Source organism: Cloacibacillus sp., assembly GCA_036655895.1.
Classification (GTDB): Bacteria; Synergistota; Synergistia; order Synergistales; family Synergistaceae; genus JAVVPF01.
This window is the reverse complement of sequence record JAVVPF010000014.1, coordinates 1-57,671: the sequence shown is the minus strand read 5'-3', so window position 1 is coordinate 57,671 and position 57,671 is coordinate 1. Positions and strand designations below refer to the sequence as shown.

At 52.3% G+C, this 57,671-nt stretch carries 53 protein-coding genes (1 of these 53 running past the window's edge); 16 read left to right on the top strand and 37 right to left on the bottom strand.

Annotated features, from left to right (window positions below):
• The 3 genes in view from RRY12_06145 to RRY12_06135 are tightly spaced (at most 24 nt apart) and all read left to right on the top strand, a layout consistent with a single transcriptional unit that may run on beyond the window.
• Positions 1-819: the 3' portion of an AMP-binding protein gene (locus tag RRY12_06145; GenBank protein ID MEG2184239.1), read on the top strand. It extends 660 nt beyond the left edge of the window; the window shows 819 of its 1,479 coding nt (coding positions 661-1,479); its start codon lies beyond the left edge, outside the window; it ends in the stop codon at positions 817-819.
• A gap of 24 nt (positions 820-843) precedes the next feature.
• The gene (locus tag RRY12_06140; GenBank protein MEG2184238.1) at positions 844-1,899 is read left to right on the top strand and encodes a [citrate (pro-3S)-lyase] ligase; all 1,056 of its coding nucleotides are present in this window, start codon (positions 844-846) and stop codon (positions 1,897-1,899) included.
• Positions 1,896-2,435, top strand: coding sequence for a citrate lyase holo-[acyl-carrier protein] synthase (locus RRY12_06135; GenBank protein MEG2184237.1), 540 nt, complete (start codon positions 1,896-1,898; stop codon positions 2,433-2,435). Before RRY12_06140 ends, RRY12_06135 begins: the two co-directional genes overlap by 4 nt.
• Positions 2,436-2,497: 62 nt before the next feature.
• On the opposite strand, the gene RRY12_06130 is transcribed toward RRY12_06135, so the two are convergent.
• Entirely contained in the window at positions 2,498-2,842 is a 345-nt protein-coding gene (locus RRY12_06130; protein MEG2184236.1) for a DUF805 domain-containing protein, read from the bottom strand.
• 203 nt (positions 2,843-3,045) lie between these two features.
• On the opposite strand from RRY12_06130, the gene RRY12_06125 reads away from it, so the two are divergent.
• From RRY12_06125 to RRY12_06100, 6 genes are read left to right on the top strand one after another with little or no spacing between them, the layout of a single operon-like run.
• The gene (locus RRY12_06125; GenBank protein ID MEG2184235.1) at positions 3,046-4,332 is read left to right on the top strand and encodes a hemolysin family protein; all 1,287 of its coding nucleotides are present in this window, start codon (positions 3,046-3,048) and stop codon (positions 4,330-4,332) included.
• 34 nt (positions 4,333-4,366) lie between these two features.
• The gene (locus tag RRY12_06120) at positions 4,367-5,446 is read left to right on the top strand and encodes an FAD:protein FMN transferase (protein ID MEG2184234.1); all 1,080 of its coding nucleotides are present in this window, start codon (positions 4,367-4,369) and stop codon (positions 5,444-5,446) included.
• Between the two features lie 17 nt (positions 5,447-5,463).
• On the top strand, positions 5,464-5,823 hold the full coding sequence (locus tag RRY12_06115; GenBank protein ID MEG2184233.1) for a NusG domain II-containing protein: 360 nt from the start codon (positions 5,464-5,466) through the stop codon (positions 5,821-5,823).
• Entirely contained in the window at positions 5,823-6,338 is a 516-nt protein-coding gene (locus RRY12_06110) for a Gx transporter family protein (GenBank protein MEG2184232.1), read from the top strand. The genes RRY12_06115 and RRY12_06110 overlap by 1 nt, the downstream gene beginning before the upstream one ends.
• A 60-nt stretch (positions 6,339-6,398) precedes the next feature.
• A complete protein-coding gene (locus tag RRY12_06105) occupies positions 6,399-7,103 on the top strand; it encodes a phenylalanine--tRNA ligase beta subunit-related protein (GenBank protein MEG2184231.1) in 705 nt (234 codons plus the stop codon).
• Positions 7,103-7,441, top strand: coding sequence for a DUF3795 domain-containing protein (locus RRY12_06100; GenBank protein ID MEG2184230.1), 339 nt, complete (start codon positions 7,103-7,105; stop codon positions 7,439-7,441). Before RRY12_06105 ends, RRY12_06100 begins: the two co-directional genes overlap by 1 nt.
• Positions 7,442-7,723: 282 nt before the next feature.
• Here RRY12_06100 and yqeB read toward each other — a convergent pair whose 3' ends face one another.
• The 13 genes from yqeB to RRY12_06035 all read right to left on the bottom strand — a co-directional run bounded on the left by yqeB (position 7,724) and on the right by RRY12_06035 (position 24,467).
• Positions 7,724-8,521, bottom strand: a complete 798-nt coding sequence (yqeB, locus tag RRY12_06095; GenBank protein MEG2184229.1) for a selenium-dependent molybdenum cofactor biosynthesis protein YqeB — start codon at positions 8,519-8,521, stop codon at positions 7,724-7,726.
• Positions 8,522-8,552: 31 nt separating this feature from the next.
• The gene (locus RRY12_06090; protein ID MEG2184228.1) at positions 8,553-11,027 is read right to left on the bottom strand and encodes an FAD-dependent oxidoreductase; all 2,475 of its coding nucleotides are present in this window, start codon (positions 11,025-11,027) and stop codon (positions 8,553-8,555) included.
• 97 nt (positions 11,028-11,124) lie between these two features.
• On the bottom strand, positions 11,125-11,610 hold the full coding sequence (locus tag RRY12_06085; protein ID MEG2184227.1) for a (2Fe-2S)-binding protein: 486 nt from the start codon (positions 11,608-11,610) through the stop codon (positions 11,125-11,127).
• A gap of 12 nt (positions 11,611-11,622) precedes the next feature.
• Positions 11,623-12,495, bottom strand: coding sequence for an FAD binding domain-containing protein (locus RRY12_06080; protein ID MEG2184226.1), 873 nt, complete (start codon positions 12,493-12,495; stop codon positions 11,623-11,625).
• A gap of 1 nt (position 12,496) precedes the next feature.
• Positions 12,497-14,416 carry a TRAP transporter fused permease subunit gene (locus tag RRY12_06075; protein MEG2184225.1) on the bottom strand — a complete coding sequence of 640 codons (1,920 nt, stop codon included), beginning with the start codon at positions 14,414-14,416 and terminating at the stop codon, positions 12,497-12,499.
• Positions 14,417-14,481: 65 nt separating this feature from the next.
• Positions 14,482-16,758 (bottom strand): xanthine dehydrogenase family protein molybdopterin-binding subunit, encoded by a 2,277-nt coding sequence (locus tag RRY12_06070; protein MEG2184224.1) that lies wholly within the window; start codon positions 16,756-16,758, stop codon positions 14,482-14,484.
• A gap of 27 nt (positions 16,759-16,785) precedes the next feature.
• Positions 16,786-17,664: a hypothetical protein gene (locus RRY12_06065; protein MEG2184223.1), complete on the bottom strand. Its 879-nt coding sequence runs from the start codon at positions 17,662-17,664 to the stop codon at positions 16,786-16,788.
• A 62-nt stretch (positions 17,665-17,726) separates the two neighbouring features.
• Positions 17,727-18,707 (bottom strand): TAXI family TRAP transporter solute-binding subunit, encoded by a 981-nt coding sequence (locus tag RRY12_06060; protein MEG2184222.1) that lies wholly within the window; start codon positions 18,705-18,707, stop codon positions 17,727-17,729.
• An 82-nt stretch (positions 18,708-18,789) separates the two neighbouring features.
• Positions 18,790-20,313, bottom strand: a complete 1,524-nt coding sequence (locus tag RRY12_06055; GenBank protein ID MEG2184221.1) for a 4Fe-4S binding protein — start codon at positions 20,311-20,313, stop codon at positions 18,790-18,792.
• A 99-nt stretch (positions 20,314-20,412) separates the two neighbouring features.
• Entirely contained in the window at positions 20,413-21,663 is a 1,251-nt protein-coding gene (locus RRY12_06050; GenBank protein ID MEG2184220.1) for a methylaspartate ammonia-lyase, read from the bottom strand.
• A gap of 33 nt (positions 21,664-21,696) precedes the next feature.
• On the bottom strand, positions 21,697-23,046 hold the full coding sequence (locus RRY12_06045; protein MEG2184219.1) for a hypothetical protein: 1,350 nt from the start codon (positions 23,044-23,046) through the stop codon (positions 21,697-21,699).
• 35 nt (positions 23,047-23,081) lie between these two features.
• On the bottom strand, positions 23,082-23,936 hold the full coding sequence (locus tag RRY12_06040) for a fumarate hydratase (GenBank protein MEG2184218.1): 855 nt from the start codon (positions 23,934-23,936) through the stop codon (positions 23,082-23,084).
• A gap of 18 nt (positions 23,937-23,954) precedes the next feature.
• Entirely contained in the window at positions 23,955-24,467 is a 513-nt protein-coding gene (locus RRY12_06035; protein ID MEG2184217.1) for a fumarate hydratase C-terminal domain-containing protein, read from the bottom strand.
• Positions 24,468-24,768: 301 nt separating this feature from the next.
• Between RRY12_06035 and RRY12_06030 the strand changes: the two genes are divergently transcribed.
• Positions 24,769-25,608 carry an IclR family transcriptional regulator gene (locus RRY12_06030; protein MEG2184216.1) on the top strand — a complete coding sequence of 280 codons (840 nt, stop codon included), beginning with the start codon at positions 24,769-24,771 and terminating at the stop codon, positions 25,606-25,608.
• A 126-nt stretch (positions 25,609-25,734) separates the two neighbouring features.
• Here RRY12_06030 and citF read toward each other — a convergent pair whose 3' ends face one another.
• The 10 genes from citF to RRY12_05980 form a co-directional block, all read right to left on the bottom strand.
• On the bottom strand, positions 25,735-27,282 hold the full coding sequence (gene citF, locus RRY12_06025) for a citrate lyase subunit alpha (GenBank protein MEG2184215.1): 1,548 nt from the start codon (positions 27,280-27,282) through the stop codon (positions 25,735-25,737).
• Between the two features lies 1 nt (position 27,283).
• Positions 27,284-28,153, bottom strand: a complete 870-nt coding sequence (locus RRY12_06020; GenBank protein MEG2184214.1) for an aldolase/citrate lyase family protein — start codon at positions 28,151-28,153, stop codon at positions 27,284-27,286.
• Positions 28,153-28,422, bottom strand: a complete 270-nt coding sequence (gene citD, locus RRY12_06015) for a citrate lyase acyl carrier protein (GenBank protein MEG2184213.1) — start codon at positions 28,420-28,422, stop codon at positions 28,153-28,155. Before citD ends, RRY12_06020 begins: the two co-directional genes overlap by 1 nt.
• 96 nt (positions 28,423-28,518) lie before the next feature.
• Complete coding sequence (locus tag RRY12_06010; GenBank protein ID MEG2184212.1) at positions 28,519-29,790, bottom strand: isocitrate/isopropylmalate family dehydrogenase; 1,272 nt, start codon at positions 29,788-29,790, stop codon at positions 28,519-28,521.
• A 93-nt stretch (positions 29,791-29,883) separates the two neighbouring features.
• On the bottom strand, positions 29,884-30,378 hold the full coding sequence (locus RRY12_06005) for a 3-isopropylmalate dehydratase small subunit (GenBank protein MEG2184211.1): 495 nt from the start codon (positions 30,376-30,378) through the stop codon (positions 29,884-29,886).
• A gap of 2 nt (positions 30,379-30,380) precedes the next feature.
• On the bottom strand, positions 30,381-31,643 hold the full coding sequence (locus tag RRY12_06000) for a 3-isopropylmalate dehydratase large subunit (GenBank protein ID MEG2184210.1): 1,263 nt from the start codon (positions 31,641-31,643) through the stop codon (positions 30,381-30,383).
• 15 nt (positions 31,644-31,658) lie between these two features.
• A complete protein-coding gene (leuD, locus tag RRY12_05995; protein MEG2184209.1) occupies positions 31,659-32,186 on the bottom strand; it encodes a 3-isopropylmalate dehydratase small subunit in 528 nt (175 codons plus the stop codon).
• A 13-nt stretch (positions 32,187-32,199) separates the two neighbouring features.
• A complete protein-coding gene (locus RRY12_05990; protein MEG2184208.1) occupies positions 32,200-33,480 on the bottom strand; it encodes an aconitase/3-isopropylmalate dehydratase large subunit family protein in 1,281 nt (426 codons plus the stop codon).
• Between the two features lie 35 nt (positions 33,481-33,515).
• Positions 33,516-34,076 carry an HD domain-containing protein gene (locus RRY12_05985; protein MEG2184207.1) on the bottom strand — a complete coding sequence of 187 codons (561 nt, stop codon included), beginning with the start codon at positions 34,074-34,076 and terminating at the stop codon, positions 33,516-33,518.
• Positions 34,077-34,137: 61 nt separating this feature from the next.
• The gene (locus tag RRY12_05980; protein ID MEG2184206.1) at positions 34,138-34,836 is read right to left on the bottom strand and encodes a FadR/GntR family transcriptional regulator; all 699 of its coding nucleotides are present in this window, start codon (positions 34,834-34,836) and stop codon (positions 34,138-34,140) included.
• Between the two features lie 353 nt (positions 34,837-35,189).
• Here RRY12_05980 and RRY12_05975 point away from each other — a divergent pair, with 353 nt between their 5' ends.
• Positions 35,190-36,557, top strand: a complete 1,368-nt coding sequence (locus RRY12_05975) for a B12-binding domain-containing radical SAM protein (protein MEG2184205.1) — start codon at positions 35,190-35,192, stop codon at positions 36,555-36,557.
• A gap of 181 nt (positions 36,558-36,738) precedes the next feature.
• Complete coding sequence (gene pruA, locus RRY12_05970; GenBank protein MEG2184204.1) at positions 36,739-38,370, top strand: L-glutamate gamma-semialdehyde dehydrogenase; 1,632 nt, start codon at positions 36,739-36,741, stop codon at positions 38,368-38,370.
• Positions 38,371-38,728: 358 nt separating this feature from the next.
• Here pruA and RRY12_05965 read toward each other — a convergent pair whose 3' ends face one another.
• The 12 genes from RRY12_05965 to RRY12_05910 form a co-directional block, all read right to left on the bottom strand.
• A complete protein-coding gene (locus RRY12_05965; GenBank protein ID MEG2184203.1) occupies positions 38,729-39,655 on the bottom strand; it encodes a DMT family transporter in 927 nt (308 codons plus the stop codon).
• 102 nt (positions 39,656-39,757) lie between these two features.
• Positions 39,758-41,197 carry an aldehyde dehydrogenase family protein gene (locus RRY12_05960; protein MEG2184202.1) on the bottom strand — a complete coding sequence of 480 codons (1,440 nt, stop codon included), beginning with the start codon at positions 41,195-41,197 and terminating at the stop codon, positions 39,758-39,760.
• Positions 41,198-41,339: 142 nt separating this feature from the next.
• Positions 41,340-43,172 carry a thiamine pyrophosphate-binding protein gene (locus RRY12_05955; GenBank protein MEG2184201.1) on the bottom strand — a complete coding sequence of 611 codons (1,833 nt, stop codon included), beginning with the start codon at positions 43,170-43,172 and terminating at the stop codon, positions 41,340-41,342.
• Between the two features lie 320 nt (positions 43,173-43,492).
• Positions 43,493-44,443, bottom strand: coding sequence for an AEC family transporter (locus tag RRY12_05950; protein MEG2184200.1), 951 nt, complete (start codon positions 44,441-44,443; stop codon positions 43,493-43,495).
• A 90-nt stretch (positions 44,444-44,533) separates the two neighbouring features.
• On the bottom strand, positions 44,534-45,277 hold the full coding sequence (locus RRY12_05945; GenBank protein MEG2184199.1) for an SDR family NAD(P)-dependent oxidoreductase: 744 nt from the start codon (positions 45,275-45,277) through the stop codon (positions 44,534-44,536).
• 38 nt (positions 45,278-45,315) lie between these two features.
• Positions 45,316-46,608: a TRAP transporter large permease gene (locus RRY12_05940; protein MEG2184198.1), complete on the bottom strand. Its 1,293-nt coding sequence runs from the start codon at positions 46,606-46,608 to the stop codon at positions 45,316-45,318.
• Position 46,609: 1 nt separating this feature from the next.
• On the bottom strand, positions 46,610-47,152 hold the full coding sequence (locus RRY12_05935; GenBank protein MEG2184197.1) for a TRAP transporter small permease: 543 nt from the start codon (positions 47,150-47,152) through the stop codon (positions 46,610-46,612).
• 107 nt (positions 47,153-47,259) lie between these two features.
• Complete coding sequence (locus RRY12_05930) at positions 47,260-48,315, bottom strand: TRAP transporter substrate-binding protein (GenBank protein MEG2184196.1); 1,056 nt, start codon at positions 48,313-48,315, stop codon at positions 47,260-47,262.
• A gap of 65 nt (positions 48,316-48,380) precedes the next feature.
• Positions 48,381-49,148, bottom strand: coding sequence for an SDR family NAD(P)-dependent oxidoreductase (locus RRY12_05925; GenBank protein MEG2184195.1), 768 nt, complete (start codon positions 49,146-49,148; stop codon positions 48,381-48,383).
• Positions 49,149-49,185: 37 nt separating this feature from the next.
• Positions 49,186-50,010 (bottom strand): TIM barrel protein, encoded by an 825-nt coding sequence (locus RRY12_05920; GenBank protein ID MEG2184194.1) that lies wholly within the window; start codon positions 50,008-50,010, stop codon positions 49,186-49,188.
• A 405-nt stretch (positions 50,011-50,415) separates the two neighbouring features.
• Positions 50,416-51,099, bottom strand: a complete 684-nt coding sequence (locus RRY12_05915) for a GntR family transcriptional regulator (protein MEG2184193.1) — start codon at positions 51,097-51,099, stop codon at positions 50,416-50,418.
• A gap of 160 nt (positions 51,100-51,259) precedes the next feature.
• Entirely contained in the window at positions 51,260-52,087 is an 828-nt protein-coding gene (locus tag RRY12_05910; GenBank protein MEG2184192.1) for a sugar phosphate isomerase/epimerase, read from the bottom strand.
• A gap of 135 nt (positions 52,088-52,222) precedes the next feature.
• On the opposite strand from RRY12_05910, the gene RRY12_05905 reads away from it, so the two are divergent.
• Positions 52,223-53,155, top strand: coding sequence for a hydroxymethylglutaryl-CoA lyase (locus tag RRY12_05905; protein ID MEG2184191.1), 933 nt, complete (start codon positions 52,223-52,225; stop codon positions 53,153-53,155).
• A 96-nt stretch (positions 53,156-53,251) separates the two neighbouring features.
• On the opposite strand, the gene RRY12_05900 is transcribed toward RRY12_05905, so the two are convergent.
• Complete coding sequence (locus RRY12_05900; GenBank protein ID MEG2184190.1) at positions 53,252-53,995, bottom strand: IclR family transcriptional regulator; 744 nt, start codon at positions 53,993-53,995, stop codon at positions 53,252-53,254.
• A gap of 195 nt (positions 53,996-54,190) precedes the next feature.
• Between RRY12_05900 and RRY12_05895 the strand changes: the two genes are divergently transcribed.
• From RRY12_05895 to RRY12_05885, 3 genes are all read left to right on the top strand, one after another.
• A complete protein-coding gene (locus RRY12_05895; protein MEG2184189.1) occupies positions 54,191-55,171 on the top strand; it encodes a hypothetical protein in 981 nt (326 codons plus the stop codon).
• A 66-nt stretch (positions 55,172-55,237) separates the two neighbouring features.
• Complete coding sequence (locus RRY12_05890) at positions 55,238-56,461, top strand: sugar diacid recognition domain-containing protein (protein MEG2184188.1); 1,224 nt, start codon at positions 55,238-55,240, stop codon at positions 56,459-56,461.
• Positions 56,462-56,583: 122 nt separating this feature from the next.
• Positions 56,584-57,671: glycerate kinase (locus RRY12_05885; GenBank protein MEG2184187.1), on the top strand; the 1,088-nt coding region annotated here is incomplete at its 3' end.

Genomic DNA, 57,671 nt, shown 5'->3' with positions numbered 1-57,671 from the left:
CTGCCGTCGTTCATGCCGGTGGAAACCTCTATGGAGGCTATAAAAAACGCTGGCGTCACCATCGTGATGGCGGTGCCTACGATGATAGCGTTGATGGTGGCCGCCGCGTCCCGCGGGGTGGTGGTGCCGCCTACGCTGCGCTGCATACTTTCGGGCGGAGACAGGCTGCCGGAAGCCTCGTCCAAACGCGCGGAGCGGGTGCTTGCGACGCCTGTGCTTCAGGGCTACGGCCTCACCGAGGCCTCGTCCGTCGTGGCGCTGCCGCCTGGGATGGACAAGAAAAAGCCCGGCAGCGTCGGTACCCTGCTTGACTGTGTTGAAGCACAGATAAGAAACGACGACGGCAGCGAGCAGCCGGCGGGCAAAGAGGGCGTCCTCTGGATACGCGGCGCAAGCGTCACTCACGGCTATTTCAGAAACGCGGAGCTTACTGAGCAGCGTTTCAAAAACGGCTGGTTCAACACCTGCGACGTGGCTAAGTTCGACGAAGACGGCTATCTCTATCTCGTCGGGCGCATGACGGACGTCATTTTCGTAGGAGGCTTCAAAGTTTACGCGCGTGAAGTGGAGCGAGTCCTCGAAGAACATCCCGCGGTCGAAGAGGCCGCGGTGGTCGGAGTGCCCAGGCCCATAAGCGGAGAACTGGTCAAGGCGTACATCGTCCTCAAAAAAGGAGAGCGCGCCACGGCCAAAGACCTGATAGAATATTGCCGCAAGAAACTGTCCTACTACAAGGCGCCGCGCATAATCGAATTTATAACTGAGATGCCTCGCTCTGCGATAGGCGAGATAGTAAAGAGAAAGTTGTCGCAGGATTAAAATTTGAAATAGGATTGATAAAATATGTTTGGATTAGAATGCCGCGTTACAAAAAGCCTCAGCAGATACGAACGCAGGGCAGTTGAGTCGCTTCTTGGACGCAGCGGGCTCGTCTTTGAAGGCACGCCGGATTATATAGCGCTTGCGGAAGACACCGAAGGACGTCTTGCCGCCACGGCAAGCCTCGCGGGCTCTGTCATAAAAATGGTCGCCGCGGACTCTCAGTGGCAGGAGGCGGGGCTTTCGGGCATCGTCATTTCCGCTTTGATGCGCACCGCGGGAGAAAAAGGACTCTATCACCTCTTCATATACACAAAACCCGAGATGGCCGACCGCTTTGCCGGACTCGGCTTTCGCCCGCTTGCGGCGGCGCCCTCCGCGGTGCTTATGGAATCTGGCGCGCCCGGCATTGCGCAGTACAAAGAAAAACTTGCGGCCGAAAGAGCAAAGGCCGAAAAAGACGGAGCTGGCTCCGCCTCCGCCGCCGTGATGAACTGCAACCCGTTCACGCTGGGACATCTGCACCTCATCGAAGAGGCCGCGCGCGGCGCGGCGCGACTTTACGTCATCGTCGTAGAAGAGGACGCATCAGTCTTTCCGTTCGCCGACCGCATTTCACTGGTGCAGCGCGGCACGGCGCACCTGCCAAACGTCTGCGTCATTGGCAGCGGCAGCTACGCGGTATCCGCCGCGACATTCCCGACCTATTTCCTAAAAGACCGCGCTGAGCCGGCTGCGGCTAAAGTGCAGGCGGAACTTGACGCGTCGCTGTTTGGGCTGCTTTTCGTGAAGGAGCTTGGCATAACGCGCCGCTTCGTCGGCACGGAGCCGTTCTGCCCCGTTACCGCAGTCTATAACGAGGCGCTCAAAGCGTCGCTTCCGTCATTTGGCTGCGCCGTGACGGAGATAGAACGCATCCAGGCCGACGGAGCTGCCATTTCCGCGTCGCGCGTGCGCTCCATGCTTGCCGGCGGCACAGAGCCGGAGGCGCTTTCCGCGCTTCTGCCTTCTGTCACCATAGATTATTTAAAAAGCGCAAAGGGCGCCGAAATAATAAAAAAACTGAGGGAAAAGAAATGACGCCGCTTGAAGAGGTGCTTGCCGGGCGCGAAGAACGCGCCGCGTGGCAGAGGCGCTGGCTCTCCATCAAAAACGCAAAGGGACGCTCCGCCTATTTCATCTGTCAGATAGGGCTCAACATCCCAGGCTTTCCAAAGCGCGCGCCAAACGACTACGACGTGATAAATATGTGCAAAAAACTGCTGGTGGCCCATGCGAACGCAAAAACGCGCGAGGAACGCTTCCTTGAAAACGGCGCCGGCGTCTGCTGGCAGGGCGCTTTCGACGCGGCCACCCAGAGTGCCTCCGATATGAAGCGCATAGCGCTCGACGCGGAAAACAGAATGACGGCGGGGCGCATCCTTGACATAGATATAATCACCGAAGAGGGCCCCGTTTCAAGAAAAGAGATGGGCCTAGCTGAGCGCCGCTGTCTGCTCTGCGGCGAGAACGCAAAAGTCTGCGCGCGCCTTGGCTCTCATTCGCTGGAAGAGCTGCACGAACTTGCCATTCGAGAAATAAACAGAGCTGCGGCCGAGATCCGCAATATAAAATAAAAAGCCCTCCGTATCGGAGGGCCGAAGCAAAAGTAGCATCTATATCTATCCCGCCGCGCGCATCAGGCTCCGTAGGCGTTTGACCCAGGAGTTCCGTCCGAGAAGCAGCAGAAAATCACAAGAATGAGATTAAGCACTGGAAAGAGCCCGACCAGCACCCACCACCCGCTTTTGTTCATATCGTGCAGCCTCCGCACGGTAAGCGCCGTAAGCGGAATGATGACGGCAATGCCGTAGGCCCAGTCCGCAAAGAAAATGAGCGGGAGCATCCAGCTTAAAGCGGCAAGCAGAAAACCGACCAAAATGTTCATCACTATCGCTCCGCAAAAATCCGCGCGCGAACTTCTGCCGGAGAACTCAAAATAATTTTCAAACATCCTCTTATACGCCGCAACAAAATCATCCATTACAAAAGCCTCCTTAAACATTATCCGTTCCTGATGAAGCCTATCTTAAAAGCGGCGCGCCTTGCGCGCTACCGAAGGATGCGTAGAACTTTTACGGACAACTACCTAAATCACCGCCCGGATAGTGCGAATATCAAAAACTTATGATATGCTTACTCATACAGTCCCTAAAATTGGGGCTCATAATATCAGGAGGATGATATTTGTTGAATTCTGACCTTGTAGGCAGTATTGGCCTGCTTGGCGTGCTCTTGGCCTTCTCCGTATATTTTTCAATGACGGAGACCTCAATCACGTCGGCAGGAAGAGGGAAACTTCTGGCGATGGCGGATGATTTCCCACACCACAAAAAAGGTTTTCTCTGGCTCGCGGACAACATCGCAAAAGCGATAAACGTAACTCTCATTGGCAACAACCTCGTCAACATCGCAGCGAGCGCCGTCGCAACCTCTGTAGCCATCTCAATTTTCGGACTGGCTGGCCCCGCCGTGGCGGTAGCCGTCATGACCCTGCTCATTGTCATATTCTGTGAGATCCTGCCCAAAAACATAGCGATAGCCAAAAAAGAAAGCGTGCTGCTCATCTGTATGCCGCTTCTGCGCCTCTTCAACTTTCTGCTGACGCCGGTGATGGCGCTTTTACAGACGATACTCAAACTGATCGGCAAGCTCATAGGCATGGACCTCGTCTCCTACAGCGCGCTCATCTCGCGCGAAGAGATAGACCACATCGTCAGCGAAGGCAGCGCCGCAGGCGCGCTTGAAGAGGACGAGCGCAAGATGATACACGGCGTCATCGCCTTTGAAGAGACCCGCGTCTCCGAAGTGATGGCCCCGCGCATAGACATGTTCTCAATAGACGAAAGCGACAGCGTAAACGACGCCGTGAAAATATTCCTTGAAAGCGGACATTCGCGCATCCCAGTATATAAAGAGGACATGGACGACATCACCGGAATACTTTACGCAAAAGACCTGCTCCGCCCGCTCTCAAACGGCGAGACGGACATCGCCATAAACAAGCTGATGCGCAAACCGCTCTACGTGCCGGAAACGATGAAGACGGACGAGGCTCTGGACATGATGAAAAAGGCGCGCAAACACCTGGCCATCGTCGTAGACGAATACGGCGGCACGGCGGGGCTCGTCACCCTGGAAGACCTCATCGAAGAAATCGTAGGCGACATCCAGGACGAATACGACAAAGAGACGCCAGAGATATTGAACGTCGGCGAAAACTGTTACATCGTCCAGGGACAGGTGAACCTTGAAGACCTGGCCGAGGCGCTGAACTACCCGTTTGACACTATCTATGTCGACGTAGACACTCTTGCCGGCATGATACTTGAGATAACCGGCGACTTCCCGACGCAGGGACAGCTCATAAGCTGCGGCCCGTGGGAGATAAAGGTGCTTGAGGTGCAGAACCACCGCATACTCGAGGCAAAAATGAAATTCACGGGCACGGCTGAAGATGGCCTCTGCGAGTAGCGCCTCTGCGCAAAGCGGCGGCGGCACATAAACCATGACGGTCAAAAAAACAACCTGTTTTACAATAGCGGCGGCCGCTTTTTTTTGCGCCGCCTTCTTCATTTACGGCAGAACTCAGGCTACGGCACAGCAGACCTGCGCCGCAAGCGAAAACTACCGCATGGGCACCTACGTGCGCGTCACGCTCTACGGCGCGGATAAAGAAAAATTAGATTCCTCGCTGAAAGAGGCCGACGGCCTCTTGGTGAAACTTGAGGAGCTTTTTTCCGCAAACATCGCCTCCTCCGACGTCGGCAGAATAAACACCGCGCGCGGCAAATGGACTTCGGTAGACGAAAAAACATATTCCCTCATATCACGCGCCGGAAAAACAGCGAAAGCCACCGGCGGCGCCTTCAACCCAGCCATCGGAGACGTGGTGAAGCTGTGGAAGATAGGCACGCCTCAGGCGCGCATACCCGAAGCCTACGAGATAGCGCGCGCTCTGCGCAACACCGACTACGGCAAGATAACTCTCAAAAACGACAATGGAAAATTCTTCGTCAAAGCGCCGGAGGGCATGGCCTTAGACCTTGGCGCCATAGCGAAGGGACGCGCGGCCGACCTTCTGAAGGCGCGCCTTTTGGAGCTGAACGTACAAAGCGCAATAATAGACCTTGGAGGCAACATAGACCTCATAGGAAAAGCGCCTAAACGCGGCCTCTGGAAGATAGGCCTACAGCACCCCGACCACCCTCGCGGAGAATATTTCGGCGTCATAATGACGCCCGCCGCCTCCGTAGTCACCTCTGGCCCGTACGAACGATACTTTGAAAAAGACGGAAAGCGCTACCATCACATCTTCGACCCTGCGACGGGACACCCCGCCATCTCAGACTTCTCCTCCGTCACGATAATAGACGCGGACTCCACAAAGGCCGACGCCCTCTGCACCGCGCTCTTCGTCATGGGACGGAAAAAGGCGGACGCCTTTCTTAAAAAGAATCCCGAAATAGCCGCCGTATTTTTGCTTTCCGGCAAAAACGAGGCGCTCGTCACCCCGCACGCTGAAACATTATTCCAGCTTACAGATAAAAATTATAAAAAAAGCATAATAGGAGGCGCAAAGCAATAAAGCGCGGCGATCGCGTCATGGCCATAGTGACGGCTGCGGGCGCGCTCATGCTCATCTGCGGCGCATTTTTGCCCGGCGTGCGCAAAGGCGTGCCGACCTATGCCGAAGTAGTGGCGGACGGCGTCGTCATCCATCGCATCCCGCTTGCGCAGCCGCCGCGCGACATACGGGTGAAGACGGGCGGCGGTTTTAACATCATACGCGCAGGCGGCGGCGGGGCCGCGATAATTTCCGCGGACTGTCCAGACGGAAGCTGCGTCCGCATGGGGCGCATCACGCGGCCCGGAACCGGCGCCGTCTGCCTACCTCATCATCTCGCGCTTCGCATAACGGGCGCGCAGAAGACAAACAACGATGTGGACGGCGTAAGCTACTGATGAGTGCGCAGAACGTCACGCGCCGGCTTGTAATGGCGGCGCTTTTCACAGCCTGCGCGCTTGTGGTGAACGCTGCGGAAGGAATGCTGCCGATGCCGCTTCCCGGCCTGAAACTTGGCGCGGCAAACGTCTTCACCCTTGCCGCGCTCGTCATGCTGGGAGTAAAGGCCGCCTTCTGCGTCACAGTGCTGCGAGTGCTGCTTGCGTGGCTCTTCACCGGCAACTGGTTCGCATTTCTATGCAGCATGGCGGGAGGCGTCGCGGCGGCCATCGTCATGTCGCTCCTCTACTGCAAGATGCGGCGCGATTTTTCACTTCCGTGGATCAGCGTAGCGGGCGCGTGGGCCTTCAACGCGGCGCAGACGCTGCTCGTCTCATATATGATAGGAGACGCGAGGGCCGTTTTTTACATGATACCGCTCTTCATCGCTGGAACGGCGGCGGGCTGGGCCGTAGGACGCCTTGCACAAGAGATATGCAGAAGGCTCGGCGCGAGCTATAATATGGACAGATAATTCAGACAAATAACGGCGGCGCATACAACAACATACAACATACAGAAAAGGGAGAGCGTTTTGAAAATTTCACTGGATAAAAAGGTACTTGAAAATTTCCCCGAGGCAAAGATAGGCTGGCTCCGCGCAAACATCGGCGGTGCGGACGGCGCGGCGCACGTGGCGAAACTCAAACGCGAACTTGAGGGGCACATGAAGGACATCGGCCTCTCTGCTGACACGATGATGCTGCACCCCGACGTTCGCAGATGGCGCGAGACCTACTCAAAAATGGGCGTCAAGCCCAGCAAGTACCGTTCCTCGATAGAGGCGCTGCTGCGCAGGCTCTTCAAAGGCGACATGTGGGACGTATCAGACGTGGTGGACTGCTATGACTGCGTATCGGCGATGAACATACTGCCGATGGGAGCGCACGACATGAAAAAATTAAAGGGCGGCATGACGCTGCGCTACGTACGAGACGGCGAAAAATTCGCGCCGCTCGGAGCGGGCGGAGAGATCATCGAATGCGCACCCCCGCAGATTGCCTACGCGGACGACGAAAAAATCTGCTGTTGGCTCTGGAACTACCGCGACACGCGGGACGCCTGCGTCGACTGCGAGACACAAGAGGCGATATTCATCGTGGACTGTTCTTTCGACACCGAATGGCGCAGCGTAGAGCAAGGCGTCGAGGCCCTTGCCTCTGAGCTTCGCGCAATAGGCTGCGAAATCAAAAAACATGGCGTCGTCTGTGCAGCAAACCCGGAGGCGGAAACGGAATAATGGCGAACATAGGCTGCTGCGGCATAGACTGCGACGCCTGTACAGCGCGCCGCGCCACACTGAACAAAGACAACGAAACGCTTGCGGCGCTTGCCGCAGCGCAGGAGCGCGAAGGCAAAGGCTCCTTCATACTCCCGTCGCGGCTGCGCTGCACGGGATGCCTCACAGCAGGCGCAAAGAGCATAAGCTGCGGCGAATGCGCCATCCGCGCCTGCGCCGTGCGCAACCGCATCCCCAACTGCGGCTTCTGTCCCGACTTTCCCTGCGACTTAGGCACCTCCGTCTGGGAAGCCGTCCCCGAATACAAACACAACCTGGAGTGCCTAAAAAGCAGATAAGGCACTGAGCAAAAATTTTCAATCGGCATAAATTCAAAGGCCTGCACCGCGCGTAAAACTACGCGTCGATGCGGGCCTTTTATTATGTCACGCGCCCCCGCAGCATCCAAATAAAAAAGAAGGCGCCAGACATCTTATTAGTCAAATAAAAACAGAGATATTTCACTCAAAGTTACGCCGTATTCGCCTCACAACCAAGAATTGGCGGAGAATAACAACAGGGTCACCGCATCCTCTATTGCCTACGGTCATTCAATGTTCTAAACCGAAGCTTTGGCCTTCTTACCTTAAGATTGAGTCTTTACTCATTATTACTTCCAGCACTCCGCCGGCAATAGCCAAAGCCTTGTCCGTTATGCTCCAGCAGTGAGAGGCGTCGCCGCGAGGATCAACATCGCCTATCTTCAGCCCCTGTGTGAGATGAACGTGCGGATGAATGAGCCCTCGCAGTATCCCGTCAAGCTTTGAGCATACCTCTATTCCGTCAACATAGCCTATGACCTCGTCTGCTGCCACCTCGTCGCCTATTTTACGCACCGGAAGCAAATAGCCCTCTTTTGGAGCGCGAAGCAGCCGTTCCGTGCTGTAGCCTTTTATGATTCCCGGAACGCCTGTATTTGGAATAGCGGCGCCATTCGTTATAACGCGTCCCAGCGTGTGGCCGCGTTTTGTCTCTATAACGGCATGCACATCCTGAGGCGCGGAAAATCCAGGCCCGATCGCAATGACAAGCGGCGCCATATCTTTTGTTGTACCAATGTTTTTCTTTGCCATAACGGCATCTACGACCAGGTCTGGGGATATTTTTTCTATAGATTGTCCTTCTGGATCAACAAGCACTTGTATAATATGAGAACCTTTTGTAAATTCTCCCACAGAGTCAATACGTACGGACTTCATATCCTCTACCATGGCAGCACCGTCAAAGATGGCTGAGGCAACCGCTACAGTTCGGCGTACTACAAGCGGACACTTTGTTTCAAGCACAAGCACAGAGTAGCCGGCCTTCCAGAGTCTGTAGATTATTCCTGTTGCAAGGTCGCCGCCGCCTCTTACGACGGCGGTTTTATTATCTGTCATGACAAAGAAAAACCTCTTTCTATATTTTATCTTACAAGCGGTTTATCTTAAGAACGTCGCAGCGCAGGCATCTTCCTGCCTCTTTTGCAACCTGTTCTTCGGAAAAGCCGCACTCCACCTCGCAAAAACAGTCCTTACGCGCTTGTGGTTCAAGCATGGCCATCTTCTCGCGTTGCGTCGGAGTTTCGTCAATAGGCTTGCTCATCTCTCGTGCCAGATGTTTTGGCGCTATCACCTGTCCGTCGCCGCCCAAGTAGCGATCTATCGACGAGGCGGCCTCTTTGCCGCGGTTGACTCCGCTGACAACGGAATCTGGGCCCGTCGTGCAGTCGCCGCCGGCGAATATCCAAGGCGTGGCGGTAGTGCCGCGATAGGCGGCTGGTATGACATTGCCGCGTATCGCGATGAGCTCTTCGTCGGCTTCAGCCACTTCCCAGCTCAGAGCCTGCCCGATGGCGCAAATAACAAGATCGGCGTGCACCTTTAAGAGAGAGTTTTCATCGTATGAAGGGTTGAAGCGGCCAGAATCATCAAAGACGGCGGTGCATTCTTTGAAGGTCACCTCATCAGCGCGCCCCTCTTGTGCTGAGATGGCCATCGGCCCCCATCCGTTGAATACGTAGAGCCCCTCTTCTTTGCCCTCTTTAACTTCGTCAGGATGCGCTGGCATCTCGTTTTCTTTTTCAAGGCAGAGCAGCGACACTTTTGACGCACCAAGGCGTATCGCCGTTCTTGCACAGTCCATAGATACATTGCCTCCGCCGACCACTACGACCTCTTTACCTTGAAGACCGCTTTCGCCGCCGGTCTTCACCGAGCGCAGGAACGATACGCCTGATGTGACGCCTTCGTAATCTTCCCCGGCTACGCCAAGTTTTCTGTCATTGTGGTCTCCGACGGCTAGATAGACCGCCATGTAGCCGAGGCTGCGTAGTTCTTTAACCGAAAGTTCTCTGCCAATCTTTGCGCCTGTGATGAATTTGATGCCCATTTCCTTGAAAAGTTCTATCTCCTTGGCAAACTTTTCCTTGGGGAGACGGTATTCGGGAAGCCCCACCGCAAGCATTCCGCCAATGACATCAAGTGCTTCGTAGACCGTCACATCGTAGCCCTTTTTCTGAAGGTAAAATGCGCATGAGAGACCTGATGGGCCGGAACCGACAACTGCGACGCGCTTTGCGCTGCGCGGCTCCATCGCTGGAAGCGGGAATTTCCCGTCGTGCTCAAGCAGCCAGTCCGTTATAAAACGTTTTATGCCACGGATGGCTATTGGTTCGTCGATTTTAACGCGGTTGCACATGTTTTCACAGAGATGGTTGCAGACGCGGCCGCAGGTCAGAACAAGCGGATTTTCGTTCTGAATCACCTGATAGGCCTCCTTGTACATCCCTCTTCTTGCAAAATCGAGATATAGCGGCACTTCAACGTTTGCGGGGCACGCGTTCTGACAGGTATATCTCATGCAATGGATGTAGGCGGAAGGGTCGTGACGTTCGTAAAGGCATTCGGTGCAGTATAGACATTCGGTGATGCGGTCAAAACGGTGATCTTGAGCTTTACGCACCCACATGGGATCGGCTATAAGCGGACGCGCTAAAGCCACCATGTCCGCGCGGCCCTCCGCAATGACGTTGTCGGCAAATTCAGGGTTGCCAAGTTTTCCCACTGTCACCACAGGGACGCTGACGCATTTTTTTATCTCTTCTGCAAGATAGACGTTAGGGCCGTCTGGATATTCTATTGTCGGCTTGCCCCTCTGGTCTGAATAGCCCTTCACTGGCGCGTCGTCGAAGCGGACTCCGGCGGAGACGTCCATACAGTCGATGCCGTGCTTGACTAGCTCCTGCGCAAAGATGCGGCTCTGGACGATCGTGTTGCCGCCCAGTACAAATTCTTCGGCGCTGATTCTGGCAAAGAGCGGATACTCTGGACCCACTAGCGCGCGGATCTTTTTGAGGATTTCCAAGTGCATAAACATTCTGCCGTAGATGTCGCCGCCAAATTCGTCTGTGCGCAGATTGGTACGGCGCGAGATGAAATCCGCCATCGTGTAGGTATGCGCATAATGCAGCTCTATGGCGTCAAAACCTGCCTCATAGGCGCGCCGCGCACCAGCTACAAAATCATCGATGATGCCGTAACATTCTTCGTTCGTCAGTTCGTGCGGTTTCTTGCCTACGCCGTAGATCGAGTGCGCGATCTGGAGTCCAATTTTGCACCCTTCGCCGTGAACCGCTTCGATAAGTTTTTTAAAGCCATCTATGTGTTCATCACGGCTGATTTGGAGACGGAGCCCTGCATGGATGAATTTTGAGCTGACGCTTGTGTGTTCCGTCATTATCAGTCCGACGCCGGAGCGCGCCCTGTCCACGTAGTGTTTGATGGTATTTTTAGATACAAATCCTCCCGACGCCGCCGAGTTTGTGAACATCGGAGACATGATGACTCTGTTGGCAAGTTCCATGGAATTTATAGTGATTGGTGTAAATAGACCGATTCGCTGCATATAAAAATGCTCCTTTCATAAGACATTTATAAAAAGGCCGCGGCAGAATTTTTCTTTTTTCCGCCGCAGTCCCTCGTTTTTAATAAAATCTTCCGGTTTAAGCCTTTGCGGCCTTACGTGCCGCTATTTTTTCCGAGGCTATTTTTACTGCGTCGTAGAACTGCAAATATCCGGTGCAGCGGCAGAAGTGCCCTGAAAGTTCGTCACGTACCTCTTCCTTGGTTGGGTTCTCCTCGCGCATAAGAAGCGCCTTAGCGGAAAGTACTACGCCTGGAGTGCAAAAGCCGCACTGAATGGCGCCCGCTTCCACAAAAGCCTCCTGGATCGGGTCGAGCTCTCCGTTCTGCTCAAGTCCCTCTATTGTGAGAATGCTGCGCCCCTGCGCCTTCATAGCGGGAACGATGCAAGAGTCGACCGGCAGGCCGTCCACAAGTACAGTGCAGGCGCCGCATTCGCCCTCTTCACACCCTTTTTTAGTTCCCGTAAGGCCGAGGTCGTACCTTATTACGTCAGCCAGGGAGTGGCTGGGGTCGATCATTATGGCAACATTTTTACCGTTAACGACACATTTTAATTCCTGCATCTCAATCACTCCTTACGCTAACGCCGAGGCTGCTTCTACAAGCGCCTGTTCGACAAGATCCTTTACAAGCGCTTTACGGTAAGCCCCTGAACCGCGCACTAAAGAGTCTCGTGGTGAAGCCTCGTCTTCCGCGATAGCGGCGGCCGCGGCTAATACTTCGGCGGACGGCTTCTTGCCAACGAGAGCGGCCTCAGCTTTTTTCGCACGGAACGGAGTCACGGAGACAGGAGAGGCTACGATACGCGCGGCGGATATGCTTCCGTCGAGCGCGGCTTCAAGCATCACAGCAACGTTGACCACCGGCAGCGCCATTGCTTCGCGCGAAGCGATACGTTTGAAGGCCGTCCCATATTTGCAGGCGGGGATCGCTATCTCTATCTTCGTGAGAATCTCCCTTGCTGGGTCGATATAGCTTACGCCTACAGTCTTTGAGAGTTCGCAGAGCGGACGCTTACGCGCGCCGTCACAATTCACGGTCTCGCATACCGCGCCAAGCGCCGTCAGCGGGACTACAGAGTCCGCCGCGGGCTGCGCGCTTACTATATTGCCGGCAAGCGTGGCTATGTTGCGTATCTGAGGCGAACCGACGCTCCGGCAGCCGTCAGCGAGAGCGGGAAACAGCTGCTTCACCAGTTGGTTTGCGGCAATTTCAGCGTGGGTCATTGACGCCCCTATTACCAGTTTCCCATTTTGCACTTCAACGAATTTCATTTCCGGGATATCCGATACGTCTACAAGAACAGACGGAGAAACCTTGCCCTCTTTTATCCAGAGCATGAGATCTGTAGCGCCAGATACAAGACGGGCTTCGCCCCTATATTCTTCAAGGAGCGCTAGCGCCTCTCCGATAGTTTTAGGGAATAAGTGTTTTTCAACCTTTTTCAATTTATTTCCCTCCTAATTTAATTCCAGAATACTGTTGAACCAGAAGCAGACCCAACACGCCAAGGCCCATGTAGTCTGTTATAGCTCCCGGGTAAATGAGCATCAGACCGCCGATAACAAGAACACCGCGCATCAGCATCGGTATGGGTTTTTTGAAGTAGCCTTCAAGTCCCGCACACAGGATGAGGACGCCCAGCGTCGCGGTTATCATTATCCAGACGCTCTGGAGGCAGAAGTTATCCGGTGTGACCATCAACATCGGTTCAAAGACAAAGATAAACGGTACGATGAACGATACAAGGCCTATTCGGCACGCCTGCCACCCCACTGTCGCTGCGTTGGCTTCGGATATTCCGGCCGCTGCATAGGAGGCTACGGCGACTGGAGGAGTGATCGCCGAAAGTGTAGCAAAATAGACGACGAACATGTGCGCTTCGAGCGGCTGCAGGCCAAGCTCGTAAAGCGACGGGATGCAGAGGGCGGCAGTGAGGCAGTAGGCTGCTGCAACAGGCATTCCCATTCCAAGCAGCGTGCAGATGCCGGCCGTGAGTATCAATGCCGAAAGCGTACTGTTTCCGCCTAAGCTGAGGATGAGGCTTGCCAGCTTTCCGCTAAGTCCCGTCGTCATAAGCCCGGCGATAACGCATCCCGCCACCGCGCATGAAAGCGAAACGATGACCGCTGATTTCGCGGCGTCTTCCAACGCTTTTATGACCGCTGGCAGATGCATTCTTGTTTTTTTACGCGCCCAGGACGCCGCCACAACAGCGACTATACCTACGACGGCGGATAAATTGGCCGTGTATCCTTCCATGAGCATTACAACTAGCACCACCAAGGGGACGAGGAATATCCATCCTTCTTTGAGGGTTTCCCGTACGGAAGGAAGTTCCGACTGGTCTAGGCCTACCAGCCCGCATTTTTTTGCGCGGAAGTGGACGATGAGCAGCAACGCGAGATAGTAAAGAACTCCGGGCACAAAAGCGGCTATGGCAATGTTCTTATATGATATACCCGCCATCTCGACCATCAAGAAGGCGGCCGTTCCCATAATCGGCGGCATGATCCCGCCGCCTGTCGCCGCGACAGCCGTCACCGCACCAGAGAAGGTCCCGTCATAGCCGGCTTTTCTCATCATTGGGATTGTAAAGGAACCTGTCGTCACAACGTTCGCGGTCGGGCTGCCGTTGATCATTCCGAAAAGCCCGCTGGTTATTATCGCAACTTTACCGGCTCCTCCGGCATAGCGTCCAGCTATCGCCATTGAGAACTTGTAGAAAAAGTCCCCTGCTCCTGAGGCCGCAAAGAATGAGCCGAACATAACGAACATGAATACGTATGTCGCGGCAGCCGCTATAGGCGACGAATATATGCCGTTCGTCGTATATACGAGCTGGTCGAGTATGTCAACGGCCAGCAATTTTCTATGATAGAGTATCCCCGGGATAAGATGGCCCCACAGCGCATACGCCAGGAATATACATCCTATGCTCGGAAGCACAAAACCCATACATCTCTTTGTAAGCCCGATGACCGCCGCTACGGTGAGTATCCCAATTACAATCTCAAGAGAGCTGAGTTCGTCAACCTGAGGCATACGCGTTAGATAGGTTCCCATGTTTAAGCAATAGTAGATACCGGCCGCTGCTAGAATCGCAATGTAAAACCAGTCCTCAATCGGCACTCTAGTGCTGGTGCGTTCGTGGGCCTGGAAGGTCCTCGTGTACATCAACGCGCAGAGCACCATAATGAAGGTAAGGTGGATCGCGTAGTGCATCTGGGGCTGAACTGTTAAAAATGTAGCCTGTGCAAGCTGATAGAGAGACATGGCGACTGCGATATACTTTATCGCAAGCGCGTCAAAACCGGTTAATTTACGTTTTTTACCCTCTTCTGTCAGCAACTTCCATAAGTTGTTCAATTATCAGCACCTCAATTCCAAGATTGATATATCTCTTACAAATGCATCAACTGCCGCCGCTGATTCTATTTATTCGGCGTGTGGAGAGCCCAGTAAAGTTTTTCCGGCGTTATCGGAAGATCTCTGATACGAACTCCGCAGGCATCCTCTATAGCATTCGCGATAGCGGGAGCGGTGGGGATCAGTGTCGGTTCGCCTACGCCTTTTGCGCCGTATGGGCCTATCGGGTCATTGCTTTCTATCGCTATCCCTTCAACGGCCGGCATGTCTTTGATTGTCATGAAGGTATAGCCGTGCAGGCCGTTCGTCGCCGGAACGCCGTTTTTAAAGAGCATATCCTCATAGAGACACCAGCCAATGCCTTGCGCGACGCCGCCGGTTATCTGTCCGTGAAGCCCCAGTTCGTTGATGACCTTGCCGACGTCGTGAACGGCGATGACGCGAAGCACCTTCACTTTGCCTGTATAGGTGTCTACTTCGACTTCTACTCCGTGAGCTCCGAAAGAATAGGCGCTTGAATAGTCTCCGTAGAAATCTTTGTCTGCGCCTTCCGTAGGCGGGTCGTAGGTAACGTAGGCGGTGAGGGGGACTCCTGCGCGGCTTCTAATTGCCTTTGCGGCCACCTCTTTGAGCGTCATCAGGACTGACGGGTCACGGCTGCACTTAATGAGGCCGTTCTCCATGTACATGGTATCTCTCTGACGTTTGCTCATCTCGGCCGCCAACGTCAACACCTGATCCAGCACTTTTTCACTGGCCAAAAAGACAGCCTTGCCTCCGACCGTGGTTACGCGGCTGGAATAGGTGCCCATTCCAAAGGGGCTTACGTCGGTGTCAAGCGGCATGATCGTTATATTGTCTATGGGCACGCCAAGCCTCTCAGAGGCGATTTGCGCAAAAACGGTCTTTGCGCCCTGCCCCAAATCAGCTTCGCCTGAGAATATAAAGATCTCGCCGTCTTCGTGAATGCGTATCATGGCGGAGGAGCCGTCAAATTTATCCCCGCCGCGGTTGCCGGAGACGTGCGTCATGCAGGCGACGCCGATACCACGCTTGATACGACCGTTTTCTTCCTCTGCCGGCAGTCGGTTCTCTCTTATTTTTTCCGCCGCTATCCTGATGCACTCGGAAAGTTCACAGCTCTTGAGGCGCCAGCGGTGCAGCGTCACATCGCCCTTATGCACGCAGTTTTTAAGGCGGACTTCAACGGGATCTAAACCAATTTCGCGAGAACATTCGTCAATGAACGATTCAACGGCGAAGTGCATCTGACTGTTGCCGTATCCCCGAAATCCGCTTGTCGGTATAAGGTTTGTGTAAACGAGGTAGGAATCGCATTTGCTTGATTTATATCTGTAAAGGCAGTCTGTACGCATTGAAAGGTTTAGAAGAACCTTCGGCGCAGCCCATGAATAGGCCCCATTATCTGCTACGATGGTAGACTGTTTGCAGACCATCGTTCCGTCCTTCATCATTCCGAGCTTGACCTTCATACGCGGCGCGATCCTTGGACGCGTGGTGAGCTGTTCTTCATCTCGCGTGAGAAGTATTTTTACGGGACGCCCCGTCTTTTTAGCAAGGACAGCCGCTATGGGATGGAAATTCCTTATCCATATCTTAGCGCCAAATCCGCCTCCGATGAAAGGAGATTTGACCGTCACCATCGTTGGCTTGATGCCAAGGGCTTTCGCGATCTCGTTTCTTCCCTGAAAAGCCGACTGCAGCCCCGTCCACACGGTAAGACGGCCGTTGGCTTCCCACTGGGCCACCGCTCCAAACGGTTCAAGATACAGCCCTGAAACGCGGTGGGTACTAAATTCTTTTTCAAAAACATAGTCGCAAGAGGCAAGGTCGGCTTCAATATCGCCGCGCTGGATGTGATATTCACGCGCAATATTTGAGCCATTGGTTTCATGGACGAGGAGTGAATCTTTTTCGAGCGCCTTCATCGTATCATCTACAACCGGAAGCACCTCATATTCAACCTTTATGAGTTTGAGCGCCTCGTTCGCTATTTCGTCATTATCCGCGGCAACCGCCGCAACTTCATCTCCAACATAGCGGACCTTTTCCACCGCGAGCATATCGACATCGGCTATTTCCATGCCGAATTTGTTCTGCGGGCAGTCTTTCGCTGTGATCACCGCCCTGACACCGACAAGCGCCTCTGCGGCGGATGTGTCTATTGACAGTATCCTCGCGTGCGGGTGCGGCGAGCGCAGTATTTTTCCAATCAAAAGCCCCGCAAAGGTCATATCGTCAAGGTACTTAGCGGTGCCGGTAACCTTTTCACGAGCATCTACAAAGCTCTGTTTTAAGCCGATACATTTAAATTTCTCCATATATAGCCCTCCGCAACTGTGTCTTACCTAATACAATTTGGAAACCTCAAAAAGGCTCCCGTTCTTCTGTGAGCTCACTACATTCATACGACCGGCGACAAAGATGATCGCGCCGAAAATCATACCGTTGTCAATTAACTGATCAGCCCTCCTGCTTCCCGCCGCAAGAGCGCGCTCGGCACTTCCGCTCTTAAGACAGCCTACAGATTTTGTAACAAGAAGCCCCGCGATATCTGTGCCGTAGTCGAGCTCCTCAGCAACACATTGTTTTATGGCCGGATCGTCGCAGTAACAGGCATTGGCGATCGCAGTGGCCGCTGCGTCCGCCTTTGAAGAATCCGAGGCAAGCGTCGTTACGGCGGATGCTATACCTCGTGTCAGACTGCGTCCGCCAAGACCGCTCGTCGCCAGTCCTCGTATCGCACTGAACGATTTTATTTTCAAAGAATGGGTAGGCCGTCCGTTGTCTATATCGCTTATTAGGCCGACCTTCAGAAAATCTTTTTGCTCCTGAGATATTCTCCATGCGATATCCCCGCCGTTATTTACAAGCGCGTAATCGGCGCCGTGGGCGGTCATCGCTTCCACGGCGAAATCCGAGGTAGTCCCAGCTATCGCCGCCATCGGGGTAAAATCATCCTCTTGGAGGAGCATCACCGATTCTGTCATTTTCCGCACTGCAGGGGGCAGACTATCTGGGATAGAAATGATCTTCCCCGCTTGTCCGCGCAAAAAATTGAGGTGCGTTCCAAATTCGTCAAATATCTCAAGAACTCTCTCAGCTCCGGATATAGCCGCTTCGGTAAAGGCATGACCATCCCTGCGCGCTTCAAGAGTCATAGTGATGGGCCCGTGGTCGATATATACGACGCCGTCCTGTATTACGCTATATGGGTTTGGATACATTGTTTTATCTCTGTTTTGCAACGGGAGCTCCTTTGGAACTCCCGTTGCTTTTTAATGGTAACTTACTTATTCTCGTTAAAGAACTTGACTGCGCCAGGGTGAAGCGGAACGGGCGCGGTATCTTTGAGCTCTGCAAATTTCAGACCTTTAAGTGAGCTGTGGATATTGCAGAAATAGGGGAAGTTGTCTTTGATAGATTTTAGGATGGCATAGGCTTCGTCGTCTGGGAGATCGGAATTTGTAAACAGAATGACTGTGGCTCCAACTGTGGGAACGTCGTTTTTAAGGAAATTATAGGCTTTTTTGGGAATCACGGTAGAATAGGTGCCAAGTTCCGCATTCACCTTTTTCTGTGCCGCCGGCGTCATACCAAGCAGATTCAATTTAAGGGTGGTCCCCGCATCTACGACGTGGCTGGCAGGCACCTGGATGACATTGCTATATGCATCGATCTTGCCGTCTCTCATAAGATCAAGAGCTGCGCCCATAGAGCTGTTCTTTGTATAGCCGCCCATTTTTTCAATATCGGCAGGTGTGATGCCCTCTGCTTCAATAACTTTCTTGCCAACGATATCCATAAAAGAATCTTTGGTGTTGAAGTAGGCCTTGAGGGGATATTTTTTTGTTTTGATATCGGCAAAGCTCTTTAGGCCTGTATCCGCCTTGATGATGAAATGCTCTAGGGCTCCGTTGTAGAGAACACAAAGCGCGCGAAGGTTCCCGATCTTTTTCTTAAAAGGATCTTTTCCGTCCGTAGCCATTTTAATAAGCTGGGCGTGGGCTATGCCAAGCTGAATTTTACCGCGCGATACGAGCGCGAGGTTGGCGGCTTCCTGACCTACTTCATAGGCAGTGTTTGATCCTGGATAACTACGCCTGACAACTTCGCCGACCCCCTCGCCGATTGCCGCCCATGCGCCGCCTATAGAACCGCCGCATATTGCCAGCTCAAGCTTCTGAGCCGCCTGTGCAGAAGAGCAAAAAGAACCTGCCGCTGAGAAGATTACCGCCACTAAAGCCAGTACCGTAAAAAACTTTTTCATTATAAAAGTTCTCCTCTCTAATTATGAAACATTTTGTCTCGGAAAAACGCCCCTAGTTTGCACCGGGGGGCATTAGCGCACATTAGTCCTTAAGTTTGGTGAGTTCGTATCTTTTTTCCTCTGTCACTTCATCTTTCGTTCGCATGGCATGGATGTGGCCTTTGATTTTGGTGTAGTTTTCGACAGTCATCGTATATTCGATGGGAGCCAGCACCGCAGGCGACGCTGTGTAGTTGAAGGGGTGGTCTATCATTTTTTCTACGTCGGCAAGGAATGTTATGCCGCCGCCCGGCATGAGGTATGTGGGAGCGCCCGCAATAGTCAGGTTCGCGTCGCCTCTGTGTACGGCCTTTGTGATCTGGATGGGGTCCACTGTCACACCGGCTCTTGCGCTCCCGCCCACTCCGGCGTAGTACATAGCGGAGACACGGCTGTCTTCGCAACAGTCGGCCGCCATTTTGCGGAAGCTCTCCAATTCTGCGGGGATCTCAAGGGGAACAGGTTTACCGTCAGCCGTCACCTCAAATAGCGCTATCTTACGCCACGTCGTCTCCGCAACTAGTATCTTCATACCGGCCTTCGCAATGCTCATGTCTATATCTTTGATCGCTTCTACTGGGTCGTTTATATTTGTTCCGCCCCAGCCGTCGCCGTGCTCAAAGAAATAACGGCCGTTCGTGGCAAGACGTCCAACGGGCGTGACGCCGCTGTATGGCTTCTGCTCCGCTCCGGCGGGATGCTGCGTGAAGAGGCCTGTTATATGGTGATCAAGGATGATGGCCTCGTCTATAAGCGGCGCAAGAGAACGCGCGAACAGACCGCAGCAGGCGCCTCCGCATCCGACACGCATTTTGTCGTCAACTTCGCCGTTTATCACCGGGTGCTCTCCGACCTGCAGCTCAAGTGAGCAACCGTTGTCAACGGTAAGCGTAACTTTTTCTTTATTGCCAAGCTCGGCCATAGTTTTTACCACATACATGCCGTCGGGGCCTTTGACTTTGTTGACGCCGCCGAGAATCAATATATGCGAGCCATACTGTTCTGTGGTAACTATGCCTACCACTCTCCCACTACGGCGCACAAGCGCTCCTTCGTCTCCAATATGGGCATTTGTGTCGATTTTGACCATCATAGAGCTGTATGATACCGGCGCTTCTGTAACGACGGTCACAACGTCAAAATCATCACGTTTTTCGGTAACGATGTATGGGGCGGGCTTGTAGTCGGGATAGGCAGCGCCAGCTCCTACAGCTGACACTACCGGCTTCATTATGGCAATTTTCTCAGGATCTGGCGCGGTGTTGGTGGGTATTTGAAGCGGCCTTACTATCGCAAGTGCGCCTTTTTCATTGCGAAATCTCTTGCATGCGCCCAGTTTTCCCTCTGGGATACGGCATTTAACGCCGCAGTTACGGCAAAGCAGCGGGTCCTCGGCCACGACATCCGTTGATAGGGCGCCGAACTTACAGTATTTGATACATGTGACACAATGGACGCAGTTGCTGTTTACCGACGCCTTTTTATCCGCCACCATTATCGCAGCAGAGGGGCACACCTGCTCACAAGCCTTGCATCCAACACATTTGCTGACATCAACCTTGATCATCACTTCAACTCCTTAAAAGGGGCCTATAAAAAACTCCAGTAGTGTTGCATAAAATGAACTTTGTGGCAACAATACTGGAGTGAGGGTGGAGGTGTATCTCTAGATTTTGCCTTCCTGTTTTGCTTTGAGGATGGCAAGCAGTCTTTCCTGCTCGTTGCTGACGATCATAACGCCTTCATCGACGCCCATGCCGGGAGTGCCCGCCATAGCAAATGGCTTCGTAGCTACAGCAAGGTTTGCGCAGACGATGGCTGCTTTGTCTGTCTGGTTGCAGGTACCGCCCTGGTAGGCAAGGACACCGTGCTTTTTGCAGTAGAGGTCCGCCTCTACTATGTTGTTGATTCCGCCCAAGTCTATCGTCTTCACCTGGACCATGTCGGCGCCCTTTGCGTCGACCCACTCAACAATTTCTTCGTAGGTGTTAGCATATTCGTCAATGATCAGCTTCAGCCTGCATCCGGCCTTGTCAAGATAGCTGCGCAGATATTTCATAGCTTCGAGCTGCTTCTCGTTTGACTTCATGTCTATGGGCATTTCGACGAAGACTTCATACGGCGCGCACGCTTCTGCCACTTTGATGAGATATTCCCCTACTTTGTCGAGGTCATTATCGAAGGCCTTGCCCATGCAGCCGTAGACGTCGTAACGCATGACAGGCTTGTAATCAGATTCGCCGATCTCGGAAATACGAGCGGTGACCCATTTGACCCAGTCAAGGAATATCTGGCCGTCTTTGCCAAGCTTCTCTTCGACGTTGTTTATAAGTCCGTGGGGCATCATACCGACCTTTTTGAGAATCATCTTGTCCACGTTCGTATAACGCTCGTCGCCTGACTGCGCGTTGATGCGGACTGGCGTCAGGTCGACAGGGAGGTTGTATTCCTTTAATATCACTTCGCACATGGTAAGCTTCTGTTCGTACGCGACAGCTTCAAGCACCGCTTGAGTGACACCGTAGCGGATGGAGGCGGGAAGGCGTTCCCCTTCAAACTCATAGCGGTCAAATATTTCGGCTGTAGACTTAAATTCCTTGATATCCATCCCTTCAAAATAAGGCACTACATATTTTTCTATCATTTTAATGAGGGATTCCGGTGTATTGGGCACTTCGCGGCCGCAGCTTGCGGCATACTGCGCGACGGCGCAGTCGCCGTAGACGATATGTCCGTCTTCAAGCACAAAAATGACGGAGATAGCGACACCGGGCTGTCTGATAGTTTTGAACCCCGGGGTTATCGGCTCACCTTTATAGATAAAACCGTCAGCTTTGGCTCCGGCTTTGATAGCCTCTTTGTCGTCCATGTAAAACCCTGTCAGCGCTTTGGAACATATTACCTTTTTAACTTTCATGTTGAAATTTTCCTCCCTGGGTGTTTTCTATAATTAGCGGATAACGTTGCCGTCTTTAGCTACTAGCTTGCCGCCGATGTATACTCTTTCGACGTTTTTAAAATGCGGGCATTCCGTGACTACTATGTCCGCCGTATATCCTTTTTTGAGCTCTCCGAGGTTAGGAGCGATGAGCGGCAGTATCTTTGTCACATTGGAGGTGCCTTGAGCCACCGCTTTGGCAAGTCCTACTGATTTCCATTCGTTGACGGCGTGGTCTATTGCTTCCAGCATTGAATCACTGTGCCCCGCCGCAAAGTCCGTTGAAATGACGTCAATAAGGTCATTGTCATAGAACGCGTGAAGATTATCCGGATTTGCCACAAGGTGCTTGGCGCCCCACGGATCATGTACCGCGGCATCAAGAACTACCCCGGGGAACTGCTTGAGGTAACGGCCGTTTTCAACACATTCCTCGGTGGTGAAGAGGTAGTTCGAATGGCAGCAGATAAGCGTCTCAAGCCCCATCTTTGCAATTTCATGCACTATATATTTCGACGTCGGTGCGTTGTGGATCATAAGAGGAACGTTGTATCTCTGCGCAAGGCCAGCAGCCTCACGGTAGCCGTCAAGGGCGACCTTGACAGAGGCAAGCGTTGTTTTGTAGACGATGTCTTTGGTCTCTTCCGGCGTGAGGAAGCTGTCCAGCTTTGCCTCTTTAAGGGCGGCGGCCACACGGTCGCGGTCGTAATATGATTCTTCGATGTAGCGTCCCAGGACGGAAAGCTTCATCGCTCTGGCCTGGAGATAATCTATGTCTTTGCCTTTGCATTCTTTGACCGCGCGGGGGATATAAAGATAGTCCTGACCGCCGCCGCCGAGCGTGTGTCCGCCGCCGACCTCGCCGATACAGACGGCGCCGTCCGCAAGCATCTTTTCAACAGTCATTTCTTTGTGCTTAGGAAGGAAACCTTTGCCGTCGCAGAGCTCGCCCGCATGATAGTTGACGGGAGCGTGGGTCGTCGCGGTCTTGATACGAATCGGATGACATGCCTGAGTCTCTTCGACCTCGTCCATCGTCGCGAATCCGTCTACGTTGAGGACGGTTGTGTGCCCCTGCAGGAGGCTTCTGTCGAGATGATCCATGATAACGTCGCGTCCGTAGTTGACGCAGCCGCTGGCGAACATCGTGCCGAAAGTGACTCCATGCTGGTGATGGTTGATCATTCCGGGCATGACGCATTTGCCTGTGCAGTCGATGATCTCTTCCGCATAGGGTTCAAGGTTTTCGTCGTAGAAAAGGTTCACGTCGGCGACAAGTCCGTCGACCTCAATGACGTTTGCTTTTTCGAGCACTGTCTTGCCATCTCCAGTTACGACGGTTCCGTTTTTGAATATCTTCATGTTACAGCCTCCATAGATAAATTAATTTTTTATTTCTAAAATATGCATTCCGCGCGGCGCGGGTCAAAACAGCAGCCGAGCCTCATTGATACTACCCTTATACCGCTGGCTCTCTGGGGACCTACCTTTACGAACGTCCCCAGGACCGTCGTCTTTCCGCCAAGTCCCAATGCTCCGTAGCCGGACTCGTTCACCGCATCTGTAATGCGTCTTTCCATCTCAGACTGCACGAGGAAGTTGCCCTTGGCCATGGCTTCCATCCCAAGCGCGGCCGCTTCATAATTTGAGCGTCCGATCCCAAAGGCAAGCACGCAGGGCAGGCAGCCCAGCAGTTTAGCGCCTTCCGTCGCCCATGCGACCATTTCATTTATTACGGTATCTACCGAATGTTTATGGAAAACGCGAAGCGTTTTTCCCCTGATTTCAGGACCGCCGCCGTACATCATCAGGGTCAGGCGGATATCTTTTCCAGCAACCTGTCTTGTCTGCACAGGCGCCATTGCAAGCGCGCCGGAATCGTCTGAAAGCCCGCCGCTTTGACTGATACGTGCAGCATCATCTCCCATTACGGCCATAGGACGCCCAGGAAGCTCACGCAGCCCCTTCGCGACGCCTTCTTCAAGAGCCTTATAAAAACCTGCGGGGACGCCGCACTCGTCGCCCACCTCTACAAAAAGATGTGGGATGCCAGTGTCGTCACAAAGGGGGAGTATTTTACTCTCCGCGATATCCGCGTTTTCAAGGATATTATTCAACACCCACTTTGCATGCGGACTCTCTTCGCGATCTGCAGCCTTTTTATAAGCTGCAATCTGATCTGGGCGAAAGACTGTGCTCGCCTTTACAAGTGTTTGTGCCGTCTTTTCAACTATGTCTTTATATTCGATCATCAGAACCGCCTCCGCCGCCTATTTCTGCTTATCGTAAATCGACTCGCCGTGAGCGATCGCCACGATAGCCGGAAAGTTTTTGACCTCTACCTCGTACAGCGCCTCCATCCCCTCTTCGGGAAAGGCGACTACGCGCGTCTTCTGCATAGTCGCCGTAAGAAGCGCCGTGTTGGGAGGCGTCACCAAAAAAATCGAATTGTTATCTTTCAATGCTTCGACCGTTTCTTTTTTGAGGCTGCCTTTGCCTATATGCATTTTTACTCCGGCCGCCGAAAGTTCCGGAATGCTGCCTTCAATATCAAGCTTGTTACTAGACGTGGGGCCAATGCCCGCGGGGCTTACAGCCGTATGGAATACCGCTGTCCCCTGAAGAAAGATACCGCGCGCCTCACAGCTGCCATCCTTGATGCAGGCCACTACTTTAGGCAGCACCGCGTCACGGCCTGTGAATATAGGGCCCGATATTTCTACCATATCGTAAATATGCAATTGATTTATTACCGCGTCGTCGACTGGCATCTTAACCTGCATATAAATCGTCTCCCTTTGCAAAATCTCTTATTGCATATATCCATAATATGGATATAATATCTTCTATGTGGTGAATCAATCATACATAGTTTTATGATAAGTGTCAATAACGAAAGGAAAAGAAATTTCAAATGGTTTAGAATAGACTTAACTGTTATAATTTTTGAGTTAAAACTAAAATCGCCAATAAGCTGTTACAACTTTAAAAATAACATTAAAATATCCTACATATTGTTTAGGGATAAATATTGCCATACAACCATCACCAGAGAACAAAAGCGAACCTACGGAGGGGAAAGATATGAGCGAGAAACAACAGGAAACTGGAACCCAGGCTATACAGCGCGCCCTTGCGATACTAAACTGCTTCACAAGAGGAACTGAGGATCTCTCTCTTACTGAGATATCGAAACTGGTACAGATCCCATATTCCACCGCGTCGCGCATCGCCGGGGTCCTAGAACAGGAATCTTTTCTGATCCGTGATAAGCACACAAAACGCTACAGTCTTGGCCGACGCGTTTATAGCCTTGGATACTGCGCGAAACAGAATGATTTTTTGAGGAAGGTCATCTATCCGTATCTCGTAAAATTAAGAGATGAGTTTGGGGAGACTGCCCTGATTTATATCAGGGAGGGCGACTACCGAATTTGTTTCGAAAAGGTGCCAGCTTTTCACAATTTTAAATTTTCTCCTACGGTTGGGTCAAAATATGTTCTATGGGCCGGCGCAGGCGGCAGAGGCTTTTTAGCCTTCGCGTCTCCGGAGGAGCAGGATTCTTTCATAAAAGACTCCCATAGTCTGACAAACTTTACAACAACGGATAAATCGAAACTTATGAGAATGCTCTACAATCTGTGCAAAACAGGCTACAACTACTGCATAAATGAATACCAGGAGGGATTCTCCTCCATCGCCGGCCCAGTCGTGGACAGCAGCCACCAGATACTATGCACAATAGCCGTAACTGGTCCTAGCGCCCGTTTCAGCGAATCAATAGTTGCTGGGTTAAAAGAACGCATCCCCGAATATTGCGCTGAAATTTCGTCGACCTTCGGATGGAACGAAGCACATGAGGAATCGGATATTTTGTTCCGAAGCCCGTCGTTGGAGCATATCGTGGCAAATATGGGAGAGTAAACGACTCTGGCTCAATTTAGAGCGGGGCACACAAGCCGCTACAATCTATAGAGTCTTTATAATAAATCGCACGGGCCCAGTATTCTGCGGGCCCGTGCGATTTATTATGTTAAAAAATATCTCTTGCTATTTTTTCAGCTGCCTCACTACGTCGATGACGGTTCCGTCTCTCCATTCCACTACGCCTATTATTCTGTCGGTGGTGGATACCGGGTCTGTGGGACCGGACATTTTTTTGGCGCGGGCCGCAAGCTCTTCCATGGGGACTATCGGAAGGCCTTTGAGTCCGCAGACTGCGTCCGCCAGGTCTTTTCTTCTGGGATTGAGAGTGACGCCGTATTCGGTGACGATGGCGTCTACTACTTCACCAGGGGTCGTTACGTTGTAGACTTTGTCGGTGACGCAGGGGATGCGGCCGCGGAGAAGGGGCTGGGCTATTATGGTGAGTTTCGCACCCGCCGCCGTATCCTGGTGTCCGCCTGTGCCGTGAAGAAGGGCGCCGTCAGCTTCGGTGTTGACGTTTGCGTTGAAGTCTGTGTCTACTTCTGTGGCGCCCAGGATGACTACGTCGAGCATGTTGACCGCGGCTCCGCAGTTCCATGGGTTGGCGTACCAGTCGGCGGATATTTCTATGTGGTTGGGGTTTTCGCCTATGGAGCGCACGGCGTCAAGGTCGAAGGACTGGACGTCCATAAGTTTATCAACGAGGCCTTCTTTTAAAAGTTCTACGAAGTAGCCTGTGATGCCGCCGAGTCCGAAGCTTCCTTTGATGCCTTTTTTGATCATGGCCTCTTTCATGAAGGCGGTGACTGCAAGCGGGATGCCGCCGGCTCCGGTCTGGAAGGAGATGCCGTCTGTGAAGTAGGGGCTTGCCTCTATCAGTTTGGAGGCGTAGCTTGAGATTAGGAGGCGGAGCGGGTCGCGCGTCACTTTGGTGGTGCCGGAGACTATTCCAGCCGGGTCGCCTATTGAGGGCACTTCTACTACGAGGTCTGCCTTTGTCTGCGAGATGGAGACGGGGGCTGCGGGGAATTGGACGAGGTTGTCTGTTATGACGACAACTTTGTCCGCGTAGTCGGCGTCGGTGAAGGCGTATCCCAGCGAGCCGCAGGCTGATTTGCCAAGCGTGCCGCACATGTTACCGTATTTATCGGCGGTGGGGGCGGCTATGAATGCTACGTCTATGTGGACGTCGCCCGCCATTACCGCGCGGGGACGGCCGCCGTGGCTTCTGAGGACGACGGGGACTTCCATGCCGCCTTCTGAAATGAGCTGGCCTATGGGGCCGTTGACGGAGCCCATGATGCGGCTGACTACTCCGCTTTTTATGTGGTCTATGACTTTTTTGTGGACTCCAAAGAGCGCTGTGGGGAAGAGGGTGAGTCCTTTTATTCCCATTTCGGCGCAGGCGTCGAGGACCATGTTTACTACGTAGTCTCCGTTTCTAAGGTGGTGATGGAAGGAGACTGTCATGCCGCTCTTCAGGCCGGAGGCTTTTATGGCCTCTTTGATTGAGGAGACGCGTTTGTCTGTTATGTCGCTGCCTGTGCAGCGAAGGACGGGGCCCGCTATACGGCCTTCAGGTTTTCTTGCGAAGGCGCCCTGGTAGTGTTTTACTTTGCCGTATCCCTCTATGAAGTCCGGTATTTCACGGCCTACTGCGTTGATCGTCATCTTATTTCACCTCCGTCAGTCCGGCGCGGACGAGTACGTACTCGGCTCTTTTCACCACCGGGATGTCTACCATTTTACCGTCTACCGTTACCGCGCCCTGTCCGCGTTCCGCCGCTTCTTTGGCGGCTGCGATTATTTTCTGGGCGTTGGCTATTTCCTGGTCGGTGGGGGTGAAGATGTCGTGGATTATTCTGATCTGGTTGGGATGGATTATTGATTTGCCTGAGAAGCCGAGTTGTTTGATGAATTCGGTCTCGCGGCGCAGGCCGGCGTCGTCGGTGATGCGTGCAAATACTGTGTCGAGCGGCTCTACTCCCGCAGCTCGCGCGGCGAATACCAGCATTCTTCTTGCCCATTCGAGTTCGGTGGAGTCGTCGGAGCGGTTTGTTTTGAGGTCGGCGCGCAGGTCTTCGCCACCGGGAAGTATCGCCTCTATGCGCGGGGAGGCTTTCGCTATTTCGTAGGCGTTCCAGATGCCGTGGGCCGTCTCAAGCAGACAGTGGACGGAGAGTTTTCCTACGGGGAGGCCGTTTTTCTCTTCGAGCATTGAGAGTTCTTCGTCTATTATTTTTACGGTGTTGGCGTCTTCTACTTTGGGAACTCGGATCCCATCAAGGCGTTTGTTTTTTACGATGGCCGCGAGGTCTTCTTTCCAGTATTCTGTGTCTATCCCGTTGATGCGGACGGAGACGTAGCAGTTTCCAAATTCGCCCTGTTCCAGGAATTTGGAGACGAGTACGCGCGCTGTATCTTTTTCTACCATTGCGACGGCGTCTTCAAGGTCTAGTACGAGGCCGTCTGAGCCGAATAAATGTCCGCGCGTCAGCATGTTGGGGTTGTTGCCGGGAAGGTAGAGCATTGTGCGTCTCATTATTTTTTGCCTCCCGTAAGTCTTGCGTGCGCCGCTTCTACGCGGGCGCCGAGAACTATGTCGAGCGCTCCATTGTCCTGCACCCGCACGTCGATGTCACGTACTCCGAGAGTTTCCAAAGTTTCTTTTATTTTCTTTTCCATAGCGCTTTTGAAACGGACGGCGCTTGCTCCTGTTATCTCTATCTTTACGCCGGAACCGGCCTGCGCCTCTGTCAGAGTTACGAGGCAGTCCATTGATTCAAGCGTTCCCGCCTGTGAGGTGTTCATTTTTTACGTACCCCCTGAGAAATATTATTGCGGCCTGCCTGTCTTTCACGAGACTGAGGCAGGCCGCTTTGTTTATTTTAGTTTATCGGGTGAAGGCTAGTCGGCGAAACCGATGAGTGACGCCTCGTCCCACGCGCACATCTCGTGCACCTTTTTCTTTGACGCTTCGAGCTTCTCTCCCTTGAATTCGGGATTGATCTTTGCGGCGATGGCGGCCGCCATCTCTATTGTTGAGGCCGCGTTCTTCTCCCAGTCGGGGTCGCCGCGGAAGTCGCGGAGGACGTCGTAGGTGAGTGTGCCGGGCTTGTTCTCAACGAGCACTTCGCCGAGCGCTTTTTCTATCTTCTTCGCGTCGTCGTCGAGGCCGAGGTATTCAAGCATCATCTTCGCGGTGAGGATCATTGCGCTGGGGTTGACCTTGTACTGGTGGGCGTACTTCGGTACGGATCCGCTTGAGGGTTCAAAGATTGCCGCGTTTGCGCCGATGTTGCCCGACGGAGCAAATCCCAGACCGCCGGTGAGCTGTGAGGCTTCGTCGGAGAGGATGTCGCCGAATACGTTTGAAGCTACGTATACGCTGTAGTCCTGCGGGTTCTTTATGAGCCACATGGCGGTAGCGTCGGCGTTTTCTTCAAACGCTTTGATGCCGAACTGCTCGTATTCCTTTGCGATCTCAAGGAACTTTCTCTTCATCATGCCGTCTGTCTGGCGGATGACGTTGGCCTTGTTGCCGCAGTGGACGGTCTTGCGGCCGGTCGCCTTGGCGTACTCAAAGGCGGCGCGGATGATGCGCTCGCAGCCCTGTTCGGAGAATACACGCCATGAAACTGCGATGTCGCCTTTGCCTTCTTTGAAGCGGGCCATGCCGGGGTGGAGGTCGAACATCTCTTTGGGAAGCGGGAAGAATTCAACTGCCGCATAGAGGTCTTCTGTGTTTTCACGGAACATGACGATGTCGATCTTCGGATCCTTCGCAAGCGGCGTGCCGATTCCTGGGAGGGTCTTCGCAGGGCGCATGTTGATGTAGAGGTCGAAGAGCTGGCGCATCTGGAGGATGGCTGACTTGAAACCCTTTACGCCTGACTTTGAGGTGATGGCCGCCATGAGGGTGGCGTCGGTATCCTGTATTGACTTGATGGTCTCAGGCGGAACTGTGTTGCAGCGCGCGTCGCCTTCGCCGAATTTCTTGTTTGACTTCTCCCACATGCACCAGCCGAGGTCAGCTCTGTGCCAGTCGATGGGCAGGTTCATTGAGTCGAGGACGAGAAGCGCGCCCTCCATCATGTCAAAGCCGGAGTCGTCTCCCGCCATGTATGTTACCTTGTAACGGTCCTTTTGTTCTTTTACTTTGAGAATATTTTCAGCCATTTTCATTTCCTCCTCTGAATTTTGTATTGCCTTTATTTTTATTTTGATTTCATCAGGCCGCCTGTGGCGGCCTGATAATGTTGAACCAGTGTGTTAGGCCAGGCCCAGTTCCTTTTTGACGTGGGGGATGAGCCCGCCGTCTTTGATAAGCCCCTGTACGAATTCGGGGTACGGCGGGAACGGATATTCCTTGCCGCCGGCTACGATGACGCCCTTATCAAAATCCACCTCTACCTCGTCGCCGGCATTGATGGCGTCGACTGCGGGAGCGCAGATGATGATCGGCAGACCTTCGTTGAAGCAGTTGCGGTAGTAGATGCGCGCGAAGCTCTTTGCGATTATCGCCGCTATGCCGCGTTCCTTAAGGCAGGAGACGGCCTGTTCGCGGCTGGAGCCGCAGCCCCAGTTCTTGCCGCCGACGATGATGTCGCCGGGCTGCGCGTTTTTCGTGAACTCAGGGTCAAGGTCTTCACAGGCGACCTTCGCCATGTCCGCGCGTTCTTTGATGGTATATGTGTATTTTCCCGGGAAGATGACGTCTGTGTTGACGTCGTCGCCGTATTTCCAAACTTTTCCTTTAACTGACATGATTAAAGCGCCTCCCTCGGATCAGAGATCTCGCCCTTGATCGCGGATGCCGCGACGGTCATCGGGCTTGCCAGATAGATGAAGCTCTCTTTGTCGCCCATGCGTCCCTTGAAGTTGCGGTTCGCGGTGCTGATGGCCGCTTCGCCGGGGGCAAGGATGCCTTCGTGGTTGCCCATGCAGGGGCCGCAGCCGGGGTTGCAGATGATGCAGCCGGCGTCGAGGAAGATGTCAAAGAGGCCTTCCTTCATCGCCTGACGGTAGACTATCCATGAGGCTGGGATGACGACTGTGCGGACGGCTACCTGTTTGCCTTTGAGGAGCGCTGCCGCGGCGCGCAGGTCTTCAATGCGGCCGTTTGTGCAGGAACCGAGGAACGCCTCGTGGATGGGCGTACCCTTCACCTCTTCGATTGCGGCGTAGTTGTCCACTTTATGGGGCTTCGCAACGCCGGGGGTGATGTCGCCGAGGTCGTAGTGATATTCAGCCGCGTATACCGCGTCTTCGTCAGCCCAAAGCGCCTCCCATTTGTCGGTCTTCGCGTTGCCGCGTTCTTTTATTGTGTCGAGCACCTTTTTGTCGGGCGGGCAGACGGCGTTCTTCGCGCCAAATTCAATGCCCATGTTGCAGAGCGTCATGCGCTCGGCGATGCTCATCTCTTCAATGCCGGGTCCGCAGAATTCAACGCTCATGTAGTCCGCGCCGTCGGCTCTGACGTCTCCTATGAACTTCAGGATAAAGTCTTTCGCCGATACGCCGGGCTTGAACTTTCCGGTTACGACTACCTTCATGCTCTCGGGGACCTTGAACCAGATCTTGCCGGTGGCCCATACCGCCGCCATCTCGGAGCGGCCGATGCCGGTCGAGAAGGCGCCGTAGGCGCCGTAGGTGCAGGTGTGGCTGTCGCTGCCGACCATTACCAGGCCGGGAAGGGCGAAGCCCTCTTCGCACATCTTCTGATGGCAGACGCCGCCTTCGCTCTTCACGTCATAGAAGTGCGGGACGCCCTGTTCCTTTACGAACTCACGCACCTCTTTGTGGTTGACGGCGTGGTCGCTTGACGGCGCGGGGATGGCGTGGTCGAGGATGAAGCAGATGCGCTCGGGATATTTGACGTTTTTGACGCCGATTTTTTTAAAGGTGCGCGCGATAGGAGCTCCGTTGTCGTGGCTCATGCAGAAGTCCGGTTCAACCGTTACGACCTGGTTCGCCGTAACTTCGTAGCCGGCCGCTCTGCCGAGCGCCTTTTCAGCAAATGTCTTGCCCATGAGATCCAGCCTCCTCTACTGTTTCGCCGCGGCGTGGGCCTTCATGTAGTTCATCAGGCCGCCCGCCTTCATAATGTCGTTTTCAAGGTCGCTTACGGCGTCTCCATGGAAGGTGTTGCCGTTTGTGACGTCCTTGATAGTTCCGGTCGAAAGCTCAACTTCGAGCTGGTCGCCGTCGTTTATCTTGCCCTCTTTGATAGCCTCAGAGATGCCCTTTACGAAAAGCACGGGGTATCCGTTGTTGATGGCGTTGCGGTAGTAGATGCGGCTGCATGTCTCCGCAAGGACGCAGGGCACGCCCGCGTATTCGATGCAGTAGACGGCGTGCTCACGGCTTGAGCCGCAGCCGAAGTTCTTTCCGGCGACTACGAAGTCTCCGGGCTTTACTTCCTTCGCGAAGTTTTCTTTGCCGGGGTAGTATTCGAAAGCGTACTGCGGCATGTTCTTCGGGTCTGTCTCCGCGAGATATTTATTGTGGTAGATGAGGTCGGTGTCGACGTCATCGGTGAATACCCATGCTCTGCCTTTGAGAATTTCGCTCATAACACTCTTCCTCCTACTTCAGTATGTCTCTTGGGTCTGTGATGCAGCCCTTGACGGCTGTAGCCATTGCTGACATCGGGCTCATAAGGTAGGTGTGGCTGCCCTTGCCGACCTTGCCGATAAAGTTGCGGTTCGTCGTGGAGACGGCCACGTCGCCTGAGGGCAGCGCGCCGTAGTGTTCCGCTGTGCAGAGGGAGCAGGTCGGGTTTGTGAAGACGATGCCAGCCTCAAGGAAAGCCGCAAGCATGCCTTCCTTGGCGCAGCGAAGCTGTACCTCTACAGTCGAAGGTGTGATTATCGTGCGCACCTTCGGGCTGACTTTGCCGCCGCCCGCCATAAGAACGTCGTACGCGGCCTTTATATCTTCATAGCGGCCGTTTGAGCAGGAGCCGATATGCACCTGATCCACCTTTGTTCCGGCAACTTCACGGACCGGCTTCACGTTGTCCGGCGCGTCGGGGCATGAGGCAAGCGGCTCAAGATCGGTCACGTCATAGTGCAGCACCTTGCAGTATTCGGCGTCCGCGTCGGCTGCAAGTTCTTTCGCAAGCGTCTCGACTTCGGGGCCTGCGCGCTCTACCAGCCACTTAAGTACGTCGCCGTTGGGCATGATGAGGGGCACCTTGCCGCTCATTTCCGTTACCATCGAGCAGAGCGTGATACGGTCGGCCAGAGTTGAGTTTTCAATCGTTTCACCGGTAAATTCGACGGCGAGGAAGTCCATTCCGCCGGCGCCCAGGTCGCCCACTATGTGCGTGAGAAGGTCTCTCATGCAGACGCCCTTCTTGAACTTGCCGGTCACTTCTATCTTCATCGTCTCGGGAACGCGGAACCAGTTCTTGCCCGCGATGTAGGAGGCGGCGATGTCGCTGTTGCCGACGCCCGTTGCGAAAGAGCCGATGGAGCCAAGCAGGTTCATGTGGCTGTCTGTACCAAGGACTACGTCGCCCGGCTTTATCATTCCAGCTTCAAGCATTACGTGCTGGCCGATGCCGTGGTTGACGTCGAAGAGACGTTCCACGCCCTGCTTTTTGCAGAACTCGCGGATTATCTTCTGGTTCGTCGCAACCTTTTCAGAGTGCGCCGGCGCCTGAAGGTCGAATGTGAAGGCAAGCTTCTCGGGGTCCCAGACCTTCGCGTCCTGTCCCATTTCCTTCTCGAACTGCAGCACGACGTTGGCTCCGCCGAAGTCGCGGCAGGTGGCCCAGTCGATGTTGCACCATACGCGGTCTCCGACCTTCACTGCATGGCCGGATGCTTTCTCCATTATCTTTACTATAGATGTTTTGCCCATTTTAAAAATCCCTCCGTTTGGATTAGGTAGAGAATTTATTTCATTCCGAGGAATGACTTGACTGACTCAAAATTCATGAAGTCGGCCTTGTTGATCATTACGCCTTCGGGGCTGCGGAGCGTTCCGTCGCCTTCATGCGCGTGGTTTGCGATGATGTGTCCCACGGCGTCGGGGCAGCCGTTGCGCAGGGCAATGACCGTACCCGAGAACGGATGGCGGAGGTTCTTGCCCATTGTGGACTTCACCGTCTCGCCGGCCGCGTTCTTTTCATACTCAACGAGCTTGCCTACGTCGTGAAGAAGAGCGCCAGCCACAAGCATGTCGTTGTCCAGCGTGAACTTCGCGTCCTTCGCCGGGTAGATGGCGTTGAACTCGTCCATTGCCGCCTTTGCGATGCGTGTTACGCCGCGGACGTGGTCCAGATAGGTGAAGGGGCAGTTAGGGATAAGCAGCGTGAAGGGGATCTTGTCCATATCCTCGGGCTGCCAGCCGCCGGTCTTCAGCGCGTCTTCGATAGACGCCACGACCTTTGCCTGCATCTCAGGGCTCTTGATCCATTCGATCTCAGGGAAAAGCTCTCTTATCTTTTTCTCCATTTGTTATTCCTCCAATATTCAACTCTTGATTTTATTGTTTGCGGTGCCTGTGAAAATATCATTATTCTCCGGCCGCGATGCCTCTGTGAAGAGTGCGGTAGATGCGGTCGATGTGGCGCGAAGCGGCCTCGCGTGCGCCGTCAAGGTCGTGGTCGAGGATAGCCTCGTACATCTCCTTGTGTTCGTTCAAAAATGCGTCCTTGTCGTCGAGCAGGTTGTAGATTCTTTCATGCGTCGCCATTATCAGGTCGAAATTCATGCGCGTTAGGTTTATAAAGACGAAGTTGTGCGTCGCCTCCGCAAGCACGAGGTGGAAGTCAAAATCCGCGTGCGCGCGCTCCAACGGATCAAGCAGCGTCTTCTCCGTAGCTGTTATGACGCGGAGCATACGCGTCAAATCCGACGGCGTGGCGCGCATGGCGCTTTCTGCCGCGATTGCCGGGTCAAGGATGCGGCGCGCCTCCATCAGTTCCAATATCGCCGAATCTTCAAGCTGGATGCTGTCCGTGTCCTCCGAGATGGTGCGCGGATGACGGACGAAGCGGCCTTTGCCCGGGATAGATTCGATGAGCCCCAAAAGCTCCATGACGCGAAAGGCCTCGCGTAAAGAGCTGCGGCTGACGCCGAATGTATCCATGAGCTGACGTTCAGAGGGAAGCGGATCTCCCGGCAGGATGTTTCCGGCCGCGATCTCACCTTTGAGTTTTTCAACTACCTTTTCATAGATTCTAGTGCCGCGTGTTACTGGCGTTTCAATCATTGTGAAAATCCCTCCTAACTGGGCTACCCAGTACACCTTATACTACATTCTACTGACTTTTGCAAGCAATTATAGAAAGTCTAAATAGTGAGACAATTCCAGCTAATTCAGTCGCAACAATGAGTTCCACAATTTGTGAAAACAATTTCTAATCTTGGCACCACCGTCTTAAGAGCTGTTTTGATTACTCATGTTCAACTAATAGGATTATTTTATCAACACGTGCATAAATTGAACCGGAGCGTCTGACCACGCTCATTTCACAAATGGTCTGACCAGTTGTGGCGCGACGCGCGACGCTGTATTAATGCGGATAAATAGGGTACAATCAAACAAAGAGAGCCGCAGAACCGTTGAACTTTTCAACGCGCGGCGTTCAGGAACAGGTGGAGAAAATGAAAAGCTGCGGCACGCAAAAACAATGCGTTATTTCACAAACTATTGAGATGGAGGAGCTTCTTTCTCTTTCAGGCAAACGGATATTAGGCGTCAACCCGCCCGTGCGGGACTTCGCTTTCATGGACCTGTGGTCGAAGCCGCTTGGACTGCTTTACATCTTGCAGAGCATGAAGGAACGATGCCGCGTGGAACTTTTTGACGCGGTTGCCGCGGGGTCGCTCGGCGAAAAAAGCTTCGGCCGGCAAAAAATAAAAAAGACTGAAATCGAAAAGCCGGAGGTTTATCGTGATATACCGCGCAGATTCAATCAATTTGGTCTGACCAGTGACGAAATAAGCGCGGCGCTTGCACAAATACAGAGGCCGGACTTCATCTTTCTCACCTCTGGGATGACCTATTGGTATCTCGGAGCGTGTGAGATGATAACGCTGATGCGAGAAGCATTTCCCGATACACCGATCGCGCTTGGCGGTATATACGCGGCGCTTTGCGCAGAGCACGCGGCGACGCTTGGCGCGGATTATATTGTGCGCGGGCACAGCGAACCTTCCGCGCCGTATCCCGCGATGGATCTTTACGGCGCTCCCCCTTACGGCGTCATCATGACCTCCTTCGGCTGCCCCTTCTCCTGCCGCTACTGCGCCTCAAACGTCCTCTGGCCCAGCTACCGCAGGCGCGGATTGCCCGAGGTGCTCTCTGAGATAGACTATCAAGCGGCGCTTGGCGCGCGTGATTTCGCCTTTTACGACGACGCGCTTTTGCTTGAAAAAGAAAATTTCTTTTATCCTCTTTGCCGCGAACTTTTTGCACGTTACGGAAACAAACTGCGCCTTCACACGCCAAACGGCCTGCATGTGCGCCAGATAGACGCGCGATGCGCGGCGGCGCTTGCAGAAAATAATTTTAAAACTATAAGGCTATCGCTCGAAAGCGTTGACCCCAAAGTGGCGGCCGACAGCTCCGGCAAAGTGGCGCGCGGCGAGTACGCCGCCGCCGTGAAAAACCTTCGCGCCGCGGGATACAGCCGCGAAGACTGCGAGACGTACATCCTGCTGGGCCTTCCGGGGCAGGACACCGCCTCCGTGCGCGAGACGATAGATTTCGTCTGGCAGAACGGCGGCACGCCTAAGCTTGCGGAGTTCTCCCCTATCCCCGGCACGCCCTATTTTGAAGAGGCGGCTCAAAAACTCCCCGCGCTGCGCACGGAGCCGCTGCTGCAAAACAACTCCGTCTACTGTTCATACCTCGCGCGTGAGATAGCGCCGGAAACATTGCAGGAATTAAAAGATTCAGCGCGAAGGCCGCGGATACAAAACATTTAAGCGCACGCGCTCTGCCAAATCGCTGGCACTCGGCTCACCCTTTATATTCTGCTTACTTTATTTCATTTTATTTTTCAATATTATCGCTTAAGCCTCTTTCTGGAGTTTGAATTTTTGTGCAGCTCTCGTTATTATATTAATGCAACTTAGTTGCGTTAATATTTTTACGGGAGGAACTGCAATGAACAACGCATTATTTAGATTTCAAAGACCAGAAAACGAACCTTCAATGAGCTACGCGCCGGGATGTCCCGAGCGCCAACTGCTGAAGGAGGCCATAAGGCAAATTTGCTCCGAGACGGCGGAGATTCCGCTTGTCGTCAACGGAGAAAAAATATACACGAAAGACTGCGGCTCCGTTGTGATGCCGCACGACCACGCGCACACGCTTGCCGTATATCACAAGGCCGGAGCGCGCGAGGCCCAAGCCGCGGCCGACGCCGCAGTCGCAGCCTCCGTCACATGGAACAACATGCCGTGGACGGAGCGCGCAGCCATTATATTGAAAATAGCGGAGCTTATCGACAAAAAGTACCGGTATATTTTGAACGCGGCGACAATGATGGGCCAGAGCAAGACCGTGTGGCAGGCCGAAATCGAGGCGGCGAGCGAAACTGTCGACTATTTCCGTTTCGGGGTGCACTGCATGAACGAACTGTACGAAGAGCAGCCGGCCTCTGAGGAGGGCGTCATCAACCGCATCGAATACCGCCCGCTTGAAGGCTTCGTCTACGCCGTCTCTCCGTTCAATTTCACAGCGCTTGCCGCGAATCTTCCTATGGCGCCCGCAATGATGGGAAACACCGTCGTCTGGAAGCCTGCGACCACGTCGCTTCTTTCAAGCTGGTATCTGATGCAGATATTCATGGAGGCGGGCCTCCCCGCGGGCGTCGTCAACTTCATCCCCGGCCCCGGCTCCGTCGGAAGCGGCGTCATCCTCAAAAGAAAAGAACTGGCCGGCATACATTTCACCGGCTCGACCGAGGTATTCAACAGCCTATGGCGCGGCGTCGCCGAAAATCTTTCGGCCTACCGCGCATATCCGCGGCTCGTCGGCGAAACTGGCGGCAAGGACTTCATCTTCATCCATAATTCGGCGGACATAAAGGCCGCTGCCGCCGCCATAATGCGCGGAGGCTTTGAATATCAGGGGCAGAAATGCTCCGCCACCTCGCGCGGCTACGTTCCTGCAAGCCGCTGGCCGGAGCTTAAGGCCGAACTCATGGCGATGGCGGCAGAACTGCGCACAGGCGACCCGCGCGACTTCCGTAACTTTGTAAACGCGGTCATAGACGAGGCCTCCTTTGACAACTGCATGAAATATATAGAATATGCGAAAAACGCGCCCGACGCGGAGATACTCTTCGGCGGTTCGGGCGACAAGAGCAGGGGATACTTTGTACAGCCAACGCTGATAAAGACGACGAACCCTCACTTCAAATCAATGGAAGAGGAGATATTCGGCCCCATCTTCACGCTCTACGTCTACGACGACGCGGACTATGAAAAGACGCTGAAAATCTGCGACGAGACGTCGCCCTACGCGCTTACCGGCGCGGTATTTTCCTCAGACCGCGAGGCGATAAACACGGCGGAAAAAGCTCTGCGGTATGCGGCCGGAAATTTCTACATCAACGACAAAACGACGGCGGCAAGCATAGGCCTCCAGCCCTTCGGCGGCGCACGGTCCTCCGGCACCAACGACAAGGCCGGCAGTAAACTGAACCTGATCCGATGGACCTCGCCCCGAACCATCAAAGAAAACCTTCTGCCCCCGCATGATTTCAAGTACCCCTTCATGCAGGCGGAATAATTCTTTCTGCTCTCCCAATCAGAAGGACGCGCAGTTGCAGGCGCGCACAAGAGCCGGCGGGGACCCGCCGGCTCTTGTGCTTCTTATTTAAATAACTTTAACAGACCGCTTACTCTATATATCATATATCGAGCGGAGAGTTTGAGTTTATCATGTTCATTGTGTACTTGTGTCTTAAAGGACATCGTCAGACTCAAAAGTAGCGTAAGCGAGAAAATAACTGTAAGAATAAACGGGATGGCTTTACACGTTATTTTGTTGAAGGAGATTCAGAACCAGCACAGAGAATGAAAAGTTCGTTGATCTTTTCAAACGTTAGCTCAGAGATGGTAGTATTCCAGCCAGCCCTACTCCCCTCCTACCCAAACCGCTTCAACACCCTGGGGTGCGGCTGCCACGCGGCAAAGGCCACAGCCGCCATAATCACGGCGCACCCAACAAGCTCACAGACGGTCGGATAGAGGCCTAGACATAGCGGAGTTATGACAAGCGCGAAAACAAGCTCAAGCGTACAAATAAGGCTTACCAGCGAAGCCGGTATCAGCTTCAGCGCGGAGAACATGAATCCAAATCCAAGCAGGCCAGCTCCAAGCGCCGCATACTGCATGAGGCCAAAAACGGGCCACGTGATATAGACAAGGTCGCCCCAGCCGCTGAGCGCGCTCTTGCCGGCAATGAGCATCATCCCGCCGAAAAGATGGATATAAAAGAGCTGCTTAAGCGGGTTCGTTGCGCCGCCCTTTAAGATACGCCGTGAAATGAGCGTCTGGCCGGAGAGCCCCGCAAGTGAACAAACAGCCCAAAGCACCCCCACGGTCGAAATTGACGTGCTTGCCGACGCGCCGCCTGAAAAACCGATGTAAAGCCCCGCAAGGATCATAAAACCGGCCGCCACCTGAGCCGCGGACGGACGCTCACGCGTAACAAGCCACGCGCCCGCCATCGTAACCAAGGGGAAGGCATAATGTATCATAAGGGCCTGCGGCACTGTGAGGTAAACGCACGACATCATAAAGCCGCAGGCGTTCATAAAGACGGTAAGAAAGGCAAGCAATACGTATATTCCAGTGAGGCGTCTTCCAACGCGCCACCACCCCGCCCCCAGATAGATTCGCAGCGAAGCCGCGAGAATCACGGTGACAAGCACGGCGCGGTAGGTCATCACAGAAATCATATTAACGCCCTGTCCTCCGATATATTTAGAAAGCGGGCTCATGCCGCCCCATAGAACCGCAGTTCCAAGCGCGTAAAGCGCCCCCGTAGTGGTGCTGTTTTGCTTGTCCATAAAAACTTACAACTCCCTGCTGAATAAAGAAACGGTAACGGAGGCTTCAACAGATTGATGCCCCTGTTACCGTATTATATCAATAGATTTTATTCTTTTGGGTTAGAATTTGATCTCTTCGCCCTGTTCCTTTGTTACCGCGGCGTCGAAGAACTCACCGAAGAGGATCTCTTCCGCGGGCTGGTCTTTCATTATCGGGCGCGCCACCCATGTGCTGTTCATGTAGTGCTTTAGGGCGATGTTTTCGGAGACTTGGTTGCCTCCCCATGTTCCGCAGCCCATGCTTGATGTCATCGGCATCCCGTTTTCCGCAGAACCTGCGTTTGCCTTGGACTGGGGCTGGCGCACCATGACGCGCGTCACAGGAGCGCGCAGCGCAAGGCTCTGGATGTGCTCTTCGTCAAAACTGTAGATGCCGCATGAGTGTCCACGGCCGCCTACCTTGTATATTTCGTCCATCATTTTAAGAGCGTTTTCAAACTCACCCTCGTATTTATATAGCGTAAGGAGCGTTGTGAGCTTTTCGCCGGAGAATTTGAACTCTTTGCCTATGCCTTCGTTGTTCACCATTACAAATTTGCGGTCCGCGGGGATTTCAAATCCAGCCGTACGGCACAGTTCCTGGGGCGATACGGCGACTGTGGCCACGATGCGATGTCCTTCCGTATCCCACATTGCCTTTTTGAGCAGCTCGCGCTCTGCGTCTGTCGCGTGGTACCCGCCTTCTGCCTCAAGCGCCTTGACCGTCTCGTCGTAGATGGTGTCGCTTATGATGAGGTTGCCGTCGGCGGAGCAGCCGGAGCCGAAATCTGAGGTTTTGCTTATGCGTGTGTTGCGCGCAGCTTCAGCCGGGATGGCCGTCTCATCGTAAATCATCGTAGCGTTTCCAGCGCCTGAACAGTAGGCGGGTTTGCCGGAGCTGTGGGCCGCCTTTGTCATAGCTGGGCCGCCAGTGGCCATGATGAGGTCGCAGCGCTTCATTGATTCGGCCACAAGATCCATGTTCACCTCGGAAACACACTGCAGGAAGTCGGGATTCTCGCCGATAGCGGCAAGCGCGTCGCGCATTATCTGGACGACCTTGTTTGTTGTCTTCACGGTACGCGGGTGCGGGGAGAAGACTACTACATCGCGTGCTTTCAGCGCGTAGATGGCGGTGACGATAGGCGTGAGTTCGGGGTTCGTCATGGGGATGAGGGAGGTGATGATGCCTGCGGGCTTGGCGTAACGGGTGATGCCTTTTTCTGGCAGCTCTTCTATCGCGCCTACGCTCTTCTGACGCAGTGCGTCGCGGAGCACGCCCAGTATTTTGTGACGTTTGCCGAAACGGCCGTTTCTGTCGCCTGCGCCAGCTTCGTCAACGCCCATCCAGCATATTTCCTGAAATGTTTTGGGGTTGGCGGCGGCCCACGCGACACAGCGCACCATGCGGTCTACTTGTTCCTGACTGTAATTTTCGATAACCTTTTCAGCTGCCTTTGCTTTTGCAAAAATTGAGTCAAGCGCTTCAAGCTGTTCTTGTGTAATTTCATGTTTTGCCATAACAAAATACATCTCCTTCAAAGACTTTATATTTTTAGCGTTTTTGCTTTATTAAATACCACTATAAAGAAATTATTTTCGTTATATAAAATTTCTTAAAAATCCGCCCCTAACAAAAGGGGCGGACGTTGATAAGGCGAGGCTATTTCTTGTTAGTTTTTTGGTCGCACAGTTCCGCCATGTACCAGGGGGTAGTATCTTCCCACTGCCACTGTCTCCATGGCTTTTCTTCGCCGCGCTTGCGATAGATGTCGTTTATGTTCCAACAGCCCCATGTCACAACGGGGGCGTTTTCCATGCGAACGTCGATGACGCACGGGTTGTTGGAGGCAAGCGCCTCTTCGAGCATCGGTTTAAATTCTTCGGCGGTAGTCACTTTGTAGCCTTTTATGCCGTAACCTTCGGCTATTGCCGCGAAATCCGGGCTGTAGGGTTCACCGTCTTTCATAAAGAGCGTGCCAAACTGATGGTCGTAATGCTGGCGCTCAAGACCTGCGATTGTACCAAAGGCGCAGTTGTTCATGACGACCCATACGACGGCCACGTTATCCATCGCGCCGGTGGCAAAGGGGGATACGTTTGTACCCATGCCGCCGTCGCCGATGAGTGCGACTACTTTTTTGTCGGGGTTGGCCACCTTTACGCCCAGAGCGGCTGATGGGCCGTAGCCCATTGTGCAGAGGCCGCCTGGAGCTACGAATGTGCCGGGCTCGTATATCTCAAACTGCTGGCCGACGCCGTTTTTGTTCCAGCCTACGTCGGCTACGACGTAACCGTCCTTCGGCAGCGCCTCTCTTAGGTCTTTTAGTATCCGTTCGGGGCGCATTGGGTATTGCGCTGAGTTCTGAGCGTCAACCAGCGTCGCCCTATACGCCACCTTAGCCTCGGCGATGGCTTTGACGATCTCGGGACGCCTTACTCCGTTTGGATATTTTTTCTTAGCAGCCGCAAGTATCGCGCAAATTGCCTCTTTTGCGTCGCAGATGGCGCCTATCGCGGTCGGGAAGTTGCGGCCGATCTCTTCCTGATTAATGTCGATGTGAATGAGTTTCGTTGGCGGCACGTCGAAGGTTTCGCCCTGGTACCATGAGCTGCAATCGGCCTCGGAAAGGCGGGTGCCTACTGCCATCATGACGTCTGATTTCATCGCGGTGGTGTTGTTGAATTCCGTACCCCAGAAGCCGGTCATGCCAACGGCGAGCGGGCTGTTGTCCGGTATGGAGCCTTTGCCCATGAGGGTGTAAAGCACCGGTATCTCAAGGAATTCAGCAAGCTCCGTAAGCGCGGGCGCAGCTCCCGACGAGATGACGCCGCCGCCGGGATATAGGATGGGGCGATCCGCCTCGGCAAGCATCGTTGCTATCTCTTCTGCTGCGGCGTCGGAGAGGCCTGGCTTCGGAAGTTCAGGGAAATTATTTATGCGCTGCTCGAAGAAGCGCGTGTCCAACTCCATTGAGAAGATGTCCATCGGAACGGAGACGAGCACTGGACCGGGACGTCCTGTGACGGCCAAACGAAAGGCTTTGTCCATCACCTCAGGCAGCAGCTCGGGCCGGTCTACGCGCCAGGCGCGCTTTACGAACGGGCGATATATCTCATACTGGCTGGCGTCCGCGTGCATGTTTACTTCCTGATGAGGATGGCGTCCGAAGTAGCAACTTGGGACGTCGCCTGCGATGACAACCATCGGGATAGAGTTGAGGCCCGCCTCCGCAACGCCAGTTGTCGCGTTGGTGAGCCCGGGGCCAAGGTGCGTCATGAGAACGCCGGGAACCTGGCAGCCCTTGCCGCGCGCGTATCCGTCCGCCGCATGTGCCGCTATCTGTTCATGACGCACGGAGATGTAGCGAATCTTGCTGTCCTTTAAAGCGTCAAGGAAACCAATCACGGTGTGGCCGCAGAGGCCGAAAATATTTTCGACGCCCCTTGACTCAAGAAATTTCACAAGTTGAAATGCTACGAGATCTTTTGCCATAGTATTACCTCCGAGGTAAATATTTTTTATTTATACACATATAATTCCGCTAAACGGAATATATTATCATTTAACGCAATAACTATAGAATAATCATTAATGAGTTGGTTGTCAAGATGCCATTTAATAGAAAATTTTTCTAATACGTGGAAATACACCGGCATTGAAAAGTGAGCGCTATTCTCGGCAATCTGTCGGTGAGGAGGCGACTGCAACGATTGGTAAAGTTATGGACATTTAGGTTAGAATGATTTTCCCTCGTCACTCAGTGTGCACTCATAATGTAACTAGGAGAGCCCTCCTTACTCTCACGCGAAATATCAAATTCCTAGTAATGTGATCCATATAGGGATAGTTACGGCGGACAAGAGCGTGGTAATCACAGTTATTTCCGCAGCTCTATCGCCGTTCAGCCCTATCCCTCTCGCCAGAATAAATAAAGTCACGGCAGTGGGAGTGGCGGTCACCAATACAGCCACATTTCTAAGAGATGCCTCAATGCCAAAGATTATCATACAAAAATAAAGCAGCCCCGGATGTATGAAGAGCCTCGTCGCCACCTCCCTCCAGCAGGTGAATAAAGTTTTTTTAGCATGGCTGATATCTATAGAAGCTCCAAGCGTAAGCAACGCCAACCCTGTAGCAGCATTGCCTATCATTTCGAGTGATTTATCGGCTGCGGTGGGAAGCTTGCTCAAACCACAAAAAGTGAGAACAATTCCTCCAAGCGGCGCCATCACCATTGGATTTTTTAATATCGCCTTAAGGGCTCGCGTGACAAATTCTTTGAAATTTCTGCCACGCGCAAGTATCAGCTCACTTGATAGAGGGGAAAGTAAATTGTAGAGCGGCATAGCGATCGCCACATAAAGAGAAAGCATAGGTATAGCCTCATTCCCAAATACAGCCTGCACGGTGGGAAGCCCCACGTATATGGTATTGGGCCTCATCGAAGCTGCTGTAGTAAGGGCCAGATCCTTGGCATCGCGGCACCGAAAGAGATATTTTTCGCTCACGTAGGCAAAGAGCATAGTAATGAAGGCGGCTGATATTACGGCGGCAAAAAACAACATATGTTCAGAGAAGCCGTCTTTTATCAGGAAGGCATTACGAAAAAGAAGAGACGGAGAGATGATCCAAAACAGAAGCTTCGACAAGGTCGAAACATCTTCTTTAGTTATGAACTTTTTTTGGGATAATATATTTCCGGCTGCTAGCACTATTGCCAGTGGAAATATGAGAACAACGCCGCGAATAAAAGCTGATACCATTTTTTCCTCCAAGTACTCGGGGCGGGAGACCGCAGTGTTATCACGAGGCCGCCCGCCTTCCAACAGAATATTGAATTTCAAAATGGCAGGTTAAATAAACGCTCCACCGTTGACATCCAACACTTCGCCTGTGGTCCAAGCGGCCTCGTCGCTTGCCAGATACATGATGGCGTAAGCGATTTCATCCATCTCGCCAACACGGCCGAGAGGTATATTCTTAATAAGTCCGTCTATCAAATGCTGCTCCATACCAAAAAACATGCGGCCCTTCAGCGGACCAGGCGCCACAACATTGGCGGTCACGGTCCACGGGGCAAGTTCTTTTGCGAGTGTTTGCGTCAGCCCGACAATACCGGCCTTCGCCGCTGCGTAGTTGACCCCTACACCGGGGCGCCCAGTGCGACCTCCTATTGAAGAAATATTTACTATACGTCCGTATTTGTGTTCTTTCATGCTGGGAGTGACGGCTTTACAGGCGTTGAATATTCCAGTGAGGTTTATATCAATAACATCTTGCCATTCCCGCACGGTAAGGACGTCAATTGGTTTATGTATCAAGATCCCCGCGCAATTAACCAAAATATCTATGCGTCCAAATTCTTTCAACACTTCGTCAATAGCAAAACGCAGTGCTTCGTAGTCTCTAACGTCCGCAATGAAAGTCCTGAGTGTACCTTTATTATCTAGATATTGGGGCTGCACCCTGTCAAAAGCCTTTTGGTCATAATCAATGAGGGCAACGGAAGCTCCTTCTTCTATAAATTTCAGCGCGGTAGTGGTTGCAATGTCTGAAGCACCGCCGATAAATACTGCTATTTTGTCTTTTAATCTCATGGATTTCATATCTCCTTCAAATTTTTGCTATGCTGACGTTACATGCCCAGTAGTTTCAGACTAAGCTGAGGGACGTAAGTGATAACCAGGAGCGCCACAGAGAATGCCACAATGAATGGTATGGCGGGCTTGGCTACCAACATCGGCTTTTCTTTGATCAAACTGCTGGCGACAAACAAATCCAGTCCGAATGGCGGCGTTGAGAGTCCGATTGCCAGGTTCGTTACCATGATCACGCCGAAATGAACGGGATTTACACCAACTTCTACAACAAGTGGCAGCAGGATGGGCGCCATGATGAGAATGGCGGGGCCTGTGTCCATTACCATGCCAAGGAAATAGAATATGACCACTATTACAAGAAGCACCTGCCACTGGGCTGTAAAATAGGTGAGGATGAAGTTGGAGAACATCATCGGCGCTTTTATCAGTGCAAGCATACGTCCAAAAGCGGTGGCAAAGGCAAGTAAAAAACAAAGAGGCGCATAGGTTCTAACAGCGCTGCCGAAGAAGCCCCACAGCTCCCTATAGTGTATCGATTTATATACGAAAAGCGCAATAAAAAGAGCGTAGAAAATAGAGATACAGGCCGCCTCTGTAGGAGTCACAATACCGCTGTATATCCCTCCAAGAATGATGACCGGGGAGAGAAAAGCCCAGAAGCTCTCTTTAAAAAGTTCAAAAAAACCTTTCTCATGCAGTTTATTGTAGTTTGCCATGATTTTTTCTTTATCTTCTCCGTGTATGGTACAGTAGACCACGGCATACAGCATCAGACAGATGCCAATGAATATCCCTGGCAATACACCAGCAAGGAACAGAGCTCCCGTGGATACCCCGGTAGCCAGTGAATAGAGAACAAAGGGGATACTGGGAGGAATAATTACGCCAAGTCCGCCAGCCACCGCTACCATGGCAGCACAGAAACGTTTGTCATATCCCAGGGAAATAAGCAGCGGTATGGTCATGCCACCGACAGCCGCTGTTGTCGCCGGGCCGGAACCTGAGATTGCGCCGTAAAAGAGACAGGTAAGTATCACCGCTATCGGCATACCAGCTCTGCGTTTTCCTATAAAAAATGCAAAAACGTTGAATAATTTTTCAGATATACCGCCCTCGGCCATCAAAACGCCGCCCAGAATAAAAAGGGGTATGGCGATTATGGGGGTGGAATCGGCTCCGCTGAAGGTGTTCTGTATAAGGGTAGTGATGCTACTGGCTCCCGGCGCGCCTGAAAGTAGTGGAACCAGCGTACTGATGATCATTGAGACGGCAATGGGCACGCTAAAAGCAAGAAATGCTAGAAATACGAAAAATACTAAAGCAGCCATGTTATATTCCTTCCTTTTTCATTGTATCCTGCATTTGCTCTGTAATCAAAAGATGCTCGCTTTTGCGGCCGCGCATCTCGCCTAAAAGCTCTATTATCAGCTGCAGTGTTCTAAAAACGCTGAGTGAAAATCCGATACAAACGACGCTGTAAACCAGATACATCGGAATCCGGAGCGCAGGAGAGACTCGGCCGCTTAAGACCAACGAGGTGTAAACTTTAAAAGAATAAAATGTAAAGATGGTATAGATCACCAAGCTCAAAGCTTGAATGCATATATCAAGGATCTGCTTTGCCTTCGGCGGCAGCATATCGGCTATAACATCAACACGTAGCATATTCCTAAGATATATTGTGTAGCTTAAGCTGAAAAACACCGTCCAGATCCACATGTACCGACTGATTTCCTCAGGCCAGGTAAGCGGCGTATTGAAAACGTAGCGCATAATAACCTGTAAGAACATTGTGCAGGAAATACCGATCATGAGGAGTATGAGAACTGTTTCTTCAAAATGTCTGTCAAGCCAGCGAAGAACCTTTAACATTACCTTCACTCCTTAGATTATTTTTATAAAAGAGGCCGGAAACACCGCGTGCCTGTTTCTGGCCTCTTACAAGATTGGAGCAGCGGATAGGTTTTTACTTATCGCGGTTATTTCTTTTTTGAATTTGCTTCGAGTTCTTTTATCATTAAATCAACTGTCTGGTTGCCGGCTATTTTACGAATGCTGTCCCACTGCGGTTTGACCGATTTGCGGAAATCGCCAAATGCGTTGTTGTCATAGTTGATAATAGTCATACCACGCTTGAGGAGTTCTTTTTTGGATTTCTCCGCAAGCTGCGGCATTGAATTTCCGATTTCAGTTCTCGCTTTTTTGACTGCCATTTCGAGCGCTTCTTTATATTCTTTGGGCATCGCGTCATAAAATTTCTTGTTCATGATGATATGCATGACATAGAGATTATGATGCGTTGCGCAGAGATATTTTTGCACTTCGTTAAAATTATTGGAGAGGACGATGTCGTACGGGTTTTCCTGAGCTTCAACAAGTTTCTGCTGCAGAGAAAGATACAGTTCTCCTATGGTTATCGGGGTAGGAGCTGTGCCCATTGCCTTCCATCCAACGACAAAGTTGTTGCTGGGCAGCGTCCTTATCTTCATTCCCTTGAAATTTGCAGGGCCATCGAGTTTTCTGTTAGAGGTCGTTTCACGAAAGGTTGCTCCCTGCATGTAGCCCAGGAGCTGAAAGCCCGCCTTGTTATACTTTTCCTGGAGAAACTTATTCACCGGACCTGTGTTCAGCGTTTTATCGATCGTATTTTTATCATAGGTGGAGAACATAAAGAGCATATCAAAAACTGACGCCTCCGGTATAAAGTCCACGATGGAATATACCTGTTCCGAACTTAAGTTTATGCTGCCGTCTTGAAGCTGCTGCGCCGTCTCCTGGGCTGTTCCAAGCTGCGCGGCTGGCATGACCTCAACTTTCAGCTTTCCACCAGTCTCTTTTTCCGCATATTTTTTAATCAGATCGGCCATAAGGGCGTTTGCTTCCGTCTTTGGCGACGTGTGGGGATAGACCAAGGTTATCGGCTTAAGTTTGGCATATTTGGCGGCATCCGCCATAGCCATGTTCCCGGAAGAGAAGAATGCGGCCGCCATTACAGCGATAAACAGTAAAAAAGAGTACATCTTATGCGATTTCATAGTATTAGTTCCTCCTCAAGATTTATTAAAGATTTTATTTAAAATGGAGCTGTTACACTATCGTGTTACCTGATGAGCCAGCCGCCTGTGATAAGCGTGGTTTCTCCGGTAATATATGACGATTTATCGGACGCGTAAAACACGAAAAAGTCCGCGACCTCTTCGGGGGTTCCAAAACGCTTTGCGGGAATGTCGTTCAAATTGCGCTGGTTATAATATTCATTGTTGGTGCTGGACATCGCCGTTGCAATACGCCCGGGAGCTGCAGCGTTCACCGTAATGTTATATTCCGCAAGCTCATAGGCCATTGAACGCGTCAAAGAAATTATTCCTGCCTTAGACGCCGAATAACATGCTGCGGCTGGGCCGTGCTCGCTTCCAGTAAGCCCTACGATTGAAGACATGTTGATTATTTTCCCGTAGCTCTGATTGATCATATATTTGCTCACTAGGCGGGATACATAAAAAACAGAATTCAAATTTACATTCATTACTTCGTTCCATGTATCTATCTCAAGTTCATAAAACGGGATCTTGAATCCGCCTGGTTTCTTGGGGGAAATACCGGCAATGTTAGCCAAAATATCTATTCTTCCCAGAAACTTAGCAGACCTCTCTACTGCAACCTCAACCTCCTTAGGATCGGACACATCGCAGCATATCGGGCAGGCGTTTACTCCAAACGCTTTAGCCTCCTCGACGACTGTCAGATTTTTTTCAGCATTGCGTCCATAAATTACGACGTCTGCGCCTTCTTTGGCATAAGCCAGCGTAATCGCCCGACCAATACCGGCATTGCCGCCGCTGATAATTGCCTTCTTTCCTTCAAGCATCCTTGTCACAAAAATCACCTCCTGCCTATAGCATGACTTAATTTATGCCGTGCTGTTTAAAATAGTCTTTTGCTGTTGCCAGCGTCCTGCGAACATGTTCAAAAGCCCCTATTTGGCTCACTCTTTCTAAGTGGGGCATTTCAGGGCACAATACGACGTCATCATTTAGGAGGCGAACTATCGACGCAATGTCTATGGCGCCTTCTCCAATGTACAAACGTTCGGCCCTGCCGGTATGGACCAGACTTTCTTTATCTGTGGGGATCTTTTTGCCCGCGTCACAGACATGAACTGTTTTAAAAAGATATTTAGGCGCGGCTTTCAATTCATCTAAAGAGACGTGAGAGCGATAAAAATGAAGCGTGTCAAGAAGTATCCGTGCGTTTTGCTTATTTGACGTGCGTACCAGATCCAGCGCCGCCTTTAAATCTTTTACCTCGGCCCATGTAACAAATTCCAAATTTACATCCATGCCATATTTTGCGGCCAAATCGCATAACTGGCCGAATTTTTCTTCATAAAAGCAAGGATCTGGACTCCATATATTTGTGATGACATCGGTAACGCCAAGCTCCGCCGCAGCCTCAAGATGGGGTTCGTATTTTTTTATATCGGTGGTTCCGGGATCAATCTTCGCAAGCTCTATGTCGTTTATTTTGATTCCCGTATCCGACAGCGCCTGTTTTGTAAGTTTAAAAAGTTGATTGTTTTTTGAAAGATCATGGCTTATCTCCCCTGCTAGCCCCTGGCTTATGGTGCGTAGGCTCACACGGTCAAAACCTATCGCGTGTGCGTTATAAATCATTTCCGGCGGAGTCCATTGAAGCCAGGTTAAATGCGCCACTGAATATTTTCTAGTCACGTTTGTGCCTCCTAAACTTTGAGTTTTTATATTACCACATAGTATCAGCGATGGTTCTAATTTTAATACAAATTATTTCGTCAGGCAGTAAAAATATCTGAACTTCGGAATCTAAGCTTAAGATATAAGCTTACTTAAGGCTTGTCAAGAAGCCCAAGTTCAAATAATTTTTCGTACTGCGAAAAAAACAATATGAAGATTGGTATTTTTTGGGCAGTCTAGTTTTTATATAAATACCATTAAAACCATAACGTTTTATTTAACTTCATATAAAATTTCATAAAGCATAGGTAAAGGCGCTTAAACAATAAAGTTTAAGCGCCTAAAATTAAAAATATTATTTTATATTCGATATAACAATGCCTAATACTATGGCATTGATGTTTGTTCATAATTTAATACCAATTACGATAAATTTTGATTGTTATGGTAGGTCTCTACTATAAGATTACAGTGCTTCGATATACATTCCAACGCCTTCTCAAGGTCTGCTCTCCAAAACGCCTCTATCAGTATCCGGTGTTCCTCCATAATATCCTTAGGCGCTCTGCGCTTTCGCACAGATTGCACAACCAGCCTTGTCATATCGTCGCATATCTTTTCCCATAAAGGGCCGAGTTTTGTTACGCCCATAAACTCTACGATGGTGGAATGGAATTCCATATCCTTTTCCATAAACTCTACGGGGCGATCCTGCAACAGTTCCATTGCATCAGCAATAGCTACTAGCTGTCCCGCAAGTACCTGCGGTCTTTTTGTAGTTATGATTTTTTTTACTATAAACGGTTCTATCATCTCACGAAGTAAAAATAATTGATATTCGTCATCTGAGTTTACCTCGGAAACGACGACTCCTTTATGTTCGCGCCACAATACCCACCCTTCCAACGAAAGACGTTTCAGGGCATCTCGTATGGGCGTCCGGCTCACACCCATTTCCTCCGCCAGGACCCTGTCGATCAGAGCATTTCCTGGAGCAAGTTCACCGGTAACAATCTTTTTTTTGATTGCATCATATACGTAGTTCGAAAGGCTTTCTGATTTTTTCTCAGTTTTATCGGAAGGTTTTTTTCCGTCAGGCCTGTACAAGATTACGCCCCCTCAGAATACGTTGTCAACATCTATATGCCCAAGATGCCGCATGTTTTCGGGTTCCTTATCATTCCTAGGAAGCAATTATACCCCATAACAAGAGGTTTTTAGATACAAACACACGATCGGGCGCCATGAATGCATCTGTACCGCAAGTCTATTCCGCGCCGGCTGCTTTCAAATATCTTTTCGCCGTGGTAAGGCATCTGCGTGCATGTTCTGTACTGCCGTATTCGGCTGAACGCGCTAGGTGCGGGAGCTCTATTGATAGGACTGTGTCGGGACGCAGCGATTTTACCATGTCGGCTATGTTTATTGTGCCTTCACCTACGTAGTATCTTGCATCGCGGCCGGTGTAGATGAGCGCCTCTTTGTCGGTGCGCGCGGGAATCTCGGCGGGGCCGTCGCAAATGTGGGCCATGTCGAAGAGTTCTTTTGGGCACGCTGCAATGTCGGCCGTGCTTACGCCGGAGCGCCACGCATGGAGCGTGTCTATCATGAGCCGCGCGTTAGGCCGCTCTACGACGGCAAGCAGCTCAAGCGCGCCTTTGAGGTCCCATATACCCGCCCACGTTACAAATTCTAGATTCACAGTGAGTCCGTATTTCGCAGCAATGTCACAAAGACGCGCAAACTGCTCAGTATAATATTTTTTATCCTCCGTCCAAACGCTGCTCAGCACTCCCTGCGCACCAAGCGACGCGCCGGATTCAAGCGCGGCCTCGTAGCTTGCCACATCCACTCCATCGACTACGCGGGCAAGCTCTATATCGTGGATACCGATGCCAGTTTCGCCGATTGCCCGCATCAGCGCGTTGTAGCGCTCTCCGCCTATTGGTATGCTGAAGTCCCGTTCGCCCTTGACACCCATATTGATGTTGCGGATGCTGATGTAGTCATAGCCAATAAGCGCCGCGTTGTACGCCATTTCTACAGGAGACCAGCCAAGTACCGTAAGGTGCGCGAGAGAAAATTTATGTGCCATTACAATTCCTCCTATGTGCGTTTATGTTTTCCATTACATGAAATATAATATCACTTGACAGAACATAATTACAAGAGTAATCTTTTATTATCTTGATAGAAATTATAAATCGCCAGATTGGAGTGTCATAAAAAGATGGAATGGCCTGAAAAAATAATTTTCTGCGAGGTGGGGCCACGCGACGGCCTTCAAAACGAACCGACAATGCTCAGCGTTGAGCAGAAGGTAGAGCTTATAAACGGCGCTGCCGAGGCGGGCGTACCTATAATCGAGGTGGGTTCTTTTGTACATCCAAAGGCTGTGCCGCAGATGGCGGACACCGATGCGGTGGCGCGGAGTATAAAGCGGCTGCCCGGCGTGGAGTATCGCTGCCTCGTTGCAAATAAAAAGGGCGCGGAACGCGCCATTGCCGCCGGCATCACGAAGGTGAAACTGACGCTCTCCGCAAGCGAGTCACACGCACGTGCAAATTTAAAAAAATCCATCGCAGAGCTGTTGGACGGCTTTCGAGAATGCGCGGCTTTCGCGCGAGAAAACGGCGCAGGGGTCTCCGGCGCGATTTCCACAACTTTCGGCTGTCCGTTTGAGGGAAAGATAAAAAAGGAACAGGTGGCGGAGATTGCGGAAAAATTCTGCGAACTTGGCATTACAGAACTTTCGATGTCTGACACGACCGGGATGGCAAATCCACGCCAAGTCTACGATACGGCTTCATACTTGCGCGAACGTTTCCCCGATGTGCGCTGGTTCCTGCATCTGCACAACACGCGCGGTATGGCTCTTGCAAACGTCATAGCTGGGCTTCAGGCTGGGATCGTGCGTTATGACGCTTCTATGGCCGGACTTGGGGGATGCCCCTTCGCCCCCGGCGCTTCTGGTAACTCGGCATCGGAGGATATGCTCCACATGCTCTGCGAGATGGGGATAGATACGGGAATCGATCTGGATAAGATGATCGTTCTCGCGAAAAAGCTTGAGCACTGGGTAGGACACCGCACCGACAGCGCTATCCTACGCGCAGGAAAGGTCTCAGAGCTGACGGCGCTCTCCGCCACGAAAAAACAGTAGACGCCGCGCACCGTTTATTAATAATCTAACAGATAAACGCCCACTCTCCCGGAAAAATCTGGAACGCCAAATACATACGGCGTTCCAGTTGTTATATTATATCTGAGTGGAGATTTCGCGGCACATTTTCTGCATCGCGGGCACAAGAGAAAGCGCCGTCTCCTCCGTGAAGCGCTGCGCTGGCCCTGCTATGGATAGTGAGAATTCAAGGCCCCCTTGACGGTTCATGATAGGAACTGCAACTGAGAGTATCCCTTCTTCGCGATCGCCGTGGCTCACCGAATATCCCAGCGTGCGCACGTCGGCCAGGCTTCGGCGCAGCTTGTCAGGCTCAAAGAGCGTTGTATGCGTTATCTGATGCGCCTTTGCCACTTCGCGTTCTATCGCCTCTTCCCCTAGGAAGGCAAGCAATGCGCGCCCACCGGCTCCGGCCCAAAGCGGAAGCTTGTCTCCGACCCGCATTACGCACTGCATTGAAAGCAGGCTTTCTACATGTTCAAAGCAGACGCGGTCCTCGCCTACGACACCGTAGAGTGAAACGGCCTCTTTCGTTTCATCGCGCAGCTGTTTCATGTACGGATAAATTACCTGCTGCGGGCGGAAGTTGACCTTCGCTATGCTTCCTAGGATATACAGCTGGTTTCCCAACGAATAGGAACGGTCGCTGTGGCGGTGCAGCATGTTCAGGCTTTCAAGCGTGTTCGCAAGCCGCAGCGTCGTAGTAACGGGCAGCCCGATGCGCACGGCAAGCTCGCTGAGCGTCAGTTTATAATCGTCGCGGGAGAACGCCTGGAGAATGGAAAATGCACGGTCCACCGATCTTACAGAGATTTCTTTCATATTGGCCTCCAATCCAAGCCTTTTCAATAGACGGAATTTTATTTCATTTGCCCGACAATAATAAGGCATTCACGGGAAGTTTGCAACAGTCGTGTGCGACGCAGGCGCGGTGCTTTCGCAGTTTGCGCGTAGGAGGTAAAATCTAAGTGCGAAGGCGCGCCACGCCTTTAGCTGCAAATCCTGGGAGGGAGCTTAATGAAAAAAAGCCTGCATCCGCCAACATCTTTTTTTACCGGCCGGCTTGCGTTGCTTGCGGCGGCGGCTCTTGTTTTTATAATAATTTCCGTACAGGCGGAGGCCTCTTCGCTTCGCATAGCCTTTGGCCAATGGAGAGGCAAAGAGAGCTCTGTCGGTTATTATGAAAACGGCGCCTCGCACACGCTCATAAAACGAAACGCCGCTGACCCTGAAATTTCGCCAAACGGCGATCAGATAGCTTTCACGCTCTATGGGGAAAACGGCAGCCGAACGATAGCGCTCTGCTCCATCCCCAACGGTAAAATCACTCGGCTTCGCGTAAGCGGAGGGAACAGTTACGGCCCGCGCTGGTCTACAGACGGAAAGAGCCTGCTCTATTCAAAATACGTGGGTGGGAAACGTTGGCTGGCCGCCATATATGACATAGCTTCGGGACGTGAAAAAATCATAACTCCTGGAAAAGGCGGCGTGCCCGCGCCAAATGATCTTTTCTCTCCCTTTTTTTCGGCGGACGGAAAATCGTTCTGGGCGCAGGACATGACGAACCTCTACCAATTCAGCCTGGACGGAGCACAATTGACCGTGGTCCCGCTTGATCCTCTTTTTGCCAAAGAAAAAATCCTTGGCGGAAGCGATATACACTTCACACAGTCGACGGACGGCGAAAACATCATCTTCGCGGTGCAGATAGGGGAGACTCACTGCCGCACATGTCAAAACCCCGACTGCCGCTCCGGGGTATTCGTTTACAATATAAAGACCGGAAAGCTGACAAACATCCCGCTAAAAACTATCTGCGTACAGCGCGCTTCATGGCTTGCCGGAAGCACGGACGAACTGCTGTTCGTCCTCCATTCAGCGGTACAAAAACGAACCGCGTCTTCGAACATAAACGATATCTGCATATATTCCATAAAGGCTGGGAAAATAATTTCAACGCCAGTCAAGAACGCTTACGACGCCAGTTCCAGCAGGTAAAAAGGGCTTGCGCATATAAAATATATGGTATCATTTAGCATGGTCAAACATGGAAGAAGGGACAGCATGCTGAAAAAATACGCACAAGAAATTTCCGAATATCTAAGCTCGCTGATGGGACGCAGCATCATCATCACAGACATAAGCGGGATAATAATAGGCGCGCCGGCGAAGGAACGGATAGGCACGCTGCACCGTCCCTCCGTGCCTTGTATCAAATATAAAAAGATAAGCTTTGACGACGAAGAGACGGCAAAGACTATGGGCGTATGGTACCCTGGCAGCACCGTCCCCATCTTTTACAACGGACGCGTAATCGGCACGGCGGCGATAGCGGGGCCGCCCGAGGTCGTGCTTGAATTTACGATGCTCGTGAAAAACCAGATAGAGAGCATCCTGCGCGAAAAAATAAACTCTCCGTCGCTTACCTCGCCTCAGAAAAAGATAAACGAGCTTGTGCATGAGATAAGTCTCTTTGACCCCTCAGCTAACGAACATGAGCCTCTCATAAAAAAGGCGGCGCAGCTTGGGATAAACCTTGACGCCCCCAGGGCTGTCATGTCTATATTCTTTTCCAATTTCAGAGGATTGCAGCTCGACAAAAACCCGATGAAAATATCCTACGACAGTTACTCAGACCCCATCGCCGACGAAATAGACTATTCCTCAATGCACGGAAGAGTCATCGAAATACTGCGTGAGAAGTTCCCCGATCCGCAAAACATCATAGCAAGCGCCTCGCGCGACCGCTTTGTGGTCATCCGCGCCGTGGAATGCCCCGACGAAAAGAACCAGCAGGAGGACGAAGAGACGGTGACGGCGACTGGCAAAGAAATATATAAAAAATTAAAAGAGGCCTCCATAGAGACGATAATAGGCCTCGGCCATCAGGCGCGCACTCTCTACGAACTGCCCTCAGCCTATAAGAACGCGTGGGACGTAGTTAAAATAGCTGAAAAACTCTCCCTTGCGCCCGGCGTCTATCACCACAGCGGCTTTATGCTTTGCGACATGCTGCTTTCTCTAAAGCCGAATTATTCGATGAGGTCGATAGAAAAAAGGATAGCGGAGGCGCTGCGCGACGACGAAGCAAACGAACTTATCGAGACGTTCATGGTCTACTGCGAATCTTTTTTCAGCAAGCAGCTGGCCGCGGAAAAGCTGCACCTGCACCGCAACACGCTCTCCTATCGTCTCCAAAAGCTGGAAGAGCGTCTGGGCCTGCGCTTTGACGACTTCCCGCAAGTGAACGCCTACTATCTGGCACTCAAACGCATCAAGCTAATATAAACCGACGCCATGACTTTCCCCCAAAAGAAGCTACGATCATATTTGTCAGGCGTCTTTAAAAACATTCAGGAGGCGGTAGAAATGTTCAGCATAAGAGAGTCTACTAGTGAGGACTAACTAAAATGAAAAAATTCCTTCTGATACCCGATTCCTTCAAGGGAACGATGAGCTCGCTGGAAATATGCGAGATAATGACAGGCGCGATAAAAAAGCATCTCCCTGAAGCCTCAGTGAAGGCGATCCCGGTCGCCGACGGCGGAGAGGGCAGTGTTGACGCTTTTCTTTCCTCAATGGGAGGAAAAAAGAAATATATTAAGGTGCACGGGCCAAACTTTGAAGAGGTCGAAGCTTTTTACGGCCTTATACAAGACGGAAGGACCGCCATAATCGAAATGGCAGCCTGCGCTGGACTGCCTCTTTCCGGCGAAAACTGCGACGCTATGCGCACCACAACCTACGGTGTTGGCGAGCTGATTCTCGACGCCGCACGCAGCGGATGCAGCCGCGTCATCATGGGACTGGGCGGCAGCGCCACAAACGACGCCGGATGCGGTGCGGCCGCCGCGGTCGGCGTTTTATTTTCGGACGCGGATGGAAAGAGCTTCGTACCAGTTGGAGGCACTCTTGCAAAAATCGCACGCGTGGACCTTTCTCAGATGGCGCCGGAGCTAAAAGATTTAAAAATAACGACGATGTGCGACATCGACAACCCTCTCTACGGAGAAACAGGCGCCGCCTATGTATTTGGCCCGCAAAAAGGCGCGACGGCACAGACGCTGCCTCTGCTTGACGCCGGCCTGCGCAGCTTTGCGTCGGTGGTGAAAAAAGAGCTTGGCGCTGACTGCGCGGAGATGCCGGGCGCGGGCGCAGCCGGGGGCATGGGGTATGGAATGCGCACGCTCTTTGGATCGGAACTGAAAATGGGAATAGAAACCGTGCTTGACACAGTGGGCTTTGACGAACTGGCAAAAGAAGCGGATATCGTATTCACCGGAGAAGGTAAGATAGACGGACAGAGCCTGCGCGGGAAGGTCGTCATAGGAGTGGCGCGACGCGCTAAAAAACAGGGCACGCCGGTTATAGCAGTCGTAGGCGATATCGCAAACGGCATCGAAACCGTCTACAACGAGGGCGTTTCGGCCATATTCAGCATCAACAGAGTCGCTGTTTCCTACCAACAGGCAAAGCCGCGCGCCAAAGACGACCTTCG

What these genes read in the sequence shown, in the direction of transcription:
- RRY12_06140 (MEG2184238.1), top strand. Translation starts at nt 844, where the DNA reads ATGTTTGGATTAGAATGCCGCGTTACAAAAAGCCTCAGCAGATACGAA.
- RRY12_06135 (MEG2184237.1), top strand. Translation starts at nt 1,896, where the DNA reads ATGACGCCGCTTGAAGAGGTGCTTGCCGGGCGCGAAGAACGCGCCGCG.
- RRY12_06130 (MEG2184236.1), bottom strand. Translation starts at nt 2,842, where the DNA reads ATGGATGATTTTGTTGCGGCGTATAAGAGGATGTTTGAAAATTATTTT.
- RRY12_06120 (MEG2184234.1), top strand. Translation starts at nt 4,367, where the DNA reads ATGACGGTCAAAAAAACAACCTGTTTTACAATAGCGGCGGCCGCTTTT.
- RRY12_06115 (MEG2184233.1), top strand. Translation starts at nt 5,464, where the DNA reads ATGGCCATAGTGACGGCTGCGGGCGCGCTCATGCTCATCTGCGGCGCA.
- RRY12_06110 (MEG2184232.1), top strand. Translation starts at nt 5,823, where the DNA reads ATGAGTGCGCAGAACGTCACGCGCCGGCTTGTAATGGCGGCGCTTTTC.
- RRY12_06100 (MEG2184230.1), top strand. Translation starts at nt 7,103, where the DNA reads ATGGCGAACATAGGCTGCTGCGGCATAGACTGCGACGCCTGTACAGCG.
- yqeB (MEG2184229.1), bottom strand. Translation starts at nt 8,521, where the DNA reads ATGACAGATAATAAAACCGCCGTCGTAAGAGGCGGCGGCGACCTTGCA.
- RRY12_06090 (MEG2184228.1), bottom strand. Translation starts at nt 11,027, where the DNA reads ATGCAGCGAATCGGTCTATTTACACCAATCACTATAAATTCCATGGAA.
- RRY12_06085 (MEG2184227.1), bottom strand. Translation starts at nt 11,610, where the DNA reads ATGCAGGAATTAAAATGTGTCGTTAACGGTAAAAATGTTGCCATAATG.
- RRY12_06070 (MEG2184224.1), bottom strand. Translation starts at nt 16,758, where the DNA reads ATGGAGAAATTTAAATGTATCGGCTTAAAACAGAGCTTTGTAGATGCT.
- RRY12_06065 (MEG2184223.1), bottom strand. Translation starts at nt 17,664, where the DNA reads ATGTATCCAAACCCATATAGCGTAATACAGGACGGCGTCGTATATATC.
- RRY12_06060 (MEG2184222.1), bottom strand. Translation starts at nt 18,707, where the DNA reads ATGAAAAAGTTTTTTACGGTACTGGCTTTAGTGGCGGTAATCTTCTCA.
- RRY12_06055 (MEG2184221.1), bottom strand. Translation starts at nt 20,313, where the DNA reads ATGATCAAGGTTGATGTCAGCAAATGTGTTGGATGCAAGGCTTGTGAG.
- RRY12_06050 (MEG2184220.1), bottom strand. Translation starts at nt 21,663, where the DNA reads ATGAAAGTTAAAAAGGTAATATGTTCCAAAGCGCTGACAGGGTTTTAC.
- RRY12_06045 (MEG2184219.1), bottom strand. Translation starts at nt 23,046, where the DNA reads ATGAAGATATTCAAAAACGGAACCGTCGTAACTGGAGATGGCAAGACA.
- RRY12_06040 (MEG2184218.1), bottom strand. Translation starts at nt 23,936, where the DNA reads ATGATCGAATATAAAGACATAGTTGAAAAGACGGCACAAACACTTGTA.
- RRY12_06035 (MEG2184217.1), bottom strand. Translation starts at nt 24,467, where the DNA reads ATGCAGGTTAAGATGCCAGTCGACGACGCGGTAATAAATCAATTGCAT.
- RRY12_06030 (MEG2184216.1), top strand. Translation starts at nt 24,769, where the DNA reads ATGAGCGAGAAACAACAGGAAACTGGAACCCAGGCTATACAGCGCGCC.
- citF (MEG2184215.1), bottom strand. Translation starts at nt 27,282, where the DNA reads ATGACGATCAACGCAGTAGGCCGTGAAATACCGGACTTCATAGAGGGA.
- RRY12_06020 (MEG2184214.1), bottom strand. Translation starts at nt 28,153, where the DNA reads ATGAGACGCACAATGCTCTACCTTCCCGGCAACAACCCCAACATGCTG.
- citD (MEG2184213.1), bottom strand. Translation starts at nt 28,422, where the DNA reads ATGAACACCTCACAGGCGGGAACGCTTGAATCAATGGACTGCCTCGTA.
- RRY12_06010 (MEG2184212.1), bottom strand. Translation starts at nt 29,790, where the DNA reads ATGGCTGAAAATATTCTCAAAGTAAAAGAACAAAAGGACCGTTACAAG.
- RRY12_06005 (MEG2184211.1), bottom strand. Translation starts at nt 30,378, where the DNA reads ATGTCAGTTAAAGGAAAAGTTTGGAAATACGGCGACGACGTCAACACA.
- RRY12_06000 (MEG2184210.1), bottom strand. Translation starts at nt 31,643, where the DNA reads ATGGGCAAGACATTTGCTGAAAAGGCGCTCGGCAGAGCGGCCGGCTAC.
- leuD (MEG2184209.1), bottom strand. Translation starts at nt 32,186, where the DNA reads ATGAGCGAAATTCTCAAAGGCAGAGCATGGGTATTCACCGATGACGTC.
- RRY12_05990 (MEG2184208.1), bottom strand. Translation starts at nt 33,480, where the DNA reads ATGGGCAAAACATCTATAGTAAAGATAATGGAGAAAGCATCCGGCCAT.
- RRY12_05985 (MEG2184207.1), bottom strand. Translation starts at nt 34,076, where the DNA reads ATGGAGAAAAAGATAAGAGAGCTTTTCCCTGAGATCGAATGGATCAAG.
- RRY12_05980 (MEG2184206.1), bottom strand. Translation starts at nt 34,836, where the DNA reads ATGATTGAAACGCCAGTAACACGCGGCACTAGAATCTATGAAAAGGTA.
- pruA (MEG2184204.1), top strand. Translation starts at nt 36,739, where the DNA reads ATGAACAACGCATTATTTAGATTTCAAAGACCAGAAAACGAACCTTCA.
- RRY12_05965 (MEG2184203.1), bottom strand. Translation starts at nt 39,655, where the DNA reads ATGGACAAGCAAAACAGCACCACTACGGGGGCGCTTTACGCGCTTGGA.
- RRY12_05960 (MEG2184202.1), bottom strand. Translation starts at nt 41,197, where the DNA reads ATGGCAAAACATGAAATTACACAAGAACAGCTTGAAGCGCTTGACTCA.
- RRY12_05955 (MEG2184201.1), bottom strand. Translation starts at nt 43,172, where the DNA reads ATGGCAAAAGATCTCGTAGCATTTCAACTTGTGAAATTTCTTGAGTCA.
- RRY12_05950 (MEG2184200.1), bottom strand. Translation starts at nt 44,443, where the DNA reads ATGGTATCAGCTTTTATTCGCGGCGTTGTTCTCATATTTCCACTGGCA.
- RRY12_05945 (MEG2184199.1), bottom strand. Translation starts at nt 45,277, where the DNA reads ATGAGATTAAAAGACAAAATAGCAGTATTTATCGGCGGTGCTTCAGAC.
- RRY12_05940 (MEG2184198.1), bottom strand. Translation starts at nt 46,608, where the DNA reads ATGGCTGCTTTAGTATTTTTCGTATTTCTAGCATTTCTTGCTTTTAGC.
- RRY12_05935 (MEG2184197.1), bottom strand. Translation starts at nt 47,152, where the DNA reads ATGTTAAAGGTTCTTCGCTGGCTTGACAGACATTTTGAAGAAACAGTT.
- RRY12_05930 (MEG2184196.1), bottom strand. Translation starts at nt 48,315, where the DNA reads ATGAAATCGCATAAGATGTACTCTTTTTTACTGTTTATCGCTGTAATG.
- RRY12_05925 (MEG2184195.1), bottom strand. Translation starts at nt 49,148, where the DNA reads ATGCTTGAAGGAAAGAAGGCAATTATCAGCGGCGGCAATGCCGGTATT.
- RRY12_05910 (MEG2184192.1), bottom strand. Translation starts at nt 52,087, where the DNA reads ATGGCACATAAATTTTCTCTCGCGCACCTTACGGTACTTGGCTGGTCT.
- RRY12_05905 (MEG2184191.1), top strand. Translation starts at nt 52,223, where the DNA reads ATGGAATGGCCTGAAAAAATAATTTTCTGCGAGGTGGGGCCACGCGAC.
- RRY12_05900 (MEG2184190.1), bottom strand. Translation starts at nt 53,995, where the DNA reads ATGAAAGAAATCTCTGTAAGATCGGTGGACCGTGCATTTTCCATTCTC.
- RRY12_05895 (MEG2184189.1), top strand. Translation starts at nt 54,191, where the DNA reads ATGAAAAAAAGCCTGCATCCGCCAACATCTTTTTTTACCGGCCGGCTT.
- RRY12_05890 (MEG2184188.1), top strand. Translation starts at nt 55,238, where the DNA reads ATGCTGAAAAAATACGCACAAGAAATTTCCGAATATCTAAGCTCGCTG.